55 protein-coding genes and 1 pseudogene (1 of these 56 running past the window's edge) are annotated in these 55,334 nt (G+C 73.9%); 33 read left to right on the top strand and 23 right to left on the bottom strand.

Annotated features, from left to right (window positions below; translation table 11 throughout):
- Together ABZ321_RS27395 and ABZ321_RS27390 are read left to right on the top strand one after the other, a co-directional pair.
- Positions 1–407, top strand: the end of a protein-coding gene (locus ABZ321_RS27395) for an LLM class flavin-dependent oxidoreductase (RefSeq protein ID WP_344499484.1). Its footprint begins 745 nt before the window's first position; only the last 407 of its 1,152 coding nucleotides appear in the window; its start codon lies off the left edge, out of view; its stop codon occupies positions 405–407.
- Positions 404–907 carry a flavin reductase family protein gene (locus tag ABZ321_RS27390; protein ID WP_344499486.1) on the top strand — a complete coding sequence of 168 codons (504 nt, stop codon included), beginning with the start codon at positions 404–406 and terminating at the stop codon, positions 905–907. Before ABZ321_RS27395 ends, ABZ321_RS27390 begins: the two co-directional genes overlap by 4 nt.
- On the opposite strand, the gene ABZ321_RS27385 is transcribed toward ABZ321_RS27390, so the two are convergent.
- Positions 904–1,464: a hypothetical protein gene (locus ABZ321_RS27385; protein ID WP_344499488.1), complete on the bottom strand. Its 561-nt coding sequence runs from the start codon at positions 1,462–1,464 to the stop codon at positions 904–906. The genes ABZ321_RS27390 and ABZ321_RS27385 overlap by 4 nt on opposite strands.
- 12 nt (positions 1,465–1,476) lie before the next feature.
- Complete coding sequence (locus ABZ321_RS27380; RefSeq protein ID WP_344499490.1) at positions 1,477–1,650, bottom strand: hypothetical protein; 174 nt, start codon at positions 1,648–1,650, stop codon at positions 1,477–1,479.
- Between the two features lie 81 nt (positions 1,651–1,731).
- Here ABZ321_RS27380 and ABZ321_RS27375 point away from each other — a divergent pair, with 81 nt between their 5' ends.
- Together ABZ321_RS27375 and ABZ321_RS27370 are read left to right on the top strand one after the other, a co-directional pair.
- Entirely contained in the window at positions 1,732–2,691 is a 960-nt protein-coding gene (locus tag ABZ321_RS27375; protein WP_354896245.1) for a helix-turn-helix domain-containing protein, read from the top strand.
- A 39-nt stretch (positions 2,692–2,730) separates the two neighbouring features.
- Positions 2,731–3,609 (top strand): hypothetical protein, encoded by an 879-nt coding sequence (locus ABZ321_RS27370; RefSeq protein ID WP_354896242.1) that lies wholly within the window; start codon positions 2,731–2,733, stop codon positions 3,607–3,609.
- 121 nt (positions 3,610–3,730) lie between these two features.
- Here ABZ321_RS27370 and ABZ321_RS27365 read toward each other — a convergent pair whose 3' ends face one another.
- Genes ABZ321_RS27365 through ABZ321_RS27355 form a run of 3 tightly spaced genes read right to left on the bottom strand, consistent with a single transcriptional unit; the run spans position 3,731 to position 6,412 of the window.
- A complete protein-coding gene (locus ABZ321_RS27365; protein WP_344499496.1) occupies positions 3,731–4,657 on the bottom strand; it encodes an ornithine cyclodeaminase family protein in 927 nt (308 codons plus the stop codon).
- 5 nt (positions 4,658–4,662) lie between these two features.
- Positions 4,663–5,775, bottom strand: coding sequence for an alanine racemase (locus tag ABZ321_RS27360; protein WP_354896239.1), 1,113 nt, complete (start codon positions 5,773–5,775; stop codon positions 4,663–4,665).
- Positions 5,762–6,412 (bottom strand): helix-turn-helix transcriptional regulator, encoded by a 651-nt coding sequence (locus tag ABZ321_RS27355; RefSeq protein WP_344499500.1) that lies wholly within the window; start codon positions 6,410–6,412, stop codon positions 5,762–5,764. Before ABZ321_RS27355 ends, ABZ321_RS27360 begins: the two co-directional genes overlap by 14 nt.
- Positions 6,413–6,494: 82 nt before the next feature.
- On the opposite strand from ABZ321_RS27355, the gene ABZ321_RS27350 reads away from it, so the two are divergent.
- From ABZ321_RS27350 to ABZ321_RS27320, 7 genes are all read left to right on the top strand, one after another.
- Positions 6,495–7,568 (top strand): NYN domain-containing protein, encoded by a 1,074-nt coding sequence (locus tag ABZ321_RS27350; protein ID WP_354896236.1) that lies wholly within the window; start codon positions 6,495–6,497, stop codon positions 7,566–7,568.
- Between the two features lie 91 nt (positions 7,569–7,659).
- On the top strand, positions 7,660–9,687 hold the full coding sequence (locus tag ABZ321_RS27345; protein WP_354896233.1) for an RICIN domain-containing protein: 2,028 nt from the start codon (positions 7,660–7,662) through the stop codon (positions 9,685–9,687).
- A gap of 294 nt (positions 9,688–9,981) precedes the next feature.
- Positions 9,982–10,449: a hypothetical protein gene (locus ABZ321_RS27340; protein WP_354896614.1), complete on the top strand. Its 468-nt coding sequence runs from the start codon at positions 9,982–9,984 to the stop codon at positions 10,447–10,449.
- The gene (locus ABZ321_RS27335) at positions 10,352–10,726 is read left to right on the top strand and encodes a SpoIIE family protein phosphatase (protein WP_354896230.1); all 375 of its coding nucleotides are present in this window, start codon (positions 10,352–10,354) and stop codon (positions 10,724–10,726) included. Before ABZ321_RS27340 ends, ABZ321_RS27335 begins: the two co-directional genes overlap by 98 nt.
- Positions 10,727–10,778: 52 nt before the next feature.
- Positions 10,779–11,336, top strand: a complete 558-nt coding sequence (locus tag ABZ321_RS27330) for a DUF5709 domain-containing protein (RefSeq protein ID WP_354896599.1) — start codon at positions 10,779–10,781, stop codon at positions 11,334–11,336.
- A 3-nt stretch (positions 11,337–11,339) separates the two neighbouring features.
- Positions 11,340–12,134: an MBL fold metallo-hydrolase gene (locus tag ABZ321_RS27325; protein WP_354896227.1), complete on the top strand. Its 795-nt coding sequence runs from the start codon at positions 11,340–11,342 to the stop codon at positions 12,132–12,134.
- A gap of 11 nt (positions 12,135–12,145) precedes the next feature.
- Positions 12,146–12,301 carry a hypothetical protein gene (locus ABZ321_RS27320; protein WP_344499508.1) on the top strand — a complete coding sequence of 52 codons (156 nt, stop codon included), beginning with the start codon at positions 12,146–12,148 and terminating at the stop codon, positions 12,299–12,301.
- A gap of 9 nt (positions 12,302–12,310) precedes the next feature.
- On the opposite strand, the gene ABZ321_RS27315 is transcribed toward ABZ321_RS27320, so the two are convergent.
- From ABZ321_RS27315 to ABZ321_RS27305, 3 genes are all read right to left on the bottom strand, one after another.
- Positions 12,311–13,501, bottom strand: coding sequence for a sigma-70 family RNA polymerase sigma factor (locus ABZ321_RS27315; RefSeq protein ID WP_354896223.1), 1,191 nt, complete (start codon positions 13,499–13,501; stop codon positions 12,311–12,313).
- Positions 13,495–13,842, bottom strand: coding sequence for a YciI family protein (locus ABZ321_RS27310; RefSeq protein WP_344499512.1), 348 nt, complete (start codon positions 13,840–13,842; stop codon positions 13,495–13,497). The genes ABZ321_RS27315 and ABZ321_RS27310 overlap by 7 nt, the downstream gene beginning before the upstream one ends.
- A gap of 64 nt (positions 13,843–13,906) precedes the next feature.
- Positions 13,907–14,734 carry an NAD(P)H-binding protein gene (locus ABZ321_RS27305; RefSeq protein WP_354896220.1) on the bottom strand — a complete coding sequence of 276 codons (828 nt, stop codon included), beginning with the start codon at positions 14,732–14,734 and terminating at the stop codon, positions 13,907–13,909.
- A 51-nt stretch (positions 14,735–14,785) separates the two neighbouring features.
- Here ABZ321_RS27305 and ABZ321_RS27300 point away from each other — a divergent pair, with 51 nt between their 5' ends.
- The 4 genes from ABZ321_RS27300 to ABZ321_RS27285 all read left to right on the top strand — a co-directional run bounded on the left by ABZ321_RS27300 (position 14,786) and on the right by ABZ321_RS27285 (position 19,012).
- Entirely contained in the window at positions 14,786–15,160 is a 375-nt protein-coding gene (locus ABZ321_RS27300; RefSeq protein WP_354896217.1) for a helix-turn-helix domain-containing protein, read from the top strand.
- Positions 15,157–16,494, top strand: a complete 1,338-nt coding sequence (locus ABZ321_RS27295) for a hypothetical protein (RefSeq protein WP_354896214.1) — start codon at positions 15,157–15,159, stop codon at positions 16,492–16,494. Before ABZ321_RS27300 ends, ABZ321_RS27295 begins: the two co-directional genes overlap by 4 nt.
- 29 nt (positions 16,495–16,523) lie before the next feature.
- Positions 16,524–17,714, top strand: a complete 1,191-nt coding sequence (locus ABZ321_RS27290) for a M20 family metallopeptidase (RefSeq protein WP_354896211.1) — start codon at positions 16,524–16,526, stop codon at positions 17,712–17,714.
- Positions 17,715–17,785: 71 nt separating this feature from the next.
- Complete coding sequence (locus ABZ321_RS27285) at positions 17,786–19,012, top strand: MFS transporter (RefSeq protein ID WP_354896208.1); 1,227 nt, start codon at positions 17,786–17,788, stop codon at positions 19,010–19,012.
- On the opposite strand, the gene ABZ321_RS27280 is transcribed toward ABZ321_RS27285, so the two are convergent.
- The 3 genes from ABZ321_RS27280 to ABZ321_RS27270 form a co-directional block, all read right to left on the bottom strand.
- Entirely contained in the window at positions 18,993–20,486 is a 1,494-nt protein-coding gene (locus ABZ321_RS27280; RefSeq protein ID WP_354896205.1) for a hypothetical protein, read from the bottom strand. The two genes, ABZ321_RS27285 and ABZ321_RS27280, sit on opposite strands and share 20 nt — an antisense overlap.
- A gap of 307 nt (positions 20,487–20,793) precedes the next feature.
- Positions 20,794–22,839 carry a hypothetical protein gene (locus ABZ321_RS27275; RefSeq protein WP_354896203.1) on the bottom strand — a complete coding sequence of 682 codons (2,046 nt, stop codon included), beginning with the start codon at positions 22,837–22,839 and terminating at the stop codon, positions 20,794–20,796.
- A 150-nt stretch (positions 22,840–22,989) separates the two neighbouring features.
- Positions 22,990–24,096, bottom strand: a complete 1,107-nt coding sequence (locus ABZ321_RS27270; protein ID WP_354896200.1) for a hemerythrin domain-containing protein — start codon at positions 24,094–24,096, stop codon at positions 22,990–22,992.
- Between the two features lie 70 nt (positions 24,097–24,166).
- On the opposite strand from ABZ321_RS27270, the gene ABZ321_RS27265 reads away from it, so the two are divergent.
- Entirely contained in the window at positions 24,167–24,811 is a 645-nt protein-coding gene (locus tag ABZ321_RS27265; protein WP_344499526.1) for a helix-turn-helix domain-containing protein, read from the top strand.
- Here ABZ321_RS27265 and ABZ321_RS27260 read toward each other — a convergent pair.
- Positions 24,783–27,395, bottom strand: a complete 2,613-nt coding sequence (locus ABZ321_RS27260; RefSeq protein ID WP_354896196.1) for an EAL domain-containing protein — start codon at positions 27,393–27,395, stop codon at positions 24,783–24,785. The genes ABZ321_RS27265 and ABZ321_RS27260 overlap by 29 nt on opposite strands.
- 97 nt (positions 27,396–27,492) lie before the next feature.
- Between ABZ321_RS27260 and ABZ321_RS27255 the strand changes: the two genes are divergently transcribed.
- From ABZ321_RS27255 to ABZ321_RS27240, 4 genes are all read left to right on the top strand, one after another.
- Positions 27,493–28,014, top strand: a complete 522-nt coding sequence (locus ABZ321_RS27255) for a SigE family RNA polymerase sigma factor (protein WP_344499528.1) — start codon at positions 27,493–27,495, stop codon at positions 28,012–28,014.
- Positions 28,014–28,802, top strand: coding sequence for a hypothetical protein (locus ABZ321_RS27250; protein ID WP_354896193.1), 789 nt, complete (start codon positions 28,014–28,016; stop codon positions 28,800–28,802). The genes ABZ321_RS27255 and ABZ321_RS27250 overlap by 1 nt, the downstream gene beginning before the upstream one ends.
- 66 nt (positions 28,803–28,868) lie before the next feature.
- Positions 28,869–29,945 carry a DUF3500 domain-containing protein gene (locus ABZ321_RS27245; RefSeq protein WP_354896190.1) on the top strand — a complete coding sequence of 359 codons (1,077 nt, stop codon included), beginning with the start codon at positions 28,869–28,871 and terminating at the stop codon, positions 29,943–29,945.
- Entirely contained in the window at positions 29,942–31,186 is a 1,245-nt protein-coding gene (locus ABZ321_RS27240) for a HupE/UreJ family protein (protein WP_354896187.1), read from the top strand. The genes ABZ321_RS27245 and ABZ321_RS27240 overlap by 4 nt, the downstream gene beginning before the upstream one ends.
- A 54-nt stretch (positions 31,187–31,240) precedes the next feature.
- Here ABZ321_RS27240 and ABZ321_RS27235 read toward each other — a convergent pair whose 3' ends face one another.
- The 4 genes from ABZ321_RS27235 to ABZ321_RS27220 are packed head-to-tail and all read right to left on the bottom strand — an operon-like array spanning position 31,241 to position 35,487.
- Positions 31,241–32,362 carry a M20/M25/M40 family metallo-hydrolase gene (locus tag ABZ321_RS27235; RefSeq protein ID WP_354896184.1) on the bottom strand — a complete coding sequence of 374 codons (1,122 nt, stop codon included), beginning with the start codon at positions 32,360–32,362 and terminating at the stop codon, positions 31,241–31,243.
- Positions 32,359–32,904 carry a hypothetical protein gene (locus tag ABZ321_RS27230; protein ID WP_354896182.1) on the bottom strand — a complete coding sequence of 182 codons (546 nt, stop codon included), beginning with the start codon at positions 32,902–32,904 and terminating at the stop codon, positions 32,359–32,361. The genes ABZ321_RS27235 and ABZ321_RS27230 overlap by 4 nt, the downstream gene beginning before the upstream one ends.
- A gap of 43 nt (positions 32,905–32,947) precedes the next feature.
- A complete protein-coding gene (locus ABZ321_RS27225) occupies positions 32,948–33,760 on the bottom strand; it encodes a sulfurtransferase (RefSeq protein WP_354896179.1) in 813 nt (270 codons plus the stop codon).
- Positions 33,761–33,798: 38 nt separating this feature from the next.
- The gene (locus ABZ321_RS27220) at positions 33,799–35,487 is read right to left on the bottom strand and encodes a M4 family metallopeptidase (RefSeq protein WP_354896177.1); all 1,689 of its coding nucleotides are present in this window, start codon (positions 35,485–35,487) and stop codon (positions 33,799–33,801) included.
- A gap of 143 nt (positions 35,488–35,630) precedes the next feature.
- On the opposite strand from ABZ321_RS27220, the gene ABZ321_RS27215 reads away from it, so the two are divergent.
- The 8 genes from ABZ321_RS27215 to ABZ321_RS27180 all read left to right on the top strand — a co-directional run bounded on the left by ABZ321_RS27215 (position 35,631) and on the right by ABZ321_RS27180 (position 45,248).
- Positions 35,631–36,908 (top strand): hypothetical protein, encoded by a 1,278-nt coding sequence (locus tag ABZ321_RS27215; RefSeq protein WP_354896174.1) that lies wholly within the window; start codon positions 35,631–35,633, stop codon positions 36,906–36,908.
- Positions 36,905–37,879 carry a glutamate ABC transporter substrate-binding protein gene (locus ABZ321_RS27210; protein WP_354896172.1) on the top strand — a complete coding sequence of 325 codons (975 nt, stop codon included), beginning with the start codon at positions 36,905–36,907 and terminating at the stop codon, positions 37,877–37,879. Before ABZ321_RS27215 ends, ABZ321_RS27210 begins: the two co-directional genes overlap by 4 nt.
- Before the next feature lie 6 nt (positions 37,880–37,885).
- Positions 37,886–39,010 carry a hypothetical protein gene (locus tag ABZ321_RS27205; protein ID WP_344499543.1) on the top strand — a complete coding sequence of 375 codons (1,125 nt, stop codon included), beginning with the start codon at positions 37,886–37,888 and terminating at the stop codon, positions 39,008–39,010.
- The gene (locus ABZ321_RS27200; protein ID WP_354896169.1) at positions 39,007–41,217 is read left to right on the top strand and encodes a tetratricopeptide repeat protein; all 2,211 of its coding nucleotides are present in this window, start codon (positions 39,007–39,009) and stop codon (positions 41,215–41,217) included. Before ABZ321_RS27205 ends, ABZ321_RS27200 begins: the two co-directional genes overlap by 4 nt.
- A gap of 395 nt (positions 41,218–41,612) precedes the next feature.
- On the top strand, positions 41,613–42,407 hold the full coding sequence (locus ABZ321_RS27195) for a protein phosphatase 2C domain-containing protein (protein WP_354896166.1): 795 nt from the start codon (positions 41,613–41,615) through the stop codon (positions 42,405–42,407).
- Entirely contained in the window at positions 42,404–43,699 is a 1,296-nt protein-coding gene (locus tag ABZ321_RS27190; RefSeq protein ID WP_354896163.1) for a VWA domain-containing protein, read from the top strand. The genes ABZ321_RS27195 and ABZ321_RS27190 overlap by 4 nt, the downstream gene beginning before the upstream one ends.
- A gap of 11 nt (positions 43,700–43,710) precedes the next feature.
- A complete protein-coding gene (locus ABZ321_RS27185; protein ID WP_354896160.1) occupies positions 43,711–44,421 on the top strand; it encodes an FHA domain-containing protein in 711 nt (236 codons plus the stop codon).
- Between the two features lie 44 nt (positions 44,422–44,465).
- Positions 44,466–45,248: an aminoglycoside phosphotransferase family protein gene (locus ABZ321_RS27180; protein ID WP_344499554.1), complete on the top strand. Its 783-nt coding sequence runs from the start codon at positions 44,466–44,468 to the stop codon at positions 45,246–45,248.
- A gap of 6 nt (positions 45,249–45,254) precedes the next feature.
- Here ABZ321_RS27180 and ABZ321_RS27175 read toward each other — a convergent pair whose 3' ends face one another.
- Together ABZ321_RS27175 and ABZ321_RS27170 are read right to left on the bottom strand one after the other, a co-directional pair.
- The gene (locus ABZ321_RS27175; protein WP_354896157.1) at positions 45,255–46,466 is read right to left on the bottom strand and encodes a sigma-70 family RNA polymerase sigma factor; all 1,212 of its coding nucleotides are present in this window, start codon (positions 46,464–46,466) and stop codon (positions 45,255–45,257) included.
- Entirely contained in the window at positions 46,454–46,825 is a 372-nt protein-coding gene (locus tag ABZ321_RS27170; RefSeq protein WP_354896154.1) for a YciI family protein, read from the bottom strand. Before ABZ321_RS27170 ends, ABZ321_RS27175 begins: the two co-directional genes overlap by 13 nt.
- An 87-nt stretch (positions 46,826–46,912) precedes the next feature.
- Here ABZ321_RS27170 and ABZ321_RS27165 point away from each other — a divergent pair, with 87 nt between their 5' ends.
- The gene (locus ABZ321_RS27165) at positions 46,913–47,341 is read left to right on the top strand and encodes a nuclear transport factor 2 family protein (RefSeq protein WP_354896151.1); all 429 of its coding nucleotides are present in this window, start codon (positions 46,913–46,915) and stop codon (positions 47,339–47,341) included.
- Between the two features lie 30 nt (positions 47,342–47,371).
- Here ABZ321_RS27165 and ABZ321_RS27160 read toward each other — a convergent pair whose 3' ends face one another.
- Positions 47,372–47,905 (bottom strand): DUF3558 family protein, encoded by a 534-nt coding sequence (locus ABZ321_RS27160; RefSeq protein WP_354896148.1) that lies wholly within the window; start codon positions 47,903–47,905, stop codon positions 47,372–47,374.
- A 128-nt stretch (positions 47,906–48,033) separates the two neighbouring features.
- On the bottom strand, positions 48,034–49,389 hold the full coding sequence (locus tag ABZ321_RS27155; RefSeq protein ID WP_354896145.1) for a serine hydrolase: 1,356 nt from the start codon (positions 49,387–49,389) through the stop codon (positions 48,034–48,036).
- A gap of 23 nt (positions 49,390–49,412) precedes the next feature.
- Between ABZ321_RS27155 and ABZ321_RS27150 the strand changes: the two are divergent.
- Positions 49,413–50,212 (top strand): annotated as a pseudogene (locus tag ABZ321_RS27150) (alpha/beta hydrolase).
- Here ABZ321_RS27150 and ABZ321_RS27145 read toward each other — a convergent pair.
- Positions 50,175–50,693 carry a pyridoxamine 5'-phosphate oxidase family protein gene (locus ABZ321_RS27145; RefSeq protein WP_344499568.1) on the bottom strand — a complete coding sequence of 173 codons (519 nt, stop codon included), beginning with the start codon at positions 50,691–50,693 and terminating at the stop codon, positions 50,175–50,177. The pseudogene ABZ321_RS27150 and the gene ABZ321_RS27145 overlap by 38 nt on opposite strands.
- 79 nt (positions 50,694–50,772) lie before the next feature.
- On the opposite strand from ABZ321_RS27145, the gene ABZ321_RS27140 reads away from it, so the two are divergent.
- Both ABZ321_RS27140 and ABZ321_RS27135 read left to right on the top strand, forming a co-directional pair.
- Positions 50,773–51,480 (top strand): helix-turn-helix transcriptional regulator, encoded by a 708-nt coding sequence (locus ABZ321_RS27140; protein ID WP_354896140.1) that lies wholly within the window; start codon positions 50,773–50,775, stop codon positions 51,478–51,480.
- Positions 51,481–51,502: 22 nt separating this feature from the next.
- Entirely contained in the window at positions 51,503–52,219 is a 717-nt protein-coding gene (locus tag ABZ321_RS27135; protein ID WP_354896137.1) for a sulfite exporter TauE/SafE family protein, read from the top strand.
- 7 nt (positions 52,220–52,226) lie between these two features.
- Here the strand turns inward: ABZ321_RS27135 and ABZ321_RS27130 are convergent, their stop codons facing one another.
- On the bottom strand, positions 52,227–52,670 hold the full coding sequence (locus ABZ321_RS27130) for a hypothetical protein (protein WP_354896134.1): 444 nt from the start codon (positions 52,668–52,670) through the stop codon (positions 52,227–52,229).
- Positions 52,621–53,802, bottom strand: coding sequence for an EI24 domain-containing protein (locus ABZ321_RS27125; RefSeq protein ID WP_354896131.1), 1,182 nt, complete (start codon positions 53,800–53,802; stop codon positions 52,621–52,623). The genes ABZ321_RS27130 and ABZ321_RS27125 overlap by 50 nt, the downstream gene beginning before the upstream one ends.
- A gap of 124 nt (positions 53,803–53,926) precedes the next feature.
- Between ABZ321_RS27125 and ABZ321_RS27120 the strand changes: the two genes are divergently transcribed.
- A partial coding sequence (locus tag ABZ321_RS27120; RefSeq protein WP_354896129.1) for an Hsp70 family protein occupies positions 53,927–55,334 on the top strand: 1,408 nt, incomplete at its 3' end.

Genomic DNA, 55,334 nt, shown 5'->3' with positions numbered 1-55,334 from the left:
AGGCCGACCGGCTGCTCGCCGGCATCTCCGAGGAGCAGATCCGCCAGGTCCAGGACGGGCTGCGCCGCAGCGAGTCCGAGGGGCAGCGGCGGATGCTCGACCTCAACGGCGGCACCAAGGACGGCCTGGAGATCCACCCGAACCTGTGGGCAGGCGTCGGGCTCGTCCGCGGCGGCGCCGGCACCGCGCTCGTCGGCAGCCACCGGCAGATCGCCGACCTCATCGAGGAGTACGCGGCGGCCGGCATCACCGAGTTCGTGCTGTCCGGCTACCCGCACCTGGAGGAGGCGTACCGCTTCGGCGAAGGCGTCCTGCCCGAGCTGGCCGCCCGCGGCCTCTGGCGGCATCCCGCGCCACCCGCCGGGGCGACCGCTTCCGTGCCGTTCGGCGGGGCGGTGACCCGATGAGCACGCTGCGGACCAACCAGGACCTCGACCCGGCCCGCCTGCGCGAGGTGTTCGGCATCTTCCCCAGCGGCGTGGTCGCGGTCGCCGCGCTGGTCGACGGCGTGCCCGTCGGCCTGGCCGCGAGCTCCTTCACGTCCGTCTCGCTGGACCCGCCGCTGGTGTCGTTCTGCATCGCGAACACGTCGAAGACGTGGCCCGACCTGCGCCGCGCCGCCCACCTGGGAGTCACGATCCTCGCCGAGCACCACTCCGCCGTCGCCCGCCAGCTCGCGGGCGCCGTCGACCGGCGCTTCGACGGCCTGCCCGTCACCGCCACCGCCGACGGTGCCCTCATCCTCGACGACGGCCTGGCCCACTTCGACACCACGATCTACAACGAGGTCCCCGCCGGCGACCACACCATTGTCCTGCTGCGGCTCAGCGCCGCGGGCCGCTCGGCCCTGCCCGACCCGTCCCCGCTCGTCTTCCACCGCAGCAGGTTCGGCCGCCTGGGCTTCTAGTCCCAGCGCTCGATGTGGCGCACGACGTCGGCGAGCTGGCGGTCGCCGACGCCGTCGACCCAGGCGGCGAGCTGGTCGTGCTCCGCGGCGAGCAGCCAACCCTGCCGGATCCCCGTGCGCAGCAGCTCAGTCGTGGGGTGCTCGACCTGGCCCGGTGGGAGCCAGTCGTCGTACAGGCGGATCCAGCCGGTCCGTTCGGTGTGCAACGACATGAACGGCGACGGCTCGTCGCGATGGGCGTACTGCATGCAGTGCCGCAGCCGGACCTGCAGCCAGTCGCTCCACCCGTCCGCGACGAACTGCGCGGCTTCGGCCTCGGCCTCGGCGGGGCGGCCCGCCCGTACCAGTGCGCAACACCGCTCGATCCGGGTGTGCGCGACCTGCTCGCCCGCGCCGATCACCCGCGGCTCGTGGTAGCCGGGCTCGAGGTCCTTCAGCGCCTCCGCGTACGCCGCGAACCGGCCGGCGTCGTACAGCTGCCGGCGCGCCATGCGTGCCTCGTCCTGCACCCGCTCGAACCGCTTGACGGCCCGAGCGTTCAGCCACCCCCGCAACATCGGGCCATCTTGTCACTCCGGGACGTGCCGAGCGGGGGCGCGACGGCCGGTGCTGATCTTCTCGACGTGGCCGCAGTAGCACTCGAGGGCGAGCAGGACGCCGGTGTCGGTGTTGCGCAGGGCGCGGATGCGGCGCTCGGACAGCAGGACGCGGGACCCGTGGGTGGGGCAGTCGATGACGAACATGGTCTCAGCCTGCGCCCGGCGGCGTGAACACAACAGTGGCAGATCTGCACGCGATCGCAGATTTTCTGCCATCATGATGGCATGCATCATCCGTTCCGCAACGTCGCCGCGTACGTCCACCACGGCACCGGCGCGTTCGGGGCCGGGATCGTGAGCGAGATCTTCGGCTACGACCGCACGTCCCGCGGGCTGCCCGGGTTCGACTTTGCGGTCTGCGCCGACGAGCCGGGGCCGGTGGCCACCGACGCCGGGCTCAAGCTGATGGTGGAGCACGGCCTGGACCGGCTCGCCCAGGCCGACCTGGTCCTCGTCACCTCGTGGGAGCACTTCGACGTCGCGCCGTCGCCGGCGGTGCTGGAGGCGTTGCGGTCGGCGTACGAGCGGGGCGCGACCATCGCGGGCCACTGCACCGGCGCGTTCGTCCTGGCGTGCGCGGGCCTGCTCGAAGGCCGGCGGGCGACGACCCACTGGCGGTGGGCGGCGGCGATGGCGGCGCGCTTCCCGGACGTGCTGCTGATGCCCGAGGTGCTGTATGTCGACGAGGGGCGCATCGTCACCGGCGCGGGCGCGGCCGCCGGCGTGGACATGTGCCTGTATCTGCTGCGTCGCGAATACGGCTCGGCGGTCGCGAACGCCATCGCCCGCGACATGGTGCTGTCGCCGCACCGCGACGGCGGGCAGGCGCAGTACGTGGCGGCGTCCGTGCCGGCCGACTGCGACGACGAGCGCCTCAGCGCGGTCCTCGGCTGGGCCCGGGAAAACCTCGACACCCCGCTGACCGTCGAGGTCCTGGCCGCCCGGGCGCTGATGAGCCAGCGCTCCTTCGCCCGCCGGTTCGCCGCCGCGACCGGCTCTACCCCGCACGCCTGGGTGCTGTCCCAGCGCCTGCACCGGGCCGAGGAGCTGCTGGAGACCGCCGACCTGCCGATCGAGGAGGTCGCCCGCCGCGTCGGCTTCGGCACCGCCGCCACGCTGCGCGAGCAGTTCGTCCGCCGCCGCGGCGTCCCACCCCGCGAATACCGCAAGGCGTTCGCCTCCTGATCTTGTCGAGGTGAGGTCGCGGCCCGTACCGTCCGCGGCATGCTCTCCCGGTGGTTCAACCCGCTGCGCTCCGCCGGCCGTGACGTGGTCGTCGCGGTCGCGCACGGCTACGAGGCGTTCGAGGCCGAGGACTGGCCCCGCGCTGGCGACCTGCTCGCCGCGGTGGCGCCGAGGGTCCCGCGGCGAGCCGCGAAGGCGGTCTGGTTCGACGCGGCGCTGGCGTTCAAGTTCGCCCGCGACTGGCCCCGCGCGCTGGAGACCGGCAAGACCGCCGTCACGTTCGTGAAGCGGGGCGCCGAGGAGCCCGCCTACTGGAACCTCGGCACGGCCGCCACCGTCCTGCACGACTGGGAGACCGCCCGGGACGCCTGGATCGGCTACGGGTTGGCGCCGTTCGCCGGTACCGGCGAGATCGACGCCGACCTGGGACCCGCCTGCATCCGCCTCGCCGATGTGGAGGAGGTCGTCTGGGCGGTCCGCCTGTGCCCGACCCGAGCCCGCGTCATCAACGTCCCCTTCGACCCGTCCCGCCGCTTCGGCGAGGTCGTCGTCCACGACGGCGCCCCCAGCGGCTCCAGGACGTTCGGGGAGATGACGGTGCCGGTGTTCGACGAGGTCGCCCTCTTCGCACCGTCCCCCACGGCAACCCTCTCCGTGCTCGTCACGGCCGGCGCCGACGACCTCTCGTCCCTGGCGGCCTCCTTCGCCGGCCGGAAGTTCGGCTTCGAGATCCTGGCCAGCCGCGTCGACCTGTGCGCCTGCTGCAGCCGCTCCTCGATCGTCCAGGAACCCCGCGACTTCGCCGGCGAGCAGCAGCTCTTCCTCGCCGCCCCCGAACCCGACGCCCAGACCCTCCTGACCGCCTGGTCCGCCGAACACCCCACCACCCGCTCCTGGACCAACCTGCACCCCGCCTGACGCCGGGCCGGCTCGCGCGGCCGCCCACGCGACCGCCGGCGGGACGGACCTTCGCGCCGTGCTGCCGCTCCTCGCCGCCTGGCTGCCTGCCACGCCACCGCACGCGGCGCGGGACCGACCGTCATCCGGCGCGGAGCAGGGCCTCGGCGATGAAGAGGTCCTGCAGGGCGATGCCGGAGGAGTCGAAGACGGTGATGTCGTCGGGTGAGCGGCGGCCGGGGGCGCGGCCCGCGAGGACGTCGCCGATGGCGGTCACGGTGAGGGTGCCCTCGGCGACGAGGGCGGCGACGTGCTGCAGCTCGCCGATGCGGACGGACTGGGACGGCAGGTCGCAGAAGAGGCGGGCGGCGGTCAGCAGGGCCGGTGGGAGCTCCTGCTTGCCGGCGGCGTCGGAGCCCATGCTGGCCACGTGGGTGCCGGGCCGCACCCAGGCGGCGTCGAAGAGGGGTGCCGTGGCGGTGGTGGCGGTGACGATGATGTCCGCGGCGGCGCAGGCCTCCTCGGCGGGGGCGAGCGTGCCGGTGAGACCGCGGGCGGCGAGCCGGGACAGGAACTCCGCGCCACTGGTGGCGCTGCGGGCGACCACGAGGATCGTCGAGACGGGCCGCACCCGGGCGAGGGCCAGACACTCGTAGAGCGCCTGGTGTCCCGTTCCGAAGATGGCGAGTGTACGGGCGTCGTCCCGCGCCAGCACGGAGGCGGCGACCGCGTCCGCGGCGGCGGTGCGGTAGGCGTTCACGACGCCCGCCTCGACGACCGCCTCGACGCGGCCGACGGACTGGTCGAGGAGCAGCACGACGGAGTTGTGCCTGGGCTGCCCGGCGGCGGCGTTGCCGGGCCAGTAGCTGCCGACCTTGACGCCGGCCAGCGAGGCCGACGCGCCGGGCTTGACCGTGAACCGGTTCGCCGGGTCGGAGCCGTGGCAGGCGACGGCGGGGAAGACCGACGACTGCGGCTCGGCGGCGGCGATCAGCGCCGAGCGCACGGCGGTGAACGCCAGCTCCTCGTTGACGAGCGCGGCCGACTCGGCCTCGGGCAGGAACCGCATCGTGGTCACCATCCTCTGATTCGGGACCACACGGCCTCGACGGCGCGGGAGCCCGGCCGGACCACGTGGTAGCGGTCGTGCTGCGCGGCGGTGGCGCAGGCGTGGTTGGGCAGGATCCGCACCCGGGCGCCGACCGGCAGGGTGGGCAGCGCGGCGGAGCTGCCGGGGCGGACCGAGAGGATGCCGTGCTCCTGGCTGGCGTCGGTCATCAGCAGGTCGTCATACAGGGTGCCGTCGAGGTCGGCGACCAGCCCGTACCCCTGGTCGACGCGCTGGCGGGCGGTGCCACGGTCCCGGGACGTCGCCATCCAGCCGCCGTCGGTGAGGATCCAGCCCTTGTCGGGGCGGTGGCCGATCACGGTGGCGACCACCGTCATCGCCAGGTCCGACGGCGTGCACACGCCGATGCCGGCCATCACGAGGTCGAAGAGGAGGAAGTTGCCGGCCCGGACCTCGGTGACGCCGGTGAGGTCGGTCGCGAAGTGCGCGGTCGGCGTCGACCCGACGCTCACCACCGGCGCCTCGAAGCCCGCCGACCGCAGCACCGCGGCGGCCCGCACCGCGCAGTCGCGCTCGTGTGCGGCGGCCGCACGGAGCGCGGCGACGCCGTCGGCGAAGTACGACTCGCCGGCGTGCGTCAGCACCCCGCGGGGCACGGCGCCGCGCGCGGCGAGGGTGTGCGCGATGTCCAGCAGGACCGGGTCGGTGGGCTGGACGCCGCCGCGGTGGCCGTCGCAGTCGACCTCGATCAGCGCCGGCACGCCGGCGGGCACGGCGGCGGCCTGCTCGACGCTGTCGAGCAGCACGGTCAGGTCGACGCCGCGGTCGCGCAGCGCGGCCACCCGCGGCAGCTTGTCCGGCGCGATGCCGACGGCGTACAGGATGTCGCGGTACCCGGCGTCGGCGAACGCGGAAGCCTCGGCGAGCGTCGACACGGTGATCGGGACGGGCCGCCCGTCGTCGAGCAGCGCGGCGAGGTCGACGGACTTCGTCGTCTTGACGTGCGCCCGCAGCGGCACGCCGAGCCCGGCGAGATGCTTGCTGAGGCGGTCGGCGTTCGCCCGCACCACGGTCGCGTCGACCGCCAGGAACGGTGTCTGCGCGTCATCCAGTGTCAACGGAGCTCCTCCGGCTCTCGGCGAGGTCGGCGTAGGCGGCGGACCGGGAGACCCCGAGCCGCGCGGCGACCCGGGGCACGGCGTTGCGGACGGCGAAGACGCCGCGCCGGTCCAGCGCGCGCAGGAGTGCGAGCCGTTCGGGCCGGGTCAGCGCCGCCACCGGCCTTCCCCGTGCCAGCTCCTCCGCCCGTACCAACGCATCGACGACATCGTCGAAGTCGTCGCTGAACGTGGTGGCCGGCACCTGCGCGGCCGCCGCGCCGGCCAGGGCGGTGAGCAGGTCGCCGGCCTGCCGCAGCGCCGTGACGTCGACGTTGACGCAGAGGGCGCCGAAGACGTGGCCGGCGCCGTCGCGCAGCGGCATGGTCGAGGACTTGACGATCCGGCCGTCGGGGGCGCGGGTGACGTAGTTGACGTCGTTGGTGGCGGCGTCGCCCTGGGCGAGCACGGCCAGGCCGATCTCGCTGATCGCGTCGCCGGCCTTGCGCCCCGTCACCGAGCCGGCGACCGCGACGACCGACTGCTCGCCCCGCCGGTAGTCGTGCAGGACGACCTCACACATCGGCCCGAACGTCGCCGCCAGCCCGTCGATGACCGGCAGCAGCGCCTCCAGGATCGCGTCCGCTCCTGCATCCACCGGCTCATAGTAGACGTCCAGCTTCTGGACGAAAAGTCCGGCCGGTGCGCCGGTGATCGCCGACGGGCGTAGGGTGACCGGCGTGGACTCCGAAGACCGGATCGCGCTCTTCCTCGACTACGAGAACCTGGCGCTCGGCGCCCGGGACCACCTCGGCGGCATGACCTTCGACTTCCGGCCGATCGCCGACGCCCTCGCCGAGCGCGGCCGGGTGGTGGTCCGCCGGGCGTACGCGGACTGGTCGTACTTCGACGAGGACCGCCGGATGCTGACCCGCTCGCACGTCGAGCTGATCGAGATGCCGCAGCGGATGGGCGCCTCGCGCAAGAACGCCGCCGACATCAAGATGGCGGTCGACGCGATGGAGCTGGCGTTCGAGCGCGACTACATCTCCACGTTCGTCCTGTGCACCGGCGACAGCGACTTCACCCCGCTCGTCGACAAGCTGCGCGGGCTCAACAAGCGGGTCATCGGCGTCGGCGTCGAGAAGTCCACGTCGGCCCTGCTGCCACCGGCGTGCGACGAGTTCCTGTACTACGACCGGCTCGAGGGCGTGGACGCGCGCTCGGGCCGGCCCCGGGGCGGCGGCCGGACCGCACGCGCCACGCCGGAGCCGGAGCCGCGCCGGACCAAACCGGTGCCCGAGCCGGAGCCGGAGCCGGTGCCCGAGGTCGGCGACGTCGACGAGCTCGCCGTGATCGTGGCGCAGACCGTCGCCGGGCTGCAGGGCAGCTCCGGGGGAGAGGTCACCGCCTCGACGCTGAAGCGGACCCTGCTGCGCAAGGACCCGACGTTCAGCGAGTCCGACTACGGGTTCCGCGCGTTCGGGGAGCTGCTGCGCCACCTCGCCGACCGCAATGTCATCGAGCTGTCCGGCGGCCGTGCCAAGGGCGACCCGGAGGTGGCGCTGCCCGAGCACGGCGACCGGGAGGCCGGGTTCGCGCTGCTGCGGTCCGTGGTGCTGGAGGCCGGGGGCGGCGGCGCCGCGCTGTCGGGGCTGAAGAACCAGGTCCGCCGGGTCCGGCCGGACTTCAGCGAGAAGAAGCTCGGCTACCGCACGTTCCTGCAGTTCTGCAAGGCCGCCGCGACCGGCGGCGCGGTCCAGCTGCGCTGGAACCCCGAGGCGGACGACTACCTGGTCACCGCGACAAGTTAGCGCGCACATCCGCGACTGACTGGGCATTGACGTGGCGGCATGTGAGCGATAACAATCGTCGCCACCCGCCTAGAGACATGGACACCAGCAGATGAAGCATGCGGTCCGCCTCCTCGCGCTCCTCGCCCTGCTCGCCGTGTATGTCGCCACCCCGGCCCGGCCCGCCCTGGCGGCCGTCACCGGCACCCAGGTGCCCGTCCCGCCGCCGCCGATGGGCTGGGCCTCGTGGAACACGTTCGCCGCGAAGATCAACTTCAACGTCATCAAGGCGCAGGCCGACGCCCTCGTCTCGTCCGGGCTGGCCGCCGCCGGCTACAAGTACGTCAACATCGACGAGGGCTGGTGGCAGGGGACCCGCGACGCCGCCGGCAACATCACCGTCGACACCGCGGAATGGCCCGGCGGCATGGCCGCGATCGCCGACTACCTGCACGGCAAGGGCCTCAAGGCAGGCATCTACACCGACGCCGGCCGCGACGGCTGCGGCTACTACTACCCGACCGGCCGCCCGGCGGCGCCCGGCAGCGGCAGCGAGGGCCACTACGCGCAGGACATGCTGCAGTTCTCCCGCTGGGGCTTCGACTTCGTCAAGGTCGACTGGTGCGGCGGCAGCGCCGAAGGGCTCGACCCGCAGAGCACGTACCGCGCGATCAGCGCCGCCGTCACCAGCGCCGCCGCGACCACCGGCCGCCCGCTCGTGCTGTCCATCTGCAACTGGGGCGTGCAGAGCCCGTGGAACTGGGCGCCCGGCATGGGCGCGATGTGGCGCACCAGCACCGACATCATCTACTACGGCCAGACCGCCACCCAGGCGATGGTCCTCAGCAACTTCGACCAGGGCCTGCACCCCGCCGCCCAGCACACCGGGTACTACAACGACCCCGACATGATGATCGCCGGCATGCCCGGGCTGACCGCCGCGCAGAACCGCACCCACATGGGCCTGTGGGCGATCTCCGGCGCGCCGCTGCTCATCGGCGACGACCTCGCCACGATGGACGCCACGACGAGGGCGACGCTCGGCAACGCCGAGGTGATCGCCGTCGACCAGGACCCGCGCGGACTGCAGGGCGTCAAGGTCTCCGATTCGCAGGGGCGGCAGGTGTACGGGAAGGTGCTCGCCGGCTCGGGACGGCGCGCCGTGCTGCTGCTCAACCGGGGCTCCGCCGCGGCGTCGATGACCGTCCGGTGGGCGGACCTGGGCCTCGCCGCGACGTCGGCATCCGTACGGAACCTGTGGTCCGCGCAGAACGCCGGGAGCTTCGCCACGTCGTACACCGTGAACGTCCCGGCGAACGACGCGGTGCTGCTGACCGTCACCGGCACCGAGGCCGCCGCCACCACCTACGAGGCCGAGGCGACCGGCAACACCCGCACCGGCACGACGGTCGTCGCCTGCGCCGGCTGCTCGGGCGGCTCGAAGGTCGGTGGCATCGGCAACGGCGGCACCCTGCGCTTCAACGCCGTCGCCGCACCGTCCGCGGGCCTCGCCGTGGCGACCATCGCGTACACCAACGGCGACCCCACCACGCGCACGGCGACGCTGCAGGTCAACGGGCAGCCGTCGACGGTCGTCGCGTTCCCGCCGACCGGGTCGTGGACCACCGCCGGCACCGTCTCGGTCATCGTGCCGCTGACCGCCGGCTCGGCCAACACGCTCACGTTCTCCAACGTCGCCGCCTGGGCGCCGGACCTGGACGCGATCGAGGTCCGCCAGCTCGCGTCGGCACCCGCGGCGGTGCGCGTCCAGGGCGTGCAGTCCGGCCGGTGCCTGGACGTCGACAACTCCAGCACCACCAACGGCGTGCAGCTGCAGCTGTGGGACTGCAACGGGCAGGCCAACCAGGCCTGGACCGTGACGTCGAGCAAGCAGTTGACGGTGTACGGCACCAAGTGTCTGGACGCCTACAACAACGGCACCACGAACGGCACCGCCGTCGTCATCTGGGACTGCAACGGTCAGGCGAACCAGCAGTGGAACGTCAACGCCGACGGCACCATCAGCAGCGCGCAGTCCGGCCTGTGCCTGGACGCCAGCAACCGCGGCACCGCCAACGGCACGAAGATCATCCTGTGGGCGTGCGGCTCGGGCACGAACCAGCGGTGGACCCTGGCGTAGCCGTTGATGGTTCGCGCGCCGGCGGCGGGGTAGAAACCGCAGCGAGAGGGTGTGCCGTGGCCGCGTCGGAGGACCGCCGGCAGTGGCGGGCGGCCGTGGTGGACCTGCTCCAGCGGGACCGGCTGGCGCAGCCGGACCAGCTGGGCGCCGTGGCCGCCGCCGCGGCCGCGCCGCTCGGGCTGGACGTCTGGGTCTACCTGGTCGACTCATTCCAGTCGCCCAGAGCAGCGGGTCCTGCTGCCGGTGCCGCGCCCGCCCGCGGCACCGCCGCCGCCGCTCCCCGTCGAGTCCACTGTGGCCGGACAGGTCTTCATGACCGTCCGGCCGCGGTCGTCCACGGTGGACGGACGGCAGCGGCTGTGGATGCCGCTGCTGGACGGCACGGAGCGGCTCGGCGTGCTGGAGGTCGGGCTCGGCGACGGCGGGTCCGCCGACGACCCCGGGCTGCTGGCCGGCTGCGACCTGTTCAGCCAGCTCCTCGGTCACCTCGTGGCGACGAAGATGCCGTACGGCAACGCGCTGCTGCAGGTCCGGCGGCAGCGGCGGATGTCGGAGGCGTCGGAGCTGCTGTGGCGCCTGCAGCCACCGATGACGTTCGTGAGCGAACGAGCCGTCGTCTCGGCGGTCCTCGAACCCTGCTACGAGGTCCATCCGCCGGAGCAGGGTGGTCCGCGGCCTCGACGGCGGCAAGCGGCTCCCGCTGGGCCTCGGCGAGGCTTTGGTCGTGGACGAGGTTGCCGAGGAGCTGCTGGAGCGTGGTGACCGCCTGTTGCTGTACACCGACGGCGCCACCGAGGCCGTCGGCCGTGACGGCCGGGTGTTCGGCGTCGAAGGGCTGGTGGAGCTCGTCGAACGTGACACCGGCGAGCTGCCGGCCCCCGAGGCGCTGCGTCGGCTCTGCCACTCCGCGCTGGCGGGCTACGCAGGCACCCCGGCCGACGACGTCACGCTGCTGCTGGTGGAGTGGGTACAGGACGCCGCGCGGCGGATGCTGCCCCTCGCCACGGCGGACCCCATTCCGCCCTGGGGCGAATTCTGACAATTCGCCCCAGTTCGCGTGTCACCCCGTGCGGGTGGGGTAGCGGGTGAGTATGCGTACAGACAACTTCCCGAGCCTGGTGTCCGACCCCGAGGCCCTGGGGCTTCCCGGTACCGCCGACTACGACTCCACCGCGGGGGACGATGTCGACACCGGACGGGTCGCCGACGGCCCGGACCCCGCGCTGCTGCCGCTGGACCGCGACGACCAGCCGCTCGGGCTCGACCACGCCGACCCCGAGTCGCTGGACGACAAGCTCGACCGCGAACTGCCCGACACGTCGCTGGGGGAGGCCGGCCCGCGGCCCGACGCCACCGCGTCGCCGATCGCCGCCGAGTCGTTCGACCCCGACGCGACCGGCGAGACGCTGGACTCCGTCGACCGGGACACCGCGCTGGACGACGCTCCGGTCGAGCCCAACCTCGGCTCGCAGGTCTCGATGTACGACACGGGCGCCGGCGCCCGCGGCGGCACCGTCGGCCGGCTCGTCGAACCCGACGAGGGCACCGGCGAGGACACCGAGAAGGACGCGATCGCCTACGACGCCGGCGCCGCGGGCGGTGGGGCCACGGCCGAGGAGCTGGCCGTGCACGAGATCCCGGAACGGTGACCCATGGAGACGTCAGCGACGTTCATCGGCAACGCGACGGTGCTGCTGCGCCTCGGCGCGTTCACGCTGCTGACCGACCCCAACTTCCTGCACGCCGGGCAGCGCGCGTACCTCGGCTACGGCCTGTGGTCGAAGCGGCGCCTCGAGCCGGCGATGGGCATCGACGACCTCCCGCCGCTCGACGGGGTCGTGCTGTCACACCTGCACGGTGACCACTTCGACCGGGTCGCCCGCCGTGGCCTGCCCCGCGACCTGCCGTTCGTGACGACGCGCACGGCGCAGCGCCGGCTGTACAGGTGGAGCTTCACGGAAGCGGTCGGCCTGGCCACGTGGGAGGACGTCACGTGGCGGCGCGGCGGCCAGGCGCTGCGGATCACCGCGGTCCCGGCGCAGCACGGCCCGGCCGGCGTGCACCTGGCCCTGCCGGAGACGATGGGCACCGTCATCGACTGGTCCCGCGACGGCCACCGCCGGCTGCGCCTCTACATCACCGGCGACACGCTCTTCCGCCGGTCCGTGCTGAGCCAGATCCCCGAACGCTTCGGCGACATCGACGCGGTGCTGATCCACCTCGGCGGCACCCGCATCCTCGGCGTGCTGGTCACGATGGACGCCCGCGACGGGGTCGCGCTGTCGCGCCTGATCCGCCCGCGCACCATCCTGCCGATCCACCACGACGACTACACCGTCATGCGCGACCCGCTGCACCACTTCGAGCGGCTCGCCGACGGCCTCCCGGTGCGCACCATGTCCCGCGGCGAGACGGTCGACCTGACCGCCGTCTCCGCGATCCAGTGAGGGGAATCGCCATGACCACCGACCCCGACCAGTTCCTCGACTTCCTCGACGACGACCAGCCCCCGGAGCCGGCCAAGGACTCGGACGCGGTGTCCCTGGAAGGCCGCGAACGCCCCCGCGACGAGGACGTGACCACCGACGAGACAGCCCCCGAACCCCCCGACTGACGGCGGGGGTCAGTCCTCGGCCCCGGCTGCTGGGGGTGTCGTGCCGGGGAGGTCGGTCAGGCGGCGGTCCAGGAAGCGGCGTTCGGGGCCGTCGTCGGTGAGGGATCTCGCGCGGAGGTAGGCGGCGCGGGCCTCGGTGGTGCGGCCGAGGCGGCGCAGCAGCTCGGCCCTGGTCGAGTGCAGGTAGCGGAAGTCGTCCAGGCCCAGGCTGTCGACGATGCGCAGGCCGGCCAGTGGGCCCTCGGTCTCGGCGACGGCGATGGCGCGGTTCAGCTCGACGACGGGTGAGGCGGTCAGGCGGGCCAGCTCGCCGTACAGGGCGGCGATCTGCGGCCAGTCGCACGGTGTCTCCGCGTGCAGGGAGGCGATCGCGCCCTGCAGGACGTAGGGGCCGCGGCCGCCCAGCGCGATCGCCCGGTCGAGCACGGTGCGGCCCTGGGTGATCTGGGCGGCGTCCCACCGGGTCGGGTCCTGGTCCTCGAGCAGCACCAGCTCGCCGTCGTGGAAGCGGGTCTCGCGGCGGGAGTCGTGCAGCAGCATCATCGCCAGCAGGCCGTGCACCTCGGGGGCGGCGGGCAGCAGCTCGGTCAGCGCGCGGCCCAGCCAGATGGCCTCGGCGGCGAGCTCGTCGCGGCCGCCGTAGCCCTCGTTGAAGATCAGGTACACGACGGTGAGCACGGCGTCGAGGCGCTCCTGGAGCAGGTGGTCCGGCGGGACGCGGAACGGGATCCCGGCCGCCTTGATCTTGCGTTTGGCGCGGACCAGGCGCTGCGCCATGGTGCGCTCCGGGACGAGCAGCGCCCGGGCGATCTCGCCGGTGGTCAGGCCGCCGAGGGTACGCAGGGTGAGCGCGACCTGGGCCTCGACGGCCAGCGCCGGGTGGCAGCACGTGAAGATGAGCTCCAGGCGCTCGTCGGGGACCGCGGTCATCTCCACCTCCTGGGCGGCGGCGAGCAGCGCGAGCCTGGGCACGAGCGCCCGCTCGCGGCGGATGTGGTCGGTGGCGCGGTTGCGTGCCGTGCGGATCAGCCAGGCGCGTGGGTTGGCCGGCACGCCGTCGCGCGGCCAGTGGTCGGCGGCGATGGCGAAGGCCTCCTGCGCGGCGTCCTCGGCGAGGTCGAAGTCGCCGAGGACGCCGATGAGGGTGGCCAGGACGCGCCCCCACTCGGCACGGAAGATCCCGTCGAGTGCGGTTACCAATACACCTCCGATGGCCGGATCTCGACGGCTCCGCCGTGGCGGGCCGCCGGGACGCGGGCGGCCACCTCAATGGCCGCGTCGAGGTCGTCGGCCTCCAGGATGAACACGCCGCCGACGGCCTCCTTCATCCCGACGAACGGGCCGTCGGTCGTCAGCGTCCTGCCGCCTTCCACCCGCACGGTGGTCGCGTGCTCGGCGAGGCCCAGCGGTGGCACGGTGGTGACCCCGGGGGTCTGGTTGATCGCCTGGTAGTCGGCGTAGACCTGCTTCTGCTCCTCCTCGGTGAGCGCGGCCTGCCGCTCGAGCGCCGGGCCTTGGTAGATGAGCATGACGTACTGCATCGCTGCCTCCTCGTCGGTTCCAGACTGGCAGTAAGACGAACGGCGAGCCACGAATTCGACAGCCTCAGGAGGCGAATGCCGCGGCGTTGCGGGACGCCCAGGTCTGGAACGAGGCGGGCGGGCGGCCCAGCACCCGCTCGACGTCGGGGCTCACCGCCTGCTCGTCCGGCAGGGGCCGGCCGAGGATGGCCAGGGTGCCGTCCGCGACCGGCGGGGGCATGAAGGTGAGCAGCTGGGCGCGGGCCTCCTCCGGGGTCTGCTCGACGAGGTCGACCGGCCCGCCGGTAGCGGCGGCGATCGCCGCCGCGCGGTCGCGGGGTGTGGTCGCCGCCGGTCCGGTGAGCACATACGTGGCGCCGTCGTGCTCGGCGCCGGCGAGCAGGACCGCCGCCGCGACCGCCGCGATGTCGTCCGGGTCGACCAGCGGGAGGGCGACGTCCACGTACGGCGCGTACGCCACCCGATGCGAACGGATCGTCGGTGCCCAGGCGAACGTGTTGGTGGCGAACCCGCCCGGGCGCAGGATCGTCCAGCGCACGCCGGCGCCGCGGACCGCCTCCTCCAGGTCGCGCAGCGGTGCGTGCGACGGGGTGTCGGGGCGGGTGCCGGCGGCCTGGGAGGACAGCAGGACGATGCGCGGCACGCCCGACTCGCGGACCGTGGCGACGAGCGCCCGGTGGTCGACCGGCGCGCCGGGCACCAGCAGGAACAGCGCGTCGGCGCCGTGCAGGGCCGGGCGGAGGCTCGCCGGGTCGGCCAGGTCCGCGGCGAAGGAGCCGTGCGATGGTCCGGCGTTGCGGGAGACGGCGGCGACGGTGGCGCCGGCCGCGGTCAGGGTCTGTACGAGAGGGCGGCCGACGTTGCCGGTCGCACCCGTCACGACGATCTTCATGCCGGCGAAGCTAGCATCGTGGGGATAGTAGGTACCTAGAGGAAAGTGACCATGCAGAAGGAAACCATTCCGGAACTGGCGTGTCCGATCGCGCCCGTGGTCGACATCGTGTTCAGCCGGTGGACGACGCCGATCCTGTGGACGCTGCACGAGCACGGGCGGCAGCGGTTCAGCGAGCTGGAGCGCCGCATCGGCACGGTCACGGCGAAGGTGCTCACCCAGCGGCTGCGGCAGCTGGAGCGGGACGGCCTCGTCGTCCGCACGTACACGCCGGAGATCCCGCCGCGGGTCGAGTACGAGATCAGCGACCTCGGCCGCAGCCTCGGCCCGCTGTTCCACGCGCTCGCCGACTGGGCGGGCGGGCACCTGCCGGCCGTCGACGCGGCGCGGGCCTCCTACGACGCCGCAGGCAAGCCGCGCCCATGACAGCGGAACGGATGCGGGCGTTCGCCGTGCTGCTCGACCGGTCGGTGGCGCGGATCGCCGAGCTGTCCGCGGACGGCCGCCGATTCGACCGGCGCGCGGTCGTGGGGCTCGCGGACATCTGGGACAACAGCACGTTCCCGCTGTTCGACACGGCGCTCCTGCGTCCGTCGTGGCTGCGCGAGCGGCGGGCGGCGGCGGCCCTGCGGTGGATGGCGGACGGCAGTCCCGCGCGCCGGGCGTGGATGATCGAGCAGGCCGCCGGCCACCGGCTGGAGTCCCTGCTGCCGGAGCAGCGGGACCAGCCCGCGCACGTGCGGGACTACAAGGGAGACCTGCGGCCGGGCGTCGTCCCGCTGACCGCGGCGGCGGCCGCCGGCACCGCCCGCGACTACGACCTGACCGGGGCCCGGGTCCGCACCGTCCACCTGGAGCGCGGCGAGCACGGCATCCATGGCTACCTGTGGCTCGAGGCGCCTCGCCGCTACCCCGCGCCCGACAACGCCGGCGAAGCGATCGTCGAGGTGATGCTGGAGGACGTCCGGGAGGCCCGGTTCGACACCGGCGACGGCTCGGGGACGGCGCTGACGGTCGACGATGACGGGGTCGAGGTGCGGGTCGGCGCCCGCGGCCGGTTCGGCGCCGCGTCGGCGCGCGTCGGCTTCGACGACGACACGTGGCACCTGTCGGGTGCGGGCCGGGACGCGGCGGCGGCCGATCCACGCGGCCGCGCGTTCCGGCGCGAGCCGATCGGCTGGCCACCGGCCCGCGGCGCGGCCCGGGACACGGCCCTGGTGGTGCACCAAGCGATGCTGGAGCTCCGGTCGGTGCGCTACGCGAGCAACGTCGGGTCGGTGCGGTTCGGGCAGCTGTGCGCCGCCTTCGCCGGGGCGGGCACCGGCGTGCTCGCCGCGGCGGGCCGCCCCCGGCGGGTCCGTGACCGTGCGTTCCGGGAGCTGGCCGAGGGGTGGATCGCCGCGAGCCCCTGCCTGGCGGACCGCATCACGGACCGGTTCCCGGACGGCCACTGGGCCCGGGCCGCGGTCCCCGCAGGCGACCCGCCACCGCCCCCGGCGGCGGCGATACCCGGGCGGGCCGAGCTCACCCTGGTCCACCACGTCGCGGCGCACGTCCGCTTCGACACCCAGCGCGACGCCTCCACGATCGTCAACCTGGCCGTCCCGGACGGCGACGGCCCGTGGACGCCGCGGGCGCTGGAGTTCGAACGCACCACCGCGATGTCGATCGGCACGCCCGCGATCGCCGGCCCGCACCCCGTCGCGCACACCGCCGGCCGGTCGCTGTCCTTCACCGACGGCTCGTTCAGCGTCGCGTAGTGGTGGCGCGCGGCGGTACCGTCTGCGGGATGGGACTGCGTGACGACCTCATCGACCTGCGCCGTGATCTGCACCGGCACCCGGAGATCGGCCTCGACCTGCCGCGCACCCAGCGGAAGGTGCTCGCCGCGCTCGAAGGCCTGCCGCTGGAGGTGACGACCGGCACCGCGCTGTCGTCGGTCACGGCGGTGCTGCGCGGCGGCCGGCGTGGCGGTGCAGACAGTCCCGCGGTGCTGCTGCGCGGCGACATGGACGCCCTGCCGGTCACCGAGCTCGCCGATGTGCCGTTCGCCTCGGCGGTGCCGGGCGCCATGCACGCCTGCGGTCACGACCTGCACACCGCCGGGCTGGTCGGCGCGGCCCACCTGCTCGCCGGGCGCCGCGACGAGCTGGCCGGCGACGTCGTGTTCATGTTCCAGCCGGGGGAGGAGGGCTGCAACGGCGCCGGGCTGATGATCGACGAGGGGGTGCTGGACGCCGCCGGCTCCACCGTGGTCGCCGCGTACGGGCTGCACGTGCTGGCCACGGACTTCCCGCGCGGGGTGTTCGCGTGCCGGCCGGGTGCGCTGATGTCCGCCGCGGCGGGCCTCTACGTGCGGGTCGTCGGCGCGGGCGGGCACGGGTCGGCGCCGCACGACGCCCGCGACCCGATCCCGGCCGCGTGCGAGATGGTGACGGCGCTGCAGACGATGGTGGGGCGCCGGTTCAGCCCGTTCGAGCCGGTCGTGCTCACCGTCGGCGAGTTCCACGCGGGCACGCTGCGCAACGTCATCCCCGACGAGGCGGTGTTCTCCGCGACGGTACGGACGTTCAGCGCCGCCGCCGCTGAGCAGATCGCCCGGGACTCGGTGCGGCTGTGCGAGGGCATCGCGGCGGCGCACGGGCTGCGCGCAGAGGTGCGGTTCGAGCCGGAGTACCCGGTGACGGTCAACGACGACACGGAGGCGGCGTTCGTGGCGAGCACGGTCCGCGACGTGTTCGGGGCCGACCGGTTCCAGCACATGGAGCACCCGGACCCGGGCTCCGAGGACTTCTCCCGCGTCCTGCAGCGGGTCCCCGGTGCCTACCTGTTCCTCGGCGCGGCGGGCGGCGACGACCACACCGTCATGCCCAACAACCACTCGCCGCGCGCGGTCTTCGACGACAGCGTCCTGCACGACGGCGCCGTCCTGCTCGCCGAGCTGGCCCGCCGCCGCCTGACCCCGGAGCCAGGCGCCTGACGCAGGGGCCCGGCGCCTGACCCAGGGGCTCGGGCTAGAAAACCGTACGTACGTCTTGTTAGAGTCCCGGCGTGCTACCCGAACCCGGACCCGTGCGCCTGCTCGCCGGCGCCACCCTCATCAACACGTTCGGCAACGGCGTGTCGATGGCGTCGGTGGCGCTGTTCCTGACCCGGTCCGTCGGACTGAGCGTGCGGGAGACCGGCCTCGCGCTGACCGTGACCGCCCTGGTGTGCCTCGTGTCGAGCGCGCCGATGGGGTACGTCGCGGACCGCCGCGGACCGCGTGGCGTCCTGCTCGCCGGCCTCCTCGTGCTGTGCGCGGGCTCGGCGGCGCTGGTGACGGTGCAGGACTTCTGGACGTACCTGCTGGTCGGGGTGCCGATGGCGGTCGGCGACGCGGCGCAGCGGGCGGCCAAGGGCGCGGTCATCGCCGGCGCGGTGCCCGCCGACCGGCGCGTCTACACCCGCGCCTACCTGCGCTCCGTCACCAACGCGGGCATCGCGGCCGGCGCCGCGGTGGCCGGCATCGGGCTCGCCGTGGACACCCGGCAGGCGTACCTCACGCTGATCGCCATCGACGCGGTTACCTACGGCGGCGCCGCGCTCGTGCTGCGCCGCCTCGCCCCGGTGCCGGCCGCGCCCAAGCGGCAGGAGGGTCCCCGGCTGGTCGCGCTGCGGGACCGGCCGTTCCTGGCGTTCGTGGTCCTGGACGGGTTGATGGCCACGCACTTCGGGCTGTTCGAGGTCGCGCTGCCGCTGTGGATCGCGCACCGCACCGACGCGCCGCGCTGGCTGATCGCGGTGCTGTTCGGCATCAACACGACGGCCGTCGTGCTCTTCCAGGTCCGGGCCGCCCGCGGCACCGAGGAGCTGCCCGGCGCGGCCCGCGCCTCGCGACGAGCTGGGCTGGCGCTGTTCGCCGCGTGCGGGCTGTTCGCGTTGAGCGGCGGCGTGAGCATGCCGGTGACCGTGGCGCTGCTGGTCCTCGGGTCGATGGTGCACGTCGCCGCGGAGCTGTGGCACTCGGCCGCCGGGTGGGGCATCTCGTTCGGGCTCGCGCCGCCGGACGCGCACGGCCAGTACCAGGGCGCCTATGCGATGGGCATGCAGCTGGGCCAGATGCTCGCGCCCTTCGTGGTGACGACCCTCGCCGTCGGCTGGGGCGCGCCGGGCTGGCTGCTGCTGGGCGCGGCGTTCGCGGTCATCGGCAGCCTGGTCCCGCCGGTCGTCACGTGGGCCCGCGCGTCAGCCGCGGCGCACGGGCCCACGCCGGCGGTCAGCTCGCGAACGCCTTGACCTCGAGCAGGCCGACCGAGCTGGTGCCGTTGGACTGCAGCACGACCCGCAACCGGGCGGTGCTGACCTGCGTGAACGTCACCGTGATGTACGCGTTGGCCGTCACCGGGTAGCCGCTGGCGCCGGGCACGTCGGCGTACGCGCTGCCGGTCCAGTACTGCAGCTTCCAGCTCGACGGCACGTCGATGCCCTGGTTGTCGTCGAACAGGTACACCTGCGCGCGCTTGAGCGTCTGGTTCGTGCTCCAGGTGAGCTCCGCCCACTGCTGGCCGCTGTTCGGCCACGTGCCCCAGCGCGGGTTCACGGTGTCGTTGGACGACGGCGGGTCGATGCCGTCGTTGATCGCCGCGACCGACTCCCACGCCGACGTGTACGACGCGGACGCCGTCGCCGACCGGGCCAGGTTGCTGTCCTGCGGCGGCGGGTTGCTGCCGCCGCCCTTGATGAGGAACAGGTTGTCGGCGACGTTGTAGTACTGCGCCAGGTACGAGCCCGCCGGCGGGTTGGTGTGGTAGTAGTCGTCGTGGTTGCAGTCGAGCCGGTCGTCGTGGGACCGGTTCGTGCACACCGTGCGGATGACGACGTCGTCGCCGTCCTTGTAGCACATGACGTCCCACTCGTCGGTGCAGTGCCCGTAGCCGGACGCGTTCGGCGCGTTGTTGTTGACGGCGCCGAGCGTGTGTCCGAGCTCGTGCGCGGCGACGCCGGCCGACCAGCAGCCGTTGTCCGCCCGCGCGTACTCCGGTCCGGTGTTGGACCGGTTCGCGTCGCTCTTGCGCGTGTCGCCGGCCAGCCCGCCGATGCCGCAGTACACGTTGGCGTCGACGAACTGCAGGTACTTGCGGTCCGTCCGGTTGTAGCCGGCCGCCTTGACCGCGTTGAGCAGCGGCGCCCAGTCGTTGGCGTTCAGCGCCGAGTCGGCGATCTTCACGTCCCGCACGACCGGCCGGCACGCGCCGTTGACGGTCTCGGTGACGTACCGGACGTGCCGCTCGCCGCCCGTCTCCTTGGCGCTCTCGTTGAAGATCGTGTCGACGCCCTCGGCGAGGGTGCGGAACGTCTCGAGATACTGCGTGTACCGGCTGGTCGAGCCGTGGATGTACAGCACCTCGACCCGTCGCCCGCTCGTGCCGTCACCTTCGCAGACCGCGAGCGACTGCACGGCGGCCGCGGCCTTGGCCGTGCCGGCGAGGGCGGGCACGGGCGTCTTCACCGACAGCCCGGCCGGGGCGGCGTCCGGGCCGTGCGTGCACATGATCGGGCTGGTGCCTTTGACCTCGAGCAGCCCGGCGCCGCACGGCCCCGCGGCCCGCCGCTGCAGCCCGTCGTAGACAAGCCCTTTGGCGGCGTCGTTCTTCGGCAGGCCGGCGCTGCTCTCACCGGCGGACGCCGTGCCCATGAAGGCACCGGTCACGGCCAGGCCGAGCGCCGCGACGGCCGCGACGACCAGGCGGGTGGTTCGTTTTCGGGGCATGATTCGGACTCCCTGTCACAAGGGTGGGGGCGGGGCCGATGCGCATCGACGAAATCCTTTTCGGCACCCTGGCAGGACGAATCGCCCCGCGTCAATCCTTGTGACAGGATGTGCGGAGATTTAAGGTTCTCTACAACTCCCGAAACCTTTTCGCCGCCCCGACCCTCTGAAACTTTCCCCACCCGCCGCGACCCCGTCGCGTCCCGCGGGACCGTAGCTCAGAGGGCCGTGATCGAGTAGCGGATCCGGCTGTCATGGCGACCGGATCCGCTACTCGATCAAGCTGGGCGGCGAAGATCAGCAAGGGCTACCAGGCGATCGCCTGTTCCCACATTCGTACGTAAGCCTCGGCGCCGGACAGGAGTTGCTGGCGGAGCAGTGTGCTGTCGGGGCCGGCGCGCTGGATGAGGTCGGTGGTCCAGTCGGCGAAGAGGCCGTACTGCGCGGCGCCGTCGGTGTTGACGTCGAAGGTCCGCGAGCCGAAGACCTGCTTGCTGACCGTGGTGCCGTTCGGGGCGGTGAACGGGTAGATCAGCGGGGCGGATGAAGCGTCCGGGCGGGGGTTCGCCTGGTCGCCGAGGCCGTTGACGTCGGTGCCGTAGCCGTAGCCGGTGATGGCGTTGCCGTGCGGGGCGGCGCGGTTGGCACGCCACTCGCTCAGGAACTCCGGCACCGAGTTGGCGTAGGTGGCCACGAAGCCGCCGAGCGCGAGAATCCGGTCGATCATGGTCGGGTCGGACCAGCTGTGCACCGAGGTCACGCCCGGGTAGTGGGCGGCCGCGGCCATGTCGAGCACGGCCTGGGCGGTCTTCACGCTCATGTGGTCGACGTGGATGATCATGCCGCGTTCCATCATCCGCTGGATGAGGTAGCGGCCGAGGCTGGTCAGGCCGCGGGTGTTGCAGATCTTGCCGCTGGGGTAGACCGGCAGCACGGTGCCGGGCGGCAGGCTCAGCACCCCGAAGCTCAGCAGCCGGACGAGGTCGTCCTGCACGAGGGGCTGCTCGTTGTCGGACGGGCCGGTGCAGCTGGTCGCGGTCCACCAGTGGCCGGTGGACAGCAGGTTGCCGACGTTGACGAACGCCCCGGTGAGGCCCGCGTCGAAGCGGGTGCCGCCGAAGGCGTTGTCGAACTTGTGGATCGGGTACAGGCCGGAGACGCCGATCGCCTGCAGCTCGTCGAGACCGGCGTCGATCTGGGCGGTGGTGCACTGCGGGACGTCGTTGCTCTCGCGGCAGCCGAAGATCTCGGAGTTCTCGACGCCGATCGTGACGGCCAGCTTGCCCTGCGCGGCGATGCTGCGCACCTGGGCGGGCGTGGTCGCGATGCGGAACCAGCCCTTGCCGGCGCCGCCGTTCTGCGCGTCGATGTAGTCCTGCATCGAGTACAGGTAGCGGGACTGGACCCGGATCTGGTCCATCTCGTCGCAGGGGGTGTCGCGGAACGGGAAGAGCTCGCAGATCGACCGGTTCGCGACCAGCAGCGCGTTGAGCACCCGCTGGCCGGCCCGCCAGGACCGTTCGATGCCACGGTAGTACGACTGCTCGTGCAGCAGCGAGTTGTGCTGCGGCCAGTCGCCGAACGTCGGCCAGCCGTCCTCGGGTGAGTTCGCCGCGTCGGTGCCGCCGACGATGGCCTCGAAGAGCGCGCCGACGTTGAGGCTGCGGTGCGTGTCGCAGCCGGCGAGCGCGACCTGCACGCCGCCGGACGCCCACGCCTCGCCGCAGTGCATCTGCCCGCCGAACGCCGCGGCGGCCGTGATGTGGGCGTGCGCGTCGATCGTGCCGACGAGCCTGCCGCTGCCGTCGACGCCGGGCGCGGCGGTGCCGGTGACGCCCGGGTCGATGTCGGGCGGGGTGAAGCAGCCCGTCGCGGTCGCGAGGGCCACGGTGTACGACGTGCCGGCCGCGCCGAGGCTCCACAGGAACGAGCCCATGGTCTGGCCGGTGGCCGTGGCGGTGAACCGGTAGCGGTCGCCGGCCTTGGTGACGGTGAAGTCGGCCCGGTCCCCGTAGGAGTCGCCGGCCATGATGAAGCTGACGACGCTCTGGTACGCGGGCTTGCCGTCGGAGCCGAACAGCTCGTACCGGCCGAGCTGGGTGGCCTCCAGCCGGAACGGCGTGGCGCCGGAGGCGGAGGACGTGAAGCCGTACCCGGCTCCGCTGCGCACGACGTAGCCGGTCGCGCTGGAGCCGTTGAAGACCCGCAGCGTGGCGCAGGTGCCGTCGAGCGCGTCGGCGTTGGCGGTGATCGCGGCGGCGGAGGCCGGTGGTGCGGCCGCGACCAGTGCGGCCGCGACGGAGACGAGCAGTGTGGTGAGGAAGGCGGTCGGATGGCGTAGCGACAGGGACATAAGGCGGTGCCCCTTCATGCGTGCCGGAACGCGCGCTCCGGCGGCCGGTGTGAAGTCAGACCAGCGTCCGATAGGCAGCGGTCACTGTCAACAGGAAGCGAGAATCTTTCGGTTTTCCTGCCGCTGGGCCGCCGGTGCGCGGTACGGGCGTCAAACGCCGGCGGGGGAGTGGGTGGACAGGTCGGCGCGGATGCGGTCCAGCGTCGTGGCCATGGCCTTCGGCATCGAGCGGTCCCGGCCCGTGACCCGCTCGTAGAGGAGCATGCCGCGGCCCGCGCTGAGCGCCATCGTCTGCATGAGCCGGGTGCCGCCGGGCACGGGGGAGAGCTGGAAGCGCCAGGTGGTGCTGTCGAAGAAGGGGGCGCGCCACAGGGTGCGGAACGCGAACTCCTCGCCGGGCTTCGCGGTGGTCACCACGCACTCGCGGGTCCAGCGGGCGATGCCGTGGCGGCTCGACCCGCTGAAGCGGGCGCCGATCGCGGGGCCGGTCGCGGCGTCGTCCCACTCGCTGCGGTAGCACTCCGGGCTCCAGCGGCCCATGCGCGTGACGTCGGAGATCGCGGCGTACACGGCCTCGGGGCCGACCGGGATGACGACCTCCGCGCGGGCCGTCAGCGCGATGTCGGGGTTCGCCGGCGCGAGGTCGCCGTACGCGTCCTGGAGGCGGCGGGTGTACCGGCCGCGGGTGAGCCGCAGGATCATCCGCAGTGGGGCGCTGCGCAGCACGGGCCGGGCCAGCTCGGCGTCCGCGGTCATCACCCACGGCACGGCGAAGCCCATCCTGATCGGCAGCGCCTTGCGCATGGCCTTCTCCATGGCCGCGTGCCGCTTCGGGCTGATGCGCTCGGCGACGATCGGCACGACGACCGCCTCCTCCTCGGCGAGGTGCGGGGTCATCAGGTCCCGCAGCCGCACCGCGGCGTCGGCGAGGTCGGCGGCGCCGCCCGGGCCCTCCTGCAGGGCGGCCCGGATGGTGTCCATCAGGGGGTCCAGCTCGCCGTGGTCGTCGCTGAGCGCGTCCAGCTCCGCGGACGGTCCGACCGCCTCGCGCAGCATCGGCCACAGGAACCGGTCCTCGCCGACGTGGTGGTGGTGGATCATGTCGATCACGTCGCCGATGTGGGCGCGCAGCGCGGTGAGCTGGCGTGGGCCGGGCCGTCGCCGGCCGGCGGCGAAGTCTTGCGCGAATGTGGCGAGCCGGTCGAGCTCGACCCGGATCGCGGCGTGCATCAACAGGTATCCGGACTGGTCTGTCATCGTGTTCGCTCCTCGGTTATATTCGGTACAGCCACACTGTATTCGAGCCAGCAGGTATGGAGTCAATATCGTGGACACGACACAGAGCCGGGCGTACCGCTCACCGCGGCGCCAGGCGCAGGCCGAGGCGACCCGGGCCGCGATCGTGCGCGCCGCCGGGCGGCTGTTCGCCGAGCGTGGCTACGCCGGCACCACGATGCAGGCGATCGCCGACGAGGCCGGCGTCGCCGTCGAGTCGGTCTACAAGGCCGGCTCCAAGGCGCAGCTGCTGCGCCGCGCCCACGAGGAGGCGGTGGCCGGCGACGACCGGCCGATCGCCCTGTACGACCGGGACGAGGTGCGCGCCGCGCTCGCCGTCGACGACCAGCGGGAGCTGATCCAGGCGTTCGCCCGCACCGTCGCGGACCGGGCGCAGACGCTGACCCCGATCAGCCGGGCCTTCGTCCAGGCCGCCGGCGCCGACCCGGCGATCAACGAGACGTGGGAGGAGCTGGAGGAACAGCGCCTCACCGACATGCGCCGGCTCGTGGAGTCCGTCGCCGCGCTCGGTCCGCTGCGCGACGGGCTGAGCGTCGAGCACGGCGGCACGCTGCTGTGGACGGTGCTCAACCATCAGTCCGGCTGGCTGGTCGCGCACCATCTGCGCTGGGACGACAAGCAGGTCGCCGACTGGATGGCGGAGCTCGTCACCTGCCTGCTGCTCCCAGCCGCATAGGCAGCAGCGCGTCGAGCTCCGCGGCCGGCACGGCCTTGGAGAAGTGGAAGCCCTGACCGACCTCGCAGCCCAGGCGGTGCAGCTCCGCGGCCTGTTCGGCGTGCTCGATGCCCTCGGCGACCACGCCGAGCCCCAGCGCGGCGGCCAGGTCGAGGATCGCCCGCGCCAGCGCGGACTGCTCGGCGCCGGCCGCGACCCCGTCCACGAACGGCTTCGGGATCTTCAGGACGTCGATCGGGAAGTCGTGCAGGCGGGACAGCGACGAGTAGCCGGTGCCGAAGTCGTCGACGGCCAGCTGCACGCCGAGGGCCTTCAGCTCGCCGAGGCGGTGCTGGGCGACCTCCGCGTCCTCCTGCAGCAGCGACTCCGTGATCTCCAGCGTGAGCAGGTGCGGCGCCAGCCCCGACCGGGCGAGCGTCTGCTGCACGTACAGGACGACCGCGGGATCCTGGACCTGCCGCGGCGACAGGTTGACGCTGATCTTCAGCCCGGGCCACGCGGCCGCCTGGCGGCAGGCGGCCTCCAGGACCGTGTAACCGAGCGGCAGGATCAGCCCGCTCTCCTCGGCGAGGGGGATGAACCGGTCCGGCGGGATGAACCCGTGTCGCGGATGCGGCCAGCGTACGAGCGCCTCGGCGCCCACGATCGCACCGTCGGACAGGTCGACGAACGGCTGGTAGTACACCTGCAGCTCGTGCCGCTCGACGGCGCCGCGCAGGTCGTCGGCGAGGTCGAGCTTCTCCAGCAGGCCCGCGTGCATGCTCGGGGCGAAGTAGGCGAACCGGTTGCGCCCCTGCCGTTTCGCCATGTGCATCGCCACGTCGGCGTTGCGCAGCAGCTCGTCGGCGTCGGGGAGCCGGTCGGGGTCGGGCAGCGCGATGCCGACGCTCGCCTGCGGCTGGATCTCCCGGCCGCCGATCGACAGCGGCTGGCGCAGCGTGGCGAGGATCCGTTCGGCGACCCGGGCGGCCTCGGCGGCGTCGTCGAGGTGCTCCAGCAGCATCGCGAACTCGTCGCCGCCGAGGCGGGCGGCGGTGTCGGCGGAGCGCAGGCACGTGCGCAGCCGGTCGCCGACGGACCGCAGCAGGGCGTCACCGGCCGAGCGGCCCAGGGAGTCGTTGACGGTCTTGAAGTCGTCGAGGTCCACGACGAGGACGGCGATGTGCTGGTACGGGGTCCCGCGCCGCTCCAGCGCGTGGTGCACCCGGTCGGCGAGCAGGGCACGGTTGGCCAGGCCGGTCAGCTCGTCGTGGAACGCCCGGTGGGTGAGCTGCTCCTCCAGGGCCTTGCGTTCGGTGATGTCGCGGGTGGTCAGCAGGTAGCCGCTGACGTCGGCGTCGTCGACGACCCGGCCCACGGTCTCGGTCACGATGTACTGCCCGCTGGCGCGCTGCAGCCGGCACTCGATGGGCCCGACCCGGCCGTTCTCGTCGCCGTCGTTGCCGAGCAGGACCAGGACCCGCTGCCGGTCGTCAGGGTGGACGAGGTCGGTCAGCGACGTGCCGAGCAGCGCTTCAGGATGGTGATCCAGCAGTGAGCGCACCGACGGCGTCACGTACTGGATGGTCGCGTCCCGGCCGCAGATCGACAGCACGTCGGTGACCTGCTCGGTGAGCCGCTGGAACCGGTCCTCGGCGCGCTGCCGCTGGACGTCGCGCAGCGCCGCCATCAGGTCCGCCATGCGGATCAGGATCAGCACGAAGAGCACGCACGACGCGGCCAGGAACACCGCCAGCTCCGCCACCGCCGCCGACTCGACCGTGATCACGGCCGGGATGAGCAGGGCGGCGACCGCGAGCAGCACCGCGAAGCGGCCGCTGGTCAGCCGGGCCGGCCCCGGCGCCACGGGCTCGTCGAGCCGGCGCATGTCCGGGTGCAGGGCGGCGCAGCCGATCCCGAGGTAGAACACGATCCAGCCGGCGTCGACCCAGCTGCCGGCGTGGAACTGGTCCCGCAGCGACTGCCACGCGAAGATCGCGTCGAAGCTCAGCAGCGTGAGGATGCTGCCGAGCAGCAGCCAGAACGGCGCCCCGCGGGCGGTCCGGCCGCTGCCGAGCCGGGCCAGGACCGCCAGCACCAGCCCGTCGCCGAGCGGGTACGCCACCTGCGTGGCCCGCTCCAGCATCGTGCCGCCGATGGCGTCGTCGAGATACGGGCCGATCAGGAACACCCAGGTCAGCAGCGACATGCCGACGGTGACGATCGCCGCGTCGAGCAGCGCGGCGCGGTCACCGCCAGGGCTGCGCCGCCGGACCAGGATCACCAGGGCCGCGGCGAGCATCGGGTACAGCGCCAGGTAGCACATGTCGGCGAGCGACGGCCCGGCCGGCTGCCGGTGCTCGACCAGCTGCGGCCAGTAGAACAGCGCCGCCCCGACGGCGTACAGCGCCAGCCCGGCGGCCGCGAGCACCCATGGCAGCGGCCGCGCCGGGCGGTGCCGGGCCACACCGGCCGCCACCGCGACCGCCGACGACGCCGAGATCACCGTCCACAGCACCGCCCGCAGCGGCGAGTCGGGCGTGAGGTAGTACGCCGCACTGAGCGTCACAACCACGCACGCGTACGCCCGGACCAGCACGGACACCCCCTCTCCCACCCAATTGATCGGCCGCCGCGGGGCCGGGTTTACGAAGTCGCACCAACGCGGCAACCCGGAACGCCGCGCCGCCCGTCCCACAGGGGTGAAGACGTCGGACGAAGCAGAGTTCCGCGACTACGCGGGGCCACGGATGGCCACCTGGCGCCGGACCGCGTTCCTGCTGTGCCGCGACTGGCACCTCGCGGACGACCTCGTGGCGACGGTGCTGGACAAGCTGTTCCGGCAGTGGCACCGCCGGGACTCGATCCACAGCCTCGACGCCTACGTCGGCGGCATGCTCGCCCGCGCCGTCGTCGACGAGCACCGCCGCCCGTGGCGGCGCGAGGTGCCCGGCGACGACCTTCCGGCACCCGACCCGCCACGGCACGCCGACGCGACCGTCGAGCGGCTGACCCTCGACACCTACCTGGCGCAGCTCGGCCCGCGGCGGCGGGCCGTGCTGGTGCTGCGCTTCTACTGCGACCTCTCCGTCGAGGAGACCGCCGAGATCCTCGGCGTCTCCGTCGGCACCGTGAAGAGCCAGACCGCCCGCGGCCTGGAGACCCTGCGCGCCCTCGCCGCGCCACCGACCCCGACCCCGGTCCCGACCGTCAGGCAGGCATGATGAGCCACCAGCAGCTGTTCGACACCGTCCTCAGCGACGAGCCCCCGGCCCGCGACACCCTCGACACGCTCGTGCGCCGCTCCCGGCGCCGGGTCCGGCACCGCCGCCTCGCGACCGCCGGCGGCGGGGTGGCCCTCGCCGCGTTCGCCGCCGCGCTGATCCTGCCGGGGGCGGCGCCACCGGCCCTGACCGGCGCCCCGCCGAACACGTTTCCGACCGCGCCGGAGCAGACGGCGAGCGGCCTGCTCGGGCTGAAACCGGTCGAGCCCCTCGAGTCCGCCGTCGAGCGGCTCGCCGGGACGGTCCCGGTGGTGGTGGCGCAGGTCGTCCCGGGGGCGCGGGTCGTCGGGCGCCCCACCGTGGAGCGGCGGGTGGTGCCGGCCGCCGCCGACTCGCTCGAGGAGACCTACGCGTACGTGGTGACCGCCGACGTGACCGCCGGCGGCGTGACGGGCGCGCTGCGGATCACCATGGTGCGGCAGTACGCGGCGTCGGTGACCACCTCGTGCCACCCTGCCCGCACGATCACCGTCAAGCCGGACCTGCTGCCGCCGTACACGGCGTACGCGTGCATCCCGGAGGACGGGGTTCCGTCGTACACGACGGAGACCCACCGCGACGAGCGGCCCGGCATGATCCGCAACGTGGCGCGGCAGGAACGCGGCGACGGCAGCACCGTCGAGGTGTCCGTCAGCAACGAGCCGTCGCTGACCGGCAACCCGCCCCTGACCGGCGAGCAGGCCGTCGAGATCGCCCGCGACCCGAGGCTCACCCTGTACCCCGCCTGACCCGGTCGGGTGGACACGGCCGCCACATCACCGGCGTGTCCGGACAAAACGGGCATACTCGTCGCTGTGCAGAGACGCTGGACCCTGCTCGCCTGCGCGCTGCTGCTGCTGACCGCGGCGGCGTGCGGCGGGGCGGACGACACGGACACCGCGGGCGGCCTGCCGGCGAGCGCCGGCGGGTCGCAGGTGTGCGTCCCGTCGGCGGTCACGCCGTCGGCGGCCCCGTCAGGCGCGGCGGCCACCCCGGCCGTGGCCGAGGTGCAGGCGTTCCTGGGGACGCTCACCGAGTCGCAGCGGACCCAGGCCCTGCACGACGACGTCCTGGACGCGAAGCGGTGCAGCTGGTCCAGCCGGCCCGACGGCGAGTTCACCGGGCGCACCGGCCTGCGGCTCGGTGACCTCGGCGACGCGCAGCAGGCGGCCGCGCTCGCCGCGCTGCGCGGCGTCCTGTCCGCCGGCGGCTACGCCAAGGTGCTGCGGCTGATGGACGCCGAGGACGGAGGGCGCGACGGCTTCCACATCGCGCTGTTCGGCCAGCCGTCCGGGACGCAGCGGTGGACGCTGCAGTTCGGCGGCCCGCACCTCGCGGTGCACGTGACGACGGGCGGCGGCACGGTCAGCGTCTCGCCGTACTTCAGCAGCGCGCCGCCGGCGGCCACCACCGCCAGCGGCAGGGCGGACAAGCCGTCGGCGCGCCGATCGCCGTCGCGGGAGCCGAGCCCGGACGTGTTCGCGCTGTTCAAGTCGCTCACGATCGAGCAGCAGGCCGGTGCCAGGCTGCCCGGCACCTACGACGACGTCGTCATGGGACCCGGCGCCGACACCGGCTATCCGGTGCGGGCGGGCCTGCCGTACCCGAGACTCGACGCCGGACAGCAGGCCATGGTGCGGGCCGTCATCAAGGGCCTGGTCGGGGATGCCGCCGCCGAGCTGGCGCAGCCGCTGCTCGACCTGTACGCGACGCAGCTGGACCAGACCACGATCGGCTACGCCGGCACGGCCGACCCGAGGAGCGAGAACGCGTACTTCCGCATCGACGGCCCGCGGCTGTGGCTGGAGTGGGCAAGCACGCCCGCGGGCGGGCTGCATCAGCACGCCCTGTACCGCGACAAGCAGCTCGACTACGGCACGGGTGCCGGATGATCCGCCGCCTCCTGCAGGCCGCCGCGCTCGCGGCCGTCATCCTCGTCCTCCAGGCGTTCCTGCCGGCGTCCGCGCACGCGCACGACCCCGGCACGACGCTGCTCTCCGTCGGGTCCTCGGGCGACACCGACCTGGAGATCACGGCGCAGATCCCGCTGTCGCGGATCGACCTGGCCTACCACACCCGGCTCGACTCCGACCCGGCCCCGGCCGTGCGGGCATCCGCGAACTGGCTGGCCACCGTGGTCCGCGACCGGGTCCGGCTCACCGCCGCGGACGGCGCCACCTGGCCGGTCACCGTCGACGACGTCGCCGCGGACCGGCAGCGCGGCCTCAACACCGCCCGGGTCCGGCTCACCGCCGCGCTGCCCGCCGCCGCCACCCGGGCCCGCTCCGCCGAGCTGCGGTGGGACGTGGTGACGGACGTCGTCTACTCGCACAAGGTCCTCGTCACCGCCGACGGGCGGACCTCGCTGCTCACCCACCAGACCCCGGTCGTGCGGCTCGCCGTGCCCGCCCCGCCACCGGCGTCCGTGCCGGCGGCGTCGATGCTGCACGCCGGCTTCGAACACTTCCGGCAGGGCGCCGACCATCTGCTGTTCCTGTGCGTGATCGCCCTCGCGGCCGCCCGCCGCTCGCTGCGCCGCGCCCGGCTGTGGGCCAGGGTCACGCTCATGGCCGGGATCACCGCCATGTTCACCGCCGGGCACTCCGTGAGCCTCGCGCTCGCCTCGCTCGGCTGGGTGTCGCTGCCCACCCGGGTCGTGGACGCGGGCATCGCGCTCACCATCGTCGTGGCCGCCGCCCACGCGGTGCGCCCGGCCCTGTCGGCGCGCACCGAGCTGGCCCTGACCGCCGCCTTCGGGCTCGTCCATGGTCTGGGGTTCGCCGGTACGTTGCAGCGCCTCGCCCTGACCGGCACCGACCTCATCCTGCCGCTGCTCAGCTTCAACCTCGGCCTGGAGGCGGCGCAGCTGCTCGCGCTGGCGCTCATCGCCGTGCCGATCGCCGTGCTGGCCCGCTCCCCGGCGGTGTCGGTGACCCTGGCCGCGTCGGCCGCGGCGGTGGCCACCGGCTGGGTCGTGGAGCGGGCGTTCGACCTGACGAACCCGGTCCAGCCGCTCACCGGCATGCTGCTCGGCACCCCGGAACGCCTGGCCAGCGCCCTCTTCGCCGCCACCGCCGTCCTGCTGATCGCCAGGGCGACCCGCCCGGAGGATGCCCCGCGCGAGCTTCCGTGATCCGGAAGACTTCTGGTCGCCAGAACGACAAGAAGTCTTCCGGATCATGCGGGGTCAGGACGCGAGGCGGTGCAGCAGGAGCGCCGTCATCGCCCGGACGCCGACGCCGATGGCGCGCTCGTCCGCGGTGAAGTCGAGCGCGTGCGGCACGCCCTGCTCGCCGACGCCGAGGTAGAACATCGTGCCGGGCATCCGGTGCAGGAATAGCGCGAAGTCCTCCCCGCTGAACGGCCACGCGGCGTGCATCGTCATGACCGCGTCGACGCCCGGCTGCTCGCGCAGGTGCGCCGCCGCCGCCTCGGTCAGCTCGGGCGAGCAGACCATGGCGGGGAACGGCGGCTCGGGGAACGTGATCCGCGCGCCCGCCTCCGTGGCCAGCCGCCGCAGGTCGTCGCGCAGCTCGGGGTGGCGCTCCTCGGGCCAGGCCCGCACCCAGACGTCGGCGGTGACCGGGTCCGCGTCCGCCGCCAGCTGCGACCCGGTCAGGACGAACCGGGCCAGCGGCCCGTCCGGGGTCTGCAGCGCGGCCAGCAGCTCGACGAAATCCGCGTCGGACTCGGGGCGCCGTACCGTCGACATCGCGGCGATCCGGTCCAGCAGCGCGCGTCCCGCGTCGGCGCCGGGCAGCTCCAGGTGGCACACGTCGAGCCCGGAAAGCCCGGCGCCGGGCATGGCGGCGAACACGCCGACCGGCAGGGGCCCGCAGTGCAGCGCGTACGCCTCCTCCGGCAGGTGCGGCTCCAGGACCCCGTCGTCGAGCATCGCTCTGGCGCCCTCCAGGGTCTCCTCCGCCGGCTGGAACACCACCACGACCCGCCCCGCGAACCGGTCCCGCAGCCCGGCCAGGACCTCGGCCACGCCGACCCCGACCACGGTGTGCACGTCGTGCCCGCAGATGTGCGCGCCGGCAGTGCCCTGCTCGACCGCCACGGCGTCCATGTCCGCCCGGTACAGCAGCGTCCGCCCCTCCCGTGCGCCTTCGACCACGGCGACGACGCCGTGCCCGCCGACCCCGGTCCGCACGTCCAGGCCGGCGGCGCGCAGCCGCTCGGCCACCAGCCCGGCCGTCCGCCGCTCCTCACCCGCCAGCTCCGGCCACCGGTGGATGTCCCGCCGCAGCCCGATCAGCGCCTCGTCCAGCGTCGCCGCCACCGCGTCGATCCGCGCGCCCGTCATCGCTGCGCCTGGGCGATCACGCCGCGGACGTACTCGGGCTGGGAGACGTGCCACAGGACGATCGGGCGCGGACGGCGGCGACGGCGGTTGACGTTGACGCCGGCCTCGTTGAATGCGTCCGTGAGGCCCGGGAACTCGCCGAACGCGATGCTGCCCGTGCCGCCGCGGGGGCGGTCCCGCACGACCGGCGGGGCGAGGGTGCTCAGATACGCCTCCGTGCGGCGCGTGAACGGCCGCCGCGACACCTCGACGACGCGGCGGTCCGTCACCGTGTACGTGGTGGAGCGCAGCCGCAGCGCCCGCACCACCAGGCGACCGGCGACGAGATACAGCCCGTACAGGATGAACGGGATGCCCCAGAGCACGAAGAACCCCGGCGCCCCGCCCCGCATCGCGGTCCGCTCCCAGAACACGGCGAAGCCCAGGAAGAACAGCGACATCGGCACGAGGAACAGGTCGGACCGGTCGAACAGCGGGTGGTGCTGCGGTTCACCGGTCCACAGGATCCGCTCGCCGGCGTTGAGCGTGATGTCAGCGGTCACGCGGGCATTGTCCGTCAGGTCCGGCCGGCGCGATGTCCCCCGGTCACGGGCCGGTGGCCACCGGACGGTCGGGGTCGGCGATCCATTCACTCCACGATCCCGCGTACAGGCGCGGCGTGAACCCGGCCAGTTCGAGGGCGAGGACCTCGTGGGCGGCGGTCACCCCGGAGCCGCAGTAGGCCGCGACCGGCCGGTCGCCGGTGACGCCCAGCGCCACGAACCGGTCCCGCAGTTGTGCCGGCGGCAGGAACAGCCCGTCGGGGTCGCTGTTGTCGAACGTCGGCGCCGAGACCGCGCCCGGGATGTGGCCGGCGACCCGGTCGAGCGGCTCGACCTCGCCGCGGAACCGGGGCCCGAGCCGCGCGTCGAGCAGGACGCCGCCCTTGAGGAAGTCCGGCACCTCGTCGACGGTCAGCAGGTCGTCGCGGGCGTCGCCGGCGGTGAAGTCGCCGGGCGGGACCGGCACGGGGTCGCCGGACCCGGTCGGTCGGCCGGCCCGGATCCACGCGGCGATGCCGCCGTCGAGGACCCGGACGTCGTCGTGGCCCCAGTGCCGCAGCATCCACCACAGCCGGGCCGCCACCGACGCGTCCCGGTCGTCGTAGACGACCACGGAGGCGCCGGAGTCCACGCCGAGCCGCCGCATCGCCGCCTGGAACGCCGCGGCGGTCGGCAGCGGGTGCCGGCCGCCGGAGCCGGGCGGTGCGGCGAGGTCGGTGTCGAGGTCGACGAACCGGGCGCCCGGCAGGTGCGCGGCCCGGTAGCGCTCCAGCGCCGGAGGCGGCTGCGGGGTCCACCGCGCGTCGAGCAGCAGGACGCCGTCCCCGACATCCTCAACCTGAACGAGTGGACCCATCAGACCGACCTCCGACGTGTAGCGACCAGAAGGTGATCCTATGCGCAGGCGGCGTCGGTGCCGGCCACGTTGACCGCCGTCCACGCCAGCTGCACCGCCTTGTACTCCGCGCCGCAGCTGCCGTACAGGTCGGCGGCGGCCTGGAGGGTGTAGGCGCGGGCGGTGTTGCCGGGGTTCTCGGTGCTGACGTAGCTGGTGTTGGAGATGAAGTACACGTCCAGCGCCCGGTACCAGATCTTCTCCGCCTTGGCCCGGCCGATGCCGGTGACGGCGCCCGCGTTGCCGCAGATCGGCGACGTGCCGAAGGCGGTCTTGCCGGTGCCCTCGGCGAGGTTGAAGTAGAAGTGGTTGCCCACGCCCGAGGACAGGTGCGGGTCGACGTTCGGGGTCTCGGCGGACCAGCAGCTGTGCGACCTGCCGTCCAGCGCCGGGTCGAACATGTAGCGCAGCGGCGTGCCGTTGCCGAAGATGTCGATCTTCTCGCCGATCAGGTAGTCGCCGGGGTCGGCGGGGTTGGCGGCGTAGAACTCGACCATGTTGCCGAAGATGTCGCTGGTCGCCTCGTTGAGCCCGCCGGATTCGCCGGTGTAGGTGAGGTCGCCGGAGACGCTCTTCTCGGTGATGCCGTGGCTCATCTCGTGCCCGGCGATGTCCAGCTGGACCAGCGGATGAGCGTTGCCGCGGCCGTCGCCGTAGGTCATCCGGCCCTTGTCCCAGAACGCGTTGACGTACTCGTCGCCGAAGTGCACCCGCGACGGCACCCCGCGGCCGTTGTTGTTGATGCCGCGGCGGCCGTGGACGGTCTTGAAGTAGTCGTAGGTGGTCGCGGCGCCGTAGGCGGCGTCGACGGCGGCCGAGGCCGGGTCGTCGTTCGTGCCGGTGCCCCAGGTGTTGTCGGCGTCGGTGAAGAGCTTGCAGCTGCCGTTCTCGTCCTCCTGGTGCGCCATGTCGCAGACGGTGCCGCGGCCGCGCGTGGTGTCGGTGAGCCGGAACGTGGTGCCGAACCGCTGGGTGTCGATGCTGACCTTGCCGCTGTACAGGCTGTTGCCGGTGCCGGCGATCGTCTCGACCTCGTCCCAGGAGCGGACGACCCCGCCGGTGTGGGCGTCGGTGAGCACGTGCAGCCGCGACGGGGTCTGCCCGTCCTTGGCGACGCCCTCGACGACGCTCTCCCAGGTCAGCCGGCCGGTGCCGGTCGACGCGTCGACCAGCAGGCGGGGCGCGCCGGCGCCGGCGACCTTGCCGGTGAAGTGTGCCTTCGCCGCGGCCAGGGCGTCGGTGGCGGAGATCTTCGGCGTGACGTCGACCTGCAGCGGCTTGACGAGGCTGTTGGAGGCGCCCTTGTACGTGCCGCCGGGGCCGGTGTGCACGACGATGTCGCCGCCGTAGACGCGCAGCCCGCGGTAGGTGCGGGTGAACCGGACGTGGGAGCCGCCGCCGGCGCCGTCGACGCGGCTGCCGTAGAACGCGAACCGGTCCTCCGGCGTGGCCCGGACGTCGCCGCCGTGCGTGTCGAGGGCCTTGCGGGCCGGCGCGGCGGCGGGGTCCGCGGCCTCGGCCTGGGACGGGTCGACCGACGGCTCCGGGGAGGCCTCCTGCGACTCGTCGGAGGAGGCAGCGGCGCCGGAGGCGCCGGCGGACGGGGTGGACTGCGATGTAGGTGTGCATCCGGCCACCGCGACGGCGGAGACCGCCGCGACGACCGTGAGGAAATGGCGAACAGACATGGGATACAGAACGCAGGTTTCACATTGCCGGTTCGGCCGGGCGCAGGTCTTTGGCACGAAGCCGGGAGTTGCGTCGGGCACCTGTCGGATGGTTGACGCCGCCCGATATGTTCGTGGGCATCATCGAGACGGGGAGATGTGTGTTGGCAACCGCGCGGCGTCGACTCATCCGCCGGGCCGCCACGAGCCCGGGCCGGCTCACCACGCTGACCGCCGCCGTGGTCGTGCTCGCCGTCGCGTTCGGGCTGGCCGGGGTGCTCACCATGCGGGCCGGGGTGGGTCTGGTCAGCGACGTGACCGACCGCAGCGGGCCGCTCAGCCTGCAGGCGCAGGACATCTACCGGTCGCTGTCAGACGCCGACGCGACCGCCGCCAGCGCGTTCCTCGCCAACGGCGTCGAGCCGGCGGAGCTGCGCAAGCGGTACCTCGACGACATCGCCAGGGCGTCGTCGGCGCTGACGGCCGCGCTGCACAACGCCGAGGGGCGCAGCGCGGCGGCGCTCGGCGTCCTGGTCCGGCAGATCCCGGTCTACACCGGCCTGGTCGAGTCGGCTCGCACGTACAACCGGCAGGGCATCCCGCTCGGCGGCGCCTACCTGCGGGAGGCGTCGGCGCTGATGCGGCAGACGATCCTGCCGGCCGCCCAGGACCTGTTCCGGGCCGAGGCCGCGCGCCTCGGCGACGCGCAGCGGGCCGTCGCCCGGTGGCCGTGGACGGTGACCCTGCTCGGGTTGGCGCTGCTGGGCGTGCTGCTGCTGACCCAGCTGTACGTGACGCGCCTGACCAACCGGCGGCTCAACCGCGGCATGGTCCTCGCCACGGTCGCCGCCCTCGTCGCGTGCGGCTGGCTCGCGGTCGCCTCCGCGGGCGCGGCCGGCCACATCAGCGAGGGCCGCGACGCCGGGTCCGAGCAGGTCGGGTTGCTCGCCGAGGCGAGGATCACGGCGCTGCAGGCCCGCGCCGACGAGGGGCTGACGCTGATCGCCCGCGGCGACGGCAAGGCGTTCGAGCAAGACTTCACCGCCATGATGGAGCGGCTGGCCGGGCAGGACGGCCTTCTGCAGCGGGCGCGTGACCAGGCGCCCGACGCGGCGGCCCGGTCCGCGGTGGAGGCCGCGCAGCGGCACGCCGCCGACTGGCTGGCCATCCACCGGCAGGTCCGCTCGCTCGACGACGGCAGCCGGCACGCCGAGGCGGTCACCCTGGCTACCTCCGGCGACGCCAGCGCGGCCGCCGCGGCCGGCCGGCTCGACGCGGCCCTCGCCGAGGGGATCGCCGGCAGCGGGCGGCACTTCGACCGGGAGGCGGCCGGCGCCGGGGACGCGCTCGGCGGCGCCGACGTGGCCGTCGCGCTGCTCGCCCTCGCCGTCGCGGCGGCCGCCGCGTTCGGCCTGAACCAGCGGATCGCGGAGTACCGATGAAGAAGCTCGCCGTGGCGGCCGCCGCCGTGCTCGTCCTCGCCGGCTGCGGGCAGACCCCGGCGGCGCCGCAGGCCGACAGCTCGGCCGCCGCGGCGGTGCCCCGGCCGCTGAACGTGCAGGACCCGGCCGTGCCGCCGTCGCCGCCGGCCACGCCGCCGCCGGCGTGCGACCCGCGGGCCAGCCTCCGGCCGCCGGCGACACTGCCCGCGCCCGGGAAGATGCCGGCCGGCTCGGCCATGGCGACGATCGCCGCGCGGGGCCGGCTGATCGTCGGCATCGACCAGAACGCGTACCTCACCAGCTACCGCGACCCGGTCACCGGCCAGGTCGTCGGCTTCGAGATCGACATCGCCCGGGAGATCGCCCGCGCGCTGCTCGGCGACCCCGACGCGATCCAGTGGCGGGCGATCACCACCGCCGACCGGATCCCGGTCCTGCAGCGGCGCGAGGTCGACATGGTCATCCGCACGATGACCGCCACCTGCGAGCGGATGCAGCAGGTCGCGTTCTCCACCGAGTACCTGACGTCCGGGCAGCGGCTGCTGGTCAACCGCGGCTCCGGCATCAAGGACTTCGCCGACCTCGGCGGCCGCAAGGTGTGCGCGACGCGGGGCAGCACCAGCATCGTCACGATCATGAAGCAGCCGTCGAAGCCGGTCGCCGTCGCCACCGACAGCACCCTCGACTGCCTGGTCATGCTGCAGCAGGGGCAGGTCGACGCGGTGTCCACCGTGGACGTGCTGCTGCTCGGCCTCGCCGCGCAGGACCCTGGCACCGAGGTCGTCGGCGCCCGGATCAGCGACGAGCCGTCCGGTGTCGCGATGCCGCTGGAAACGCCCGACCTGGTCCGCTTCGTCAACGGCGTCCTGGACCGCATCCGGGCCAACGGCACCTGGACCACCATCTACAGCACCTGGTTCGCCAAGTACGGCCCGGTGCCGTCGCCGCCGCCCGCGAAGTACGTGGACTGACCGACCATGGTCACCGCCACCGACCGCGCCGTCGCCGACCTGACTGCCGCGCACGACCGGCTCGCGGCCGCGCTGTACACCGTGGACACCCACCCGGCGCAGGTGCTGCGCGACGTGCCGTTGCACGGCGCCACCGCCGCCGCGTGGCCCGGCGCCGACGTCGCCCGGCTGTGGTCCGGGTTCGTCGCCGTCCGCGACGTCCTGGAGCAGCTGCGGGCGCTCAAGGGGCGCTCCCGCGACGTCGCCACCGCCCGCATCCTCACCACACCCGTCGCCACCGACCCGCTCGACGGCCTGCCCTCACTGCCGCCGGCCGCCCTCCTCGCCGACCTCGAACAGCGGTGTGCCGGGACGGTCGCGGTCCTCGACCGCATCGAGGCGGCCCGCACGGCGCTCACCGGCCGGATCATCGAGCTCGACACGGCCCTCGAGGCGGCCGTCGCCGCGCACCACCGGGTCGGCGCCGACCACACCCCGACCACCGGACCGCTCCAGCAGCGGCTGCGGCAGGTGTACGGCGCCGCGCTCGGCGACCCGCTCACGATCGACGAGCCGGCCTGGACGGCGCTGCGCGACGACCTCACCGCCGTGGTCCGGCGGCTCGCCGACCTCGCCGCGCTGCGCACCGCGCTGCCGGCCCGGCTGACCCGGCTCGACACGCTCCTGGACGCGCTCACCGCCGCCGAGCAGCGGGCGCGCCAGGCGTACGCGGCCGCGGCCGAGAAGATCGCCGACCCCGGCCTGCCGGACCCGCCGGACGTCCACGACCGGTTCGCCGGCGAGGTCGCCGCCGCCGTCCGCGCCACCGACGCGCTCGACCTGGACGGCTGGCCGGCCCTCGACCGGCGGCTCACCGCCCTCGACCGCGACCTGACCGCCGCCGTCACCGCCGCCGAGGACCGGGCCACCGCGGCGACCGGCCTGCTCGACCGGCGCCTCGAGCTCCGCGGCAGGCTCGAGGCGTACCGGGCGAAGGCGGTCCGCCTCGACCGCGTCGAGGACCCCGCGCTGATGTCGCGGTATCAGGCCGCCCGCGACCTGCTGTGGACCGCGCCCTGCGACCTGCGGGCGGCGACCAGGGCCGTGTTCGCCTACCAGCAAGCGCTGTCCACCGAAGGGACCACGACATGAGGTGTACGCGTGCCGGCTGCCCGGGCTCGTACGACGAGGACGGCTACTGCGACGAGTGCGGCCACAAGCAGGCCGGTGTCACGGCTCCCGTCACAGCTCCCGTCACAGAGGCCTCGACGCCTTCCGCGCCGAGCTCGTCGTCGGGCCGCACGACCGGCCGCGGGCGGGGCGCGCCGGTCCTGGCCGCGCTGCCCGTCGTGCCGCGCCGCGACCCCGCCGCCGCGGTGCTGCCCGACCCGCAGGTGCCGGAGCACCGCCGGTTCTGCGGCAACTGCGAGCAGCCCGTCGGCCGCGCCCGCGGCGACCGGCCCGGCCTCGTCGAAGGCTTCTGCACGAACTGTCGCACCCAGTACAGCTTCCGGCCGTCGCTCCCGCCGGGCGCGGTCGTCGCGGGCCGCTACGAGGTGCTCGGCGCCATCGCGTACGGCGGCCTCGGCTGGATCTACCTCGCCCGCGACCGCAACGTCGGCGACGAGGTCAGCGACCGCTGGGTCGTGCTGAAGGGCCTCATCGACTCCGGCGACCCCGACGCCACCGCGGCCGCGATCACCGAACGCCGCTTCCTGGTCGAGGTCGACCATCCGTCGATCGTGAAGATCTACGACTTCGTGTCGCACCCCGACCCGCGCAGCGGCGACCGCGTCGGCTACATCGTCATGGAGTACGTCGGCGGCCTCTCGCTGCGCGACATCTTCCTCGCCCGCCCGGTGACCGGCGGGGTCCGCCAGCCGCTGCCGCTGCCGCAGGTCATCGCCTACGCGTGCGAGATCCTGCCGGCGCTGGGTTACCTGCACGAGCGGGAGCTGCTGTACTGCGACTTCAAGCCCGACAACGCGCTGCACACCGACCAGCGGGTCAAGCTCGTCGACCTCGGCGCCGTGCGACGCGTCGACGACGACGTCAGCGCCGTGTGGGGCACGGTCGGCTACCAGGCGCCGGAGGTCGCCACCGCGGGCCCGTCCGTCGCCTCCGACCTCTACACCGTGGCCCGGGCGATGGCGGTGCTCAGCTTCGACTTCCGCGGCTTCACCACCACGTTCGTCGACCGCCTCCCCGACCCGGCGACGGTGCCGTTGCTGTCGCAGCAGGAGTCGTATCACCGGCTGCTGCTGCGCGCCACGGACCCCGAGCCGGGCCGCCGGTTCGGCTCCGCCGCGGAGATGGCCGAGCAGCTCACCGGCGTCCTGCGGCAGGTACTCAGCGCCGCCGACGGCCAGCCCCGCCCGGCGGTGTCGAGCCAGTTCACCGGCGAACGCAAGGCCTTCGGCACCGCGGCGGGCGTCGTCACGGCGGTCTCGACGTCCGGCGACGGGCTCGACGGCGCCGAGGTCGTCGCGGCCCTGCCCGTCCCGACCGTCGACCCCGCCGACCCGGGGGCGGCGCTGCTCGCCACGATGCAGACCGCCGATCCCGAGATGCTGCAGGCGGCCCTGGCCTCCGCCGGCGCCGACGGGGTCGAGGTCGCCCTCGCCGTGGTCCGCGCCCGCATCGCCGCCGGCGACCTCGCCGGGGCCGCCGCCGACCTTGACACGATCACCGACGCGATCACCGACGCCGACTGGCGGGTCGACTGGTACCGCGGCATGGCCGCCCTCGCCGGCGGCCGTCCCGCGGACGCCAGGGCCGCGTTCGACGCCGTCTACGCCGCGCTGCCCGGCGAGCTCGCCCCGCAGCTGGCGCTCGCCGCCGCCGCGGAGGCCGGCGGCGACACCGACACCGCCCTGCGGCTGTACGCGGCGGTCTGGCGCACCGACCACGCCTTCGTCAGCGCCGCGTTCGGGGTCGCCCGGATCCTCGCCGACCGCGACGACCTGGCGGGCGCGGTCGCGATCCTCGACGCGGTCCCGGACAGCTCCAGCCACAGCGTGCCGGCACAGGTCGCCGCGGTCCGGGCACGCCTCGCCGCCCCGGCCGACCGGCTCGCGGAGGCCGACCTGCTCGACGTCTCGGGCCGGGTCGAACGCCTCGGCCTCGACGTCGAGCGCCGCGCCCGCCTCACCGTCGAGGCGCTGCGCGCCGCGCTCACCTGGGTCCAGGCCGGCAACGCGGGCACCGCCGCCGTGCTGACCCACCGGCTGTCGGAGCGGGACCTGCGCCTGGGCTTGGAGCGCGCCTTCCGCGTCCTGGCGAAGGTCGCCCCCGACCGGGATACCCGCATCGACCTCGTCGACCAGGCCAACCGCGTCCGCCCCCGGACGTGGCTGTGACCGCCCCCTGCCCGTCGTGCGCCACGCCCACCGCCGCTGGCGACCGCTTCTGCGAATCCTGCGGCACCCCACTGAGCACACCCCCCACCCCCAACACATCCGCTGGCCGGCCGGATGCGCTGTCTGATCCTGCCGTCACCCCCACAGACGCCGGCCGATCGGATGCGCCGGCTGATCCTGCCGCCATCCCCACAGACGCTGATCAATTTGACCTACGACACATTGATCAGCGTCTGCCTGGGCGGCCCGCTGAATCCGCCCCCGCCACCTCCCGCGCAGACGTTGGTCAATTGGACGTGGGTCACATTGAGCGGCGTATGGGTGTGGGGGCGGCTGAGGGTGTTTGGCGGTCTTCGAAGGCCAACGACGGGCCCTGTGGCGCGTGCGGGGGAGCGGTGGGTGAAGACGGCTACTGCGACGCCTGCGGGGCGCGGCGGACGGTCGGCCTCGACCACGCCGAGGACGAACTGCCCGGGGTCGCGGCCGTCACGGATCGGGGGTTGCGCAAGGGGCGCAACGAGGACGCGTACGCGATCGGGGTCGCCGGTGGGCGGCGGGCCGTCGTGGTCTGTGACGGGGTCTCCAGCTCGCCCGACTCCGACGCCGCGGCGACCACCGCCGTCGTCGAGGCGATCGGGGTGCTCGTCGGTGGTGGGGACATCGCCGGGGCGTACCGGGCGGCGTCCGACGCCGTCGCACAGCTCGCGGCGGCGTCCGTAGACGCGCCGGCCTGCACGTTCCTCGCGGCCGTCGTCGAGGACGGGCAGGTGACCGTCGGGTGGGTCGGGGACAGCCGCGCGTACTGGCTCGACGCGGACGGCGGCGCCCGCTGCCTCACGGTCGACGACTCCCTCGCCGGGCAGCTCGCCGCCGCGGGCGTGGACGCCGCGGCGCTGCGGCTGTCGGCGCAGGCGGCGGCGCTCACCCGGTGGCTGGGTGCCGACGCGCCGGCCGGGGACCCGCACCTGGTCACTCTGCGGCCGGAGGCGGGAGGCGTGCTGCTGCTCGCCAGTGACGGGCTCACCCGGTACACCACCTGGACCGACGCCATCGAGTGCGCGGCCGGCGCAGTGGAGCTGGCGCGCGCCCTGACCACGTTCGCCCGCGACGCCGGCGGGGCGGACAACATCACCGTCGCGGCCGTCCCGATCGGCGCGGCGGCACCAGACAGAGGAGAGGCGCGGCCATGACCGACGAGTCCAGCGGTGTCGTAGCGGAAGTCTTCCAGAACGAGTACCTGCCGGTCGGTGCCACCGTCGCCGACGCGGTCGTCACCGTCACGGTCGGCGGCGGTCTGGGGGTGGCTTCCGGTGCCCCCGCCGCCGAGGTGATCATGATTGACTGCTCCGGGTCGATGAGCGGGGAGCGGCTCGTGCAGGCGCGCAAGGCCGCCGCGGTCGCCGTCGACACGCTGCGCGACGGGGTGGCGTTCGCGGTCGTCGCGGGCACTGACTGGGCGCAGATGGTGTATCCGGACCAGCAGACCCTCGCCGTCGCCGGGCCCGCCACCCGCGCCGCGGCGAAGGGCGCGATCAAGCACCTGAAGGCCGGCGGCGGCACCCAGATCGGCACCTGGCTCACCCTGGCCCGCGAGCTGTTCCTCGCCGACCGCGCCGAGATCCGCCACGCGATCCTGCTCACCGACGGCCGCAACGGCGAGTCGGCCCGCACGTTCGACGCGGCACTGGAGCAGTGCAAGGGCCTGTTCGTCTGCGACAGCCGCGGCGTCGGGCAGAACTGGAGCGCCGCCGAGCTCATCAAGGTCGCCGACGCGCTGCTCGGCACCGCCGACGGCATGAAGGACCCGGCGGGCCTCGAGGCCGACTTCCGCGCGATGATCGAGGCGGCGATGGGCAAGACCGTCGCCGGTGTGACGCTGCGCCTGTGGACCCCCGCCGGCGCCACGGTCCGCTTCGTCAAACAGGTCCACCCGGAGATCCTCGACCTCACCGGCCGACGTACCGACGTCAGCGCCCGCGTCGGCGATTATCCGATCGGCGCGTGGGGCGCGGAGAGCCGCGACTACCACCTCTCCGTCGAGCTGGACCCCGGCACGATCGGTGTGCTCGGCGAGGAGAAGCTCGCCGCCCGGGTCAGCGTGGTGCGCGGGGAAGAGGTCCTCGCCAAGGGCCTCGTCCGCGCGGTCTGGACCGACGAGGACGAGAAGTCGACCCGCCTCAACCGCCGCGTCGCGCACTATTCCGGCGCCGCCGAGCTGGCCGCCGCGATCCAGGAGGGTCTGGCGGCCCGCGAGGCCGGCGACACCGTCACCGCGACCGCGCGCCTCGGCCGCGCCGTCCAGCTGGCCACCGAGTCCGGCCGTTCCGACACCGTGCAGCTGCTCGCCCGGGTCGTCGAGGTCCAGGACGCCGTGACGGGCACCGTGCAGCTGAAGCGCCGGTCCGAGAACAAGGACGTCGACATCGACGCGGAGATCGCGTCGCTCGGGTCCCGCAAGACGACGCGCGTCCGCCCGAACTGAAGGAGACCACCGTGGCCGTCTGCCCGAAGGGACACGAGTCGGAGACGACCGACTACTGCGACGAGTGCGGCGCCGCCATGGACCCGCCCGCGTCGCCCCCGTCGCCCGCGGTGGATTCGCCGCGGCGGCCGGCGGCGTGCCCCGAGTGCGGCACGCCGCTGACCGGCCGCTTCTGCGAGGTCGACGGCTACGACACCCTGGCGGTCCCGTCCACCGCCCCGCCGCGGGAGGAGGCGGCCCCGCGGGAGGAGACGGCACCGCGGGAGGAGGCGGCGCCGGCGGAGGTCCGGGAGGCGGAGGCGCCGGAGCCGGCGGGCTGGCACGTGGTGGTCTCCGCCGACCGCGCCCACTTCGACCGCGTCCAGGCGTGGAACGGCGCCGACCCCACCATCGCCTACCCCCGCTTCTGCCCCGACCGCCGCTTCCCCCTCACCGGCGACCAGGTCCTCATCGGCCGCCGCAGCCGCTCCCGCGGCAGCTACCCCGACATCGACCTCGCCGGCCCGCCCGAGGACGTCGCCGTCTCCCACCTGCACGCCCTGCTCGTCTCCCAGCCCGGCGGCACCTGGGCGGTGGTCGACCTGCGCTCGGCCAACTGCACGTTCGTCAACGGCGCCGACGACCCGATCCAGCCGGAGCAACCGGTGCCGCTCGCCGACGGCGACCACATCCACGTCGGCTCGTTCACCAGGATCACCCTGCACGCGACCCCGCTGCCGTGATTATTCGGTCGCCGCGGCCGTCCCGGGCGCGGTAGAACGGGCGGATGACCGAACACCGGCTCCCCGGCGGGCGCAGCTTCGGCGCCGTCCGCGTCGGCGACGAGGTCCGCCGCCCCGCCCAGCCATGGACGGCGACCGTACAGACGGTGCTGCGGCATCTGGAGGACGCGGGCTTCGCCGGTGCGCCACGCACCCTCGGCCTCGACGACCAGGGCCGCGAACGTCTGACGTTCCTGCCCGGCGAGACCCTGGGCGACCCCCGGCCGTGGCCGGCCTGGCTGCGCTCCGACGAAGCCCTCCGCCAGGTGGGCGGGTGGCTCCGGCAGCTGCACACGGTGACGGCGGCGTTCCGCCCGCCCGCCGACGCCGTCTGGTTCACCGGCCGCCCCTGGCAGCCGGACCTCCTGATCGGCCACCTGGACGCGTCGCCGTGGAATGTCGTCTGGTCCGGCGACACCCTGGCGGGGTTCGTCGACTGGGACACCGCCAGCCCCTGCCAGGCCGAGGACGACCTCGCCTTCTCCGCCTTGACCTGGGTCCCCCTGTTCCCGGCGGACCTCACCGAAGAGGTCGGCTTCCCCACGCCACCCGACCGCCGCCACCGCTTCCACCTGCTTCTCGACGCGTACGGGTACCCCGCCGACCGTTCCCCGATCCGCAGCGCGATCCTCAACCGCGTCGCCCGCAACGTCGCGGTGATCCGCGAGCTCGCCGCCACCGGCGCCCCGCCCTTCCAGGCGATGCTTCCCTGGGCCGCCGACCTGGAACGCTCCGGCGCCGAGACCGCCGCCCTGCCCGACGACTTCTGGCAGCGCCCGGGCCGCTGACGGCCGTCAGCCAAGGAGGAGCCGGGCGGCCCGCGACTCCAGGTAGCGCTGCTCGGGGCGGCTGAGCGTGCGCCGCGCCGCCAGCCGGTACTGCTCCCGCGCCCCGGCCCGGTCGCCGGCCAGGTCCAGCAGGTGGGCCCGCACCGCCGCCGTCCGGTGGTGCCGGGCCAGCACCGGATCCCCGGCGACCCGGTCCAGCGCGGCGAGCCCGGCCGCCGGGCCGTCGACCATGGCGAGCGCCACGATCCGGTTCAGCGTGACCATCGGGCTCGGGGCGAGGACGTGCAGCAGCCCGTACAGGGCGACGATCTGCGGCCAGTCGGTGTCCTCGGCCCGCGCCGCCTCGTCGTGCACCGCCGCGATCGCGGCCTGCAGCTGAAACGGGCCGATCGGGGCCCGCGCCAGCGTGCGGGTGATGATCGCGACGCCCTCGGCGATCGCGGCCGCGTCCCAGCGGCGCCGGTCCTGCTCGGCGAGCGGGACCAGGGTGCCGTCCGGTCCGGTCCGCGCAGGCCGGCGCGCGTCGGTGAGCAGCATCAACGCGAGCAGCCCGGCCACCTCGCCGTCGTCCGGCAGGCGCCGGTGCAGCTGCCTGGTCAGCCGGACCGCCTCCCGGGTCAGCTCGACCCGGTTCAGGGCGTCGCCGGAGCTGGCGGTGTAGCCCTCGTTGAAGATCAGGTAGAGCACGTGACGGACCGCGGTGAGGCGCTCGCCGAGCTCGCCCGGCTCGGGCAGCTCGAACCGGGTGCCGGTGTCGCGGATCCGCTGCTTGGCCCGGCTGATCCGCTGGCCGACGGTGGCCTCCGGCAGCAGCAGCGCCCGGGCGATCTCCGCGGTGCTGAGCCCGCCGACCGCCCGCAGGGTGAGCGTGACCTGCGCCGGCACGCTGAGCGCGGGATGGCAGCAGAGCAGCAGCAACGCCAGCTCGTCGTCGCCGCGGACCTGCGGCTCGGGCTCGTGCTGGACCGCATCCTCGCGGCGCCGGCGGGCCGTCTCGTTGCGCAGCAGCTCCACCCGCCGGCGGCTCGCCACGGTGATCAGCCAGTTTCGCGGATGCTCCGGCACGCCGGTCTCCGGCCACTGCCCGGCGGCCGCGATCAGCGCCTCCTGCACCGCGTCCTCGCAGGCCTCGAAGCCGCCGTAGCGGCGCACCACGGCGGCCAGGACCTGCGGCGCGCATTCGCGTAACAGGTCCGGCAGCCCGGTCACAGCTCCCATTCGCTCATGTCGAGGACAGGGCGCACCTCGACGCGGGTGTACGCGGCGTCCGGCGCCTTCGCGGCCCAGGCGACCGCCTCGTCGAGGTCCGCGACGTCGATCAGGTAGAAGCCGGCCAGGTGCTCCTTGACCTCGGCGTACGGGCCGTCGGAGGTGATCGTCCTGCCGTCGCGCACCGAGACCTGGGTGGCCAGCTCCGGGTCGCCCAGCCCTTCGCTGACCACCAGCACGCCGGCCTCGCGCATCTCCTCGGTCAGCCGCAGGTGACCCAGGCCGAGGTCGGTCCGCTGCTGGTCGGTCAGCGTCTCCCAGACCGCGAGGGACTGCGGGTTCGACTGGATCAGGATCATGTACTTCATGGTTTCTCCCCTTCGCTCTCACCGGGATGTCGAAACCGGCCGGCCCGGCTTCGACATCCCGGGAAAGAGAGAAAGGTAGGACCCGTCATGGACGAGATCCGGGAAGTCATCGAGGGCAAGGCCGCGCTGCTGCGGACAGGTGACGCCAAGGCCATCCTGTCGCACTACGCGCCCGGCTACGTCGAGTTCAGCTTGGCCCCGCCCCTGCGCCAGCCCGGCGACGGCCGCGACCCGGCCGTGGTGGAGGCCTGGATGGCCACCTTCGAGGCGCCACCGCGCCGCGAGGTCACCCGGCTGGAGATCACCACGGACGGCGACGTGGCGTTCGCGACCAGCCTCGACCGCCTGACCGCCGTGCCGCGCGGCTCGACCGAGAGTTTCAGCCTGTGGTTCCGGGTGACGCTGGGGCTGCGCCGCGTCGACGGGCGCTGGCTGGTGACGCACGAGCACGAGTCGGTGCCGTTCGAGATGGACGGCTCGTTCCGCGCCTCGACCGGGCTGACCCCCACCGACTGAGCCGGCGGGGACCCTGGGGAGCCCTGGGGATCAGGCCAGCTTCGGCAGGACGGCCTCGGCGGTGCGCTGCTCGACCTTGAGGTTGGCGGCGTCGGTGGAGGCGGAGGTGGCGTAGACGTCGACGACCTTGCCGTCGGCGTAGACGTACAGGTGGCCGGCGAGGGAGTAGGCGGCCTCGCCGATGCCGTCGACCTGCTTGGCGTCCTTGTTCTGCACGTCGAACTGGTCGCGGGTCTCGATGTTGACGGTCACGTCGAGCTGGCCGGAGCTGAGCTGCCACTGGCAGTAGCGGGCGCCGGAGGTGGCGCCGCCCTCGTTGGTCATGAGGGTGACCCGCTGGCCGGTGAGCCGGTTGACGTCGGCCTTCGTCAGCAGGGTGCAGATGTCGGGCAGGTTGACGGCGGCGGCCGACCTGGTGGGGGTGTGGGTGGGGGCGCTCGACGCGGCGGCGGCCGCGCCGCCGGTGGGGGTCGGGGTGTCGGTGGCCTTGTCGAGGACGCCGCACCCCGTCAGGGTCGCGGCGGTCAGCAGGGCGGTGGCGGCGGTGACGGCAAGGCGGCGCATGACGGCTCCTCAGGGGGCGACGCGAAGGAACGACGAGAAGGGGCGGCGCTTTCGGTTGCACCTGACCCTGACGGATCAACGATCGCGCCGCCCCCGCATCGGAGCCACCTGGCACTTTTCCGGGACCTTCACGACCTGGCGCGCACCACCGGGTGCTCGGTGAACTCGAAGCCGACCGAGTCCACTGGGGCGATGGTGGCGCCCGTGTCGTCGAATTCCACGGTGTACGAGCGGGTCGCCGGATCCCCGGTGTGGCAGACCCGCAGCTCGAACGTGGTGGGCCCGAGCCAGGCACCCGTGGTGGCGACCGGGTTGGCCACGCCGTCCGAGGTGGTCATGGTCGACGAGGTCCAGCGGCCGGGCTCGCACGCGAACCGGTGGACGCCGTGCTCGTCGTGCAGCTCCGCGAGCCAGCCGTTCGCTCCTCGTACAACGGCGAAACCGACAATCCGGGAAGGCTGGTCGATCTCCGGACGATGGTGACGGCGGGGCGGTGCGGGTGGGTCGGCGGTGTGGAAGCGGCCCGGAAGGTCCGCGCGCGGCTCGGCGGTGCCGGTGAGCGCGGGCAGCGCCAGGGGCGGCAGGTCCGCGGCGGGCGCCTCCATCAGGTGCGCGAAGACGGCGTCGAGCACGGCCTGCATGTCGGTGGTGCCGGAGGTGACCGCGACGACCGTGTCCAGCCGCGGCGAGACCACGATGAACTGCCCGAACGCGCCGTCGCCCCGGTACGCGTCGTGCCGGCACCGCCAGAACTGGAAGCCGTAACCCTGCTGCCAGTCGAGGGACTCCTGCGAGCCGGTCGGGTCCACGTTGGGGACCTGCTCGGCGGTGGCCGCGTCGATCCACTCGGCCGGCACGAGCTGGCGGTCCTGCCAGCGGCCGCGCTGCAGGCACAGCTGCCCGAACGCCGCCAGGTCGCGGGTGCGCAGCGTCAGCCCCCAGCCGCCGGTGACGATCCCGCGCGGGCAGGTCTCCCAGGTGGCGGGCCCGAAGCCGAGCGGTTCGAAGAGCCGCGGGCGCAGGTAGTCCAGCACGGTCTCGCCGGTGCGCCGCTGCACGATGGCCGACAGCGCATACGTGGCGCCGCTGTTGTAGACGAACCGGGTGCCGGGCTCGTGCACGACCGGGTGGCGCAGGAACCCGCGGACCCAGTCATCGTCGGGGTCCGCGGCCATCGAGTCACCCGACTCGCTGTCGTGCCCGGTGGTCATCGTGAGCAGGTGCCGCACCCGCATGCCGCGCAGGTCCTCGCCCGGGAGGTGGTCCTCGACCAGGTCGTCGACGGACAGCAGCCCGTCGGTGACGGCCAGGCCGACGGCCGTCGACGTAAAGCTCTTGCTCAGCGAGTAGAGGGTCTGCGGCTGGTCGATCTCGTACGGGTGCCACGCGCCCTCCGCGACGGTCCGGCCGCCGCGCAGCAGCACGAAGCTGTGCACGCCGAGCCGCTCCGCCGCGACGAGGAACCCTTCGATGGATGCAGTCACCATGAGAGCCTACGATGATCACGATGCCGGCTCTACGACGCGTGACCGTGCCCCGCGCCGACGTGACCCTGTCCGCCCTCGCCGGCGGTGACGGTCCACCGGTGGTCCTGCTGCACGGCCTGGCCGGCAGCGCCGCCGAGCTGGAGCCGACCGCGCTCGGGCTCCTCGACTCGTACACGGTGATCGTCCCGGACCAGCGCGGCCACGGGCACGCGACCCGCCACCCCGCCGACGTGTCCCGCCGCGCCTACGTCGACGACGTCCTCGCGGTCCTCGACGCCTTCGCTCAGGGCCCGGCCGTGCTGGTCGGCCAGTCGATGGGCGCGCACACCGCGATGCTCGTCGCGGCGTGGCACCCCGACCGGGTCCGCGGCCTGCTGATGCTGGAGGGCGGCGTCGGCGGCGACGACGGCGACTACCCGAGCCGCCTGGAGGCGTGGTTCGCGTCGTGGCCGGTGCCGTTCCCGACCAGGCAGGCCGCGGTCGAGTTCCTCGGCGGCCGCTCCCTCGCCGCCGCCTGGGCCGCCGACCTCGAAGAACGCGACGGCGCCTTCTGGCCCCGCTTCGACGGCGCGGTGATGACCGCCGCGATCAGGGGCGTCGCCGGCGAGGCCCGCTGGGACGACTGGGCCGCCGTCACCGCCCGACCCTGCTGGTCCGCGGCGCGGCCGGCACCGGTCCCGAGGGCGAGGTGGAGCGGATGCTGGCCCTGCGCCCCGGCGTCGAGCACGTCGTCGTCCCCGACGCCGGCCACGACGTCCACCTCGACCAGCCCGACGCCTGGCTCACCGTGCTGCGCTCGTTTCTGCGGCGGCTCGCGTAGCCTCGCGCCGGCGGACCAGCTCCTCGACGGCGGACGGCAGGGTGGTTTCGAAGTCGATGAGCTTCGCCCAGGTCGGGGTGACGACGATGCGGACCATGCCGTCGTAGAGGGAGCGGACCTCGGCCTCCCACTCGACGCGCTGCTCGGGCGTCATCGCGTAGCTGCCGTTCATCTGCAGGTACTCGTCCGGGATGCCGTCGACGACGTCCAGCTCGGCCCGCCCGCGCACGAGCAGGATCTTCGGCGGGTGGACCTCGGTGTCGACGGTCAGGGCGACCATCGGGTTGGCGCGCAGCGCGTGGAGCTTCGGGGCGTTCGTCGAGGTGCACATGACGATCTCCGAGCCGTTCCAGGTGAACGCGATCGGGATGCTGCGCGGCGTGCCGTCCTTGGCGACGTAGGCGAGGCGGCACAGGTCGCGGGCCAGCAGCTCCTGGCTGATCGGCCGGTTCAGGATCTCGGTGATCTCGGCGGGGTGCATGGTGGTGGCTCCTTCGTCGGTGTCGTGCGTCCCCCTGGGACGGAGCCGGTCCGGCCGTTTCGACAAGTAGGGTGGCGCGGTGCGGCAGTGGCGGTACAGCAGCGTCGGGGACGTCGAGGTCGCGCGCACGATCGGGGCCGGGCCGCTGCTGATCGGGGCGCACTTCCACGACGCCGTGCAGGTCACGGTGGTCACGTCGGGGCGGCGGGCGTTCGGCGGTCCCGCCGGCCCCGTCGAGGCGGAGGCCGGGCACGCGATCGTCATCCCGGCGTACCTGGCGCACGCCGCCGCCCCGATGGCCGCGGGGGACGACAGCGTCAACGTGTACCTGCCGGCCGGCGTGTTCGAGGGCGCCGCGCCGGTGGTCGTGCCGGTGCCGCCCGGCGTCGAGCGGCTGCCGCCACCGGGGATGGCGGCGGCGCTGCGCGCGGTGCTGGCAGCGGTGTTGGCAGTGGCGCCGGTCCCGAGCCGCAGAGCTCGGCCGACCGCGCTCGCGGCGGCCGTCATGGGCACGGACGCCGACCTGCGGACGCTCGCCGCGCGGTTCACGCTGTCCCGGGAGGCCGTGATCCGCCGGTTCGCCCGCGAGACCGGGATGACGCCGCACGCGTTCCGCGTGGTCGCCCGGCTGAACGTCGCGCGGCGGCTGCTCCGGGCGGGGATGGCGCCGGCCGAGGCGGCGGCCCGGTCCGGGTTCGCCGACCAGAGCCACCTGGGCCGGCAGTTCCGCGCCGTGTTCGGCACGATGCCGGGGCGCTACCGCACTTTCGTTCCAGACAGCCGGTGACGAAGCGGCCAGGATCGGCGGCGTGGAGCTGATCGTGCTGCTGGGGGCGGGACTGCTGGGTGGCGTCGTCAACGCGCTGGCCGGTGGGGCGACGCTGCTGACCTTCCCGGCGCTCATGGCGGCCGGCCTGCCGCCGGTCGTGGCGAACGCGTCCAACGCCGTGGCGCTCTCGCCCAGCCACCTCGCCGCCGCCGTCGCCGACCGGGACAGCCGCCCCGCCGCCGACCGCCGGCTCCGGGGTGAGGTCGCCGTCGCGGTCGCCGGTGGCGCGGCCGGGTCGCTGCTGCTGCTGGCCCTGCCCGCCCGGCAGTTCCAGGCGGCGGTGCCCGTCCTCGTCGCCGCCGGCACCGTCCTGTTCGCCGCCGCACCCCGCCTGCGCTTCCGCGGGGAGGCGGGCCGCCTGTCGTTGTGGGTCGCGTGCGTCTACGGCGGCTTCTTCGGCGCGGGCCTCGGTGTCATCCTCAGCGCGCTGCTCACGATGGGCGCCGGCACCGACGCGCGGCGGGTCAACGCCCGCAAGAACGTCCTCGCCTCGGCGGCCGGCCTCACGGCGGTGGTGGTCTTCGCCGGCACGGGCATCGTCGCGTGGCCGGAGACCGCGGCGATGCTGGCCGGCGCGCTGGCGGGCGGATGGCTCGGCGGGCGCGCCGCCGGAGTCATGCGGGCCGGCGCGGTGCGGGCGGCCGTGATCGCGTGCGGGTCCGTGCTGACGGTCGTCTACGCGCTGCGGTACTGGTGAACGAACCTCAGCCGATGCGGATGACCATGACCTCGTCGTCGGCGACGTCCGCGACGCAGTCGTGGAGCAGGATGATGACGTCGCGCCCGGCGGCGCCCGCGTCGGCGGGGTCGATGTCGATGCGGTCCTCGGCGAACCGGTCGCGGAACTCCGCGTCGCCGAAGGCGTCGGGGTCGAGGCGCGGCAGGAAGGTGCGGTGCCGCGGGGTCAGCAGGACGGTGAACTTGTCGTCGTCCTCGGGCACGTCGTGGAGCAGCTGCTCGTGCTCGGACGTGTGCAGGGTGATGCCGCGGTCGCCGAGCAGCTCCAGCACCGGCAGGATCACGTAGGCCGACCAGTCGAAGGACACGCGCAGCGGCGTGCCGAGCTTCTCCAGCACGGCCGCGGGATCGCGGGTGAACTCAGGGACCGAAGCTGCCTTGAGGGAGTTGAAGGTGGCCACTGCCGACATGGCGCTGACCGTACCGCAGGCGCGGATCGACCCACTGCGGGGGCGTCGCGGAAGCCAGGATCCGGCGGTGCAGCAGGACCGCGCCGACCAGTACCGCGGGCGCCGTGACCAGGTACAGCACGGCGCCGGGCGCGGCGAAGATCTCGGGGATCGGCACGATCACCAGGAACCGCAGCGACAGCACGGGCAGGATCAGCGCGATCACGCTCATCATGCCGAAGCCGGTGACGTAGGAGCGGTGCCGCCACGCGAACCGCAGGTGCTGCTTCGCGCCGTGGACGCCGTGGTGGTGCAGCGACACGGCGAGCACCAGGACCCCGACGAGGAAGCCGTTGAAGAACAGCCCGACCCCGAACGCGACGGCGATGTTGAAGCCGGGCAGCAGCAGCAGCGGCAGGAAGACCAGCCAGCCGACGTGCAGGACCACCGTCACGACGGCGGTCTGGCGCAGGCACACCAGCGACGCCCGCCACCAGGACGGCGGGGTGACGCCGCCGCCGGTCAGAGCGACCACGCTGCGGGTCATGAACGGCAGGAAGAACGCGCCGAAGAACATCGTCACCGGCACCGTCAGCGCCGTGATGAGCAGGTGGAACGCGGTCTCGGCCACCCACCGCATGACCCAGCCGAGGGCCCAGCGCAGCGCCGACGGCCAGCTCGCGACGAACCCGAGCAGCCAGTCGACGGCGGCGTTGATCACCATCGAGACGCCCTTCTCGACGCCGAGGAGGCAGACCGCGGTCAACGCGACCGGCAGCAGCGCCCACAGCCACAGCCGGGGGCTGCGGACGAAGAGCGCGAGCCCGCGCCAGAAGAAGCCGATGCCGATGAAGAACCGGCCGACGCTGCTCGCGGCCCGCTTGGCGCCGGCGACGGTGTGCCGGGTCGCGGTCCCGGCGGCGCCGGCGACCCGGACGGCGGCCGCCTGCGCCGCGGCCTGCGCGACCTGCGCCGCCTGGGCGGCGACCTGAGCGGCCTGCCCGGCCTGCGCCGCGGCCTGGGCGAGCCGGTCCCCCCGGACCCCGCTGGGCGTTTCCAGATCCGACGAGGCGCCCGACGGCGAGCCCGACGAAGGGCTGGGCACGAAGGGCGCCGCGTACGGCGCGGCCGGCGGGCGCAGCTGTTCGTCCAAGACGTGCCTCCTCGCTGTCGGCGGGGGAGCGACAAGACGCAGAGCGTAGCGGCTCGCCGGGCGAGCCCGCAGGTACCTCGTTCGTGTGTACCGCTGAACAGCCATGACTTCGTAAGGTCATCGGGTGGTGACGGACGGCGCGGCAGGGCTCGGCATCGACTTCGGCACCTCCACCACCGTCGCCATGCTCGCCGGCGCCGACGGGGTCACCCGGCCGCTGCTGTTCGACGCGAGCCCGCTGCTGTCCTCGGCCGTGTTCGCCGCACCCGGCGGCGACCTGCTGACCGGCGCGGACGCGGAGCGGGCGGCGGTCGCGTTCCCCGCCGCGTACGAGCCCAACCCGAAGCGCCGCGTCGACGAGCGGACCGTGCTGCTCGGCGAGCGGGAGGTGACCGTCGTCGACCTCGTCGCCGCGGTCCTGCGGCGGGTCGCGGTGGAGGCCGAACGGTCCACCGGCGTGCCGCCGCCGACCGTGGTGCTGACCCACCCGGCGACCTGGGGAGCGACCCGCCTCGCCGTCCTCGCCGAGAGCGCGGATCGGGCCGGGCTCGGCGCCGTCCGGTTCGTGCCGGAGCCGGTGGCGGCCGCCGCGTACCTCACCGGGACCCTGCGGCAGGAGCTCCCGCCCGGACGCTGCCTGGTCGTCTACGACCTGGGCGCAGGCACGTTCGACGTCAGCGCGGTCCGGGCGACCGGCGGCGGCTTCGAGGTCGTCACGTCGGCCGGGATCGCGGACGTCGGCGGGCTCGACCTCGACGCGGCCGTCGTCGGCCTGGCCCGGGAGACCGCGGGGCCCGCGGTGTGGCAGCGGCTGGACCGGCCGCGGACCCAGCCGGACCAGGAGGCCCGCCATCAGCTGTGGCACGGCGCGCGGGCGGTCAAGGAGCAGCTGTCCCGGCACGCGACCGGCGACCTGCGGATCCCGGTCGCGGCCGCGACGATCCACGTGACCAGGGAGGAGTTCGAGGCGCTCGCGCTGCCGTACCTGCGGCGGACCGTCGAGGTGACGCTGCGGACCCTCGGCGCCGCCGGCATCGACACCGGCGAGGTCGCCGGGCTGTTCCTCGTCGGCGGCGGCTCGCGGGTGCCGCTCGCGGCGACGCTGCTGCACCGGGCGACCCGCATCGCGCCGAGCATCCTGGACCATCCGGAGCTGGTGGTCGCCGCCGGCAGCCTGCACGCGCCATCACCCGAGGACCCGCACACGGACCAGCCTCTGGACCCGCACATTCCCGGCCAGCGGCAGCCGAGCGTGCCGTTCGACGTGCTCTTTGACGTGCCGCCGACGGCGCCGTTCGACGCGCTGCCGCCGGGGCTCGTGCTGCCGGAGCCCGCGACCGCCGTGCTGCCGGAGCCGCGCCTGCCGATCGACGGGGCGGTGTTCGAGCCGCTGCCGCTGGCGGAGCCAGCCTGGGAGAGCGAACCGGTGATCGACCCCGTCGCCCCGGCTGCTCTGCCCGCGCGCACGGTCGCGGACTGGGTGCGCCGCGGCGGCGTGTGGGCGGCCCTCGCCGCCCTCGCCGCGGGGGTCG

The sequence above is a fragment of the Dactylosporangium sp. NPDC006015 genome, assembly GCF_040614215.1.
In the GTDB taxonomy this organism is placed as follows: domain Bacteria; phylum Actinomycetota; class Actinomycetes; order Mycobacteriales; family Micromonosporaceae; genus Dactylosporangium; species Dactylosporangium maewongense.
Note: the sequence above shows the minus strand (reverse complement) of the source record. Positions and strands in the feature narration are given on the sequence as shown.

Excerpts from the sequence above, each read along its gene's own strand:
- ABZ321_RS27390 (WP_344499486.1), top strand. The coding sequence starts at position 404 with ATGAGCACGCTGCGGACCAACCAGGACCTCGACCCGGCCCGCCTGCGC.
- ABZ321_RS27385 (WP_344499488.1), bottom strand. The coding sequence starts at position 1,464 with ATGTTGCGGGGGTGGCTGAACGCTCGGGCCGTCAAGCGGTTCGAGCGG.
- ABZ321_RS27380 (WP_344499490.1), bottom strand. The coding sequence starts at position 1,650 with ATGTTCGTCATCGACTGCCCCACCCACGGGTCCCGCGTCCTGCTGTCC.
- ABZ321_RS27375 (WP_354896245.1), top strand. The coding sequence starts at position 1,732 with ATGCATCATCCGTTCCGCAACGTCGCCGCGTACGTCCACCACGGCACC.
- ABZ321_RS27370 (WP_354896242.1), top strand. The coding sequence starts at position 2,731 with ATGCTCTCCCGGTGGTTCAACCCGCTGCGCTCCGCCGGCCGTGACGTG.
- ABZ321_RS27365 (WP_344499496.1), bottom strand. The coding sequence starts at position 4,657 with ATGCGGTTCCTGCCCGAGGCCGAGTCGGCCGCGCTCGTCAACGAGGAG.
- ABZ321_RS27345 (WP_354896233.1), top strand. The coding sequence starts at position 7,660 with ATGAAGCATGCGGTCCGCCTCCTCGCGCTCCTCGCCCTGCTCGCCGTG.
- ABZ321_RS27330 (WP_354896599.1), top strand. The coding sequence starts at position 10,779 with ATGCGTACAGACAACTTCCCGAGCCTGGTGTCCGACCCCGAGGCCCTG.
- ABZ321_RS27325 (WP_354896227.1), top strand. The coding sequence starts at position 11,340 with ATGGAGACGTCAGCGACGTTCATCGGCAACGCGACGGTGCTGCTGCGC.
- ABZ321_RS27320 (WP_344499508.1), top strand. The coding sequence starts at position 12,146 with ATGACCACCGACCCCGACCAGTTCCTCGACTTCCTCGACGACGACCAG.
- ABZ321_RS27310 (WP_344499512.1), bottom strand. The coding sequence starts at position 13,842 with ATGCAGTACGTCATGCTCATCTACCAAGGCCCGGCGCTCGAGCGGCAG.
- ABZ321_RS27305 (WP_354896220.1), bottom strand. The coding sequence starts at position 14,734 with ATGAAGATCGTCGTGACGGGTGCGACCGGCAACGTCGGCCGCCCTCTC.
- ABZ321_RS27300 (WP_354896217.1), top strand. The coding sequence starts at position 14,786 with ATGCAGAAGGAAACCATTCCGGAACTGGCGTGTCCGATCGCGCCCGTG.
- ABZ321_RS27295 (WP_354896214.1), top strand. The coding sequence starts at position 15,157 with ATGACAGCGGAACGGATGCGGGCGTTCGCCGTGCTGCTCGACCGGTCG.
- ABZ321_RS27290 (WP_354896211.1), top strand. The coding sequence starts at position 16,524 with ATGGGACTGCGTGACGACCTCATCGACCTGCGCCGTGATCTGCACCGG.
- ABZ321_RS27280 (WP_354896205.1), bottom strand. The coding sequence starts at position 20,486 with ATGCCCCGAAAACGAACCACCCGCCTGGTCGTCGCGGCCGTCGCGGCG.
- ABZ321_RS27275 (WP_354896203.1), bottom strand. The coding sequence starts at position 22,839 with ATGTCCCTGTCGCTACGCCATCCGACCGCCTTCCTCACCACACTGCTC.
- ABZ321_RS27270 (WP_354896200.1), bottom strand. The coding sequence starts at position 24,096 with ATGACAGACCAGTCCGGATACCTGTTGATGCACGCCGCGATCCGGGTC.
- ABZ321_RS27250 (WP_354896193.1), top strand. The coding sequence starts at position 28,014 with ATGAGCCACCAGCAGCTGTTCGACACCGTCCTCAGCGACGAGCCCCCG.
- ABZ321_RS27240 (WP_354896187.1), top strand. The coding sequence starts at position 29,942 with ATGATCCGCCGCCTCCTGCAGGCCGCCGCGCTCGCGGCCGTCATCCTC.
- ABZ321_RS27235 (WP_354896184.1), bottom strand. The coding sequence starts at position 32,362 with ATGACGGGCGCGCGGATCGACGCGGTGGCGGCGACGCTGGACGAGGCG.
- ABZ321_RS27225 (WP_354896179.1), bottom strand. The coding sequence starts at position 33,760 with ATGGGTCCACTCGTTCAGGTTGAGGATGTCGGGGACGGCGTCCTGCTG.
- ABZ321_RS27220 (WP_354896177.1), bottom strand. The coding sequence starts at position 35,487 with ATGTCTGTTCGCCATTTCCTCACGGTCGTCGCGGCGGTCTCCGCCGTC.
- ABZ321_RS27210 (WP_354896172.1), top strand. The coding sequence starts at position 36,905 with ATGAAGAAGCTCGCCGTGGCGGCCGCCGCCGTGCTCGTCCTCGCCGGC.
- ABZ321_RS27205 (WP_344499543.1), top strand. The coding sequence starts at position 37,886 with ATGGTCACCGCCACCGACCGCGCCGTCGCCGACCTGACTGCCGCGCAC.
- ABZ321_RS27200 (WP_354896169.1), top strand. The coding sequence starts at position 39,007 with ATGAGGTGTACGCGTGCCGGCTGCCCGGGCTCGTACGACGAGGACGGC.
- ABZ321_RS27190 (WP_354896163.1), top strand. The coding sequence starts at position 42,404 with ATGACCGACGAGTCCAGCGGTGTCGTAGCGGAAGTCTTCCAGAACGAG.
- ABZ321_RS27180 (WP_344499554.1), top strand. The coding sequence starts at position 44,466 with ATGACCGAACACCGGCTCCCCGGCGGGCGCAGCTTCGGCGCCGTCCGC.
- ABZ321_RS27175 (WP_354896157.1), bottom strand. The coding sequence starts at position 46,466 with ATGGGAGCTGTGACCGGGCTGCCGGACCTGTTACGCGAATGCGCGCCG.
- ABZ321_RS27170 (WP_354896154.1), bottom strand. The coding sequence starts at position 46,825 with ATGAAGTACATGATCCTGATCCAGTCGAACCCGCAGTCCCTCGCGGTC.
- ABZ321_RS27165 (WP_354896151.1), top strand. The coding sequence starts at position 46,913 with ATGGACGAGATCCGGGAAGTCATCGAGGGCAAGGCCGCGCTGCTGCGG.
- ABZ321_RS27160 (WP_354896148.1), bottom strand. The coding sequence starts at position 47,905 with ATGCGCCGCCTTGCCGTCACCGCCGCCACCGCCCTGCTGACCGCCGCG.
- ABZ321_RS27145 (WP_344499568.1), bottom strand. The coding sequence starts at position 50,693 with ATGCACCCCGCCGAGATCACCGAGATCCTGAACCGGCCGATCAGCCAG.
- ABZ321_RS27130 (WP_354896134.1), bottom strand. The coding sequence starts at position 52,670 with ATGTCGGCAGTGGCCACCTTCAACTCCCTCAAGGCAGCTTCGGTCCCT.